Source organism: Chlorobium sp., assembly GCF_021740465.1.
GTDB lineage: Bacteria > Bacteroidota > Chlorobiia > Chlorobiales > Chlorobiaceae > Chlorobium.
Window position 1 is genome coordinate 1 of record NZ_JAIOZR010000003.1, and the last position, 53,717, is coordinate 53,717.

64 protein-coding genes and 1 pseudogene (1 of these 65 running past the window's edge) are annotated in these 53,717 nt (G+C 53.2%); 37 read left to right on the forward strand and 28 right to left on the reverse strand.

Translation table 11 applies throughout. The annotated features are described in order from the left end of the window. The 3 genes from K9G39_RS01820 to K9G39_RS01830 form a co-directional block, all read right to left on the reverse strand. On the reverse strand, window positions 1-330 hold a 330-nt coding region (locus K9G39_RS01820; protein WP_292003222.1), incomplete at its 3' end, for a DDE-type integrase/transposase/recombinase. Further along, on the reverse strand, window positions 330-470 hold the full coding sequence (locus K9G39_RS01825; protein WP_292003223.1) for an IS3 family transposase: 141 nt from the start codon (window positions 468-470) through the stop codon (window positions 330-332). The genes K9G39_RS01820 and K9G39_RS01825, both read right to left, overlap by 1 nt. 119 nt (window positions 471-589) lie before the next feature. Next, window positions 590-724: a hypothetical protein gene (locus K9G39_RS01830; protein ID WP_292003224.1), complete on the reverse strand. Its 135-nt coding sequence runs from the start codon at window positions 722-724 to the stop codon at window positions 590-592. A 349-nt stretch (window positions 725-1,073) separates the two neighbouring features. On the opposite strand from K9G39_RS01830, the gene K9G39_RS01835 reads away from it, so the two are divergent. Both K9G39_RS01835 and K9G39_RS01840 read left to right on the forward strand, forming a co-directional pair. Beyond that, entirely contained in the window at window positions 1,074-1,589 is a 516-nt protein-coding gene (locus tag K9G39_RS01835; RefSeq protein ID WP_292003225.1) for a hypothetical protein, read from the forward strand. A 103-nt stretch (window positions 1,590-1,692) separates the two neighbouring features. Beyond that, a complete protein-coding gene (locus K9G39_RS01840; protein ID WP_292003226.1) occupies window positions 1,693-2,685 on the forward strand; it encodes an META domain-containing protein in 993 nt (330 codons plus the stop codon). Window positions 2,686-2,698: 13 nt separating this feature from the next. Here K9G39_RS01840 and K9G39_RS01845 read toward each other — a convergent pair whose 3' ends face one another. From K9G39_RS01845 to K9G39_RS01855, 3 genes and pseudogenes are all read right to left on the reverse strand, one after another. Further along, window positions 2,699-2,920, reverse strand: a complete 222-nt coding sequence (locus tag K9G39_RS01845; RefSeq protein ID WP_292003227.1) for a hypothetical protein — start codon at window positions 2,918-2,920, stop codon at window positions 2,699-2,701. A gap of 42 nt (window positions 2,921-2,962) precedes the next feature. Further along, window positions 2,963-3,435 (reverse strand): annotated as a pseudogene (gene bchF, locus K9G39_RS01850) (2-vinyl bacteriochlorophyllide hydratase). A gap of 315 nt (window positions 3,436-3,750) precedes the next feature. Next, a complete protein-coding gene (locus tag K9G39_RS01855; protein WP_292003228.1) occupies window positions 3,751-4,245 on the reverse strand; it encodes an L-2-amino-thiazoline-4-carboxylic acid hydrolase in 495 nt (164 codons plus the stop codon). Between the two features lie 201 nt (window positions 4,246-4,446). Between K9G39_RS01855 and K9G39_RS01860 the strand changes: the two genes are divergently transcribed. Together K9G39_RS01860 and K9G39_RS01865 are read left to right on the forward strand one after the other, a co-directional pair. Then, a complete protein-coding gene (locus tag K9G39_RS01860) occupies window positions 4,447-4,965 on the forward strand; it encodes a pyridoxamine 5'-phosphate oxidase family protein (RefSeq protein ID WP_292003229.1) in 519 nt (172 codons plus the stop codon). 49 nt (window positions 4,966-5,014) lie between these two features. Further along, window positions 5,015-5,677 carry a hypothetical protein gene (locus K9G39_RS01865; RefSeq protein WP_292003230.1) on the forward strand — a complete coding sequence of 221 codons (663 nt, stop codon included), beginning with the start codon at window positions 5,015-5,017 and terminating at the stop codon, window positions 5,675-5,677. A gap of 58 nt (window positions 5,678-5,735) precedes the next feature. On the opposite strand, the gene K9G39_RS01870 is transcribed toward K9G39_RS01865, so the two are convergent. Continuing rightward, window positions 5,736-6,434, reverse strand: coding sequence for an NAD-dependent deacylase (locus K9G39_RS01870; RefSeq protein WP_292003231.1), 699 nt, complete (start codon window positions 6,432-6,434; stop codon window positions 5,736-5,738). Between the two features lie 331 nt (window positions 6,435-6,765). Here K9G39_RS01870 and K9G39_RS01875 point away from each other — a divergent pair, with 331 nt between their 5' ends. From K9G39_RS01875 to K9G39_RS01885, 3 genes are all read left to right on the forward strand, one after another. Continuing rightward, a complete protein-coding gene (locus K9G39_RS01875) occupies window positions 6,766-7,914 on the forward strand; it encodes a geranylgeranyl reductase family protein (protein ID WP_292003232.1) in 1,149 nt (382 codons plus the stop codon). Between the two features lie 116 nt (window positions 7,915-8,030). Then, window positions 8,031-8,165 (forward strand): hypothetical protein, encoded by a 135-nt coding sequence (locus tag K9G39_RS01880; protein WP_292003233.1) that lies wholly within the window; start codon window positions 8,031-8,033, stop codon window positions 8,163-8,165. 297 nt (window positions 8,166-8,462) lie between these two features. Further along, window positions 8,463-10,586: a hybrid sensor histidine kinase/response regulator gene (locus tag K9G39_RS01885; RefSeq protein ID WP_292003234.1), complete on the forward strand. Its 2,124-nt coding sequence runs from the start codon at window positions 8,463-8,465 to the stop codon at window positions 10,584-10,586. A gap of 422 nt (window positions 10,587-11,008) precedes the next feature. Here the strand turns inward: K9G39_RS01885 and K9G39_RS01890 are convergent, their stop codons facing one another. Next, window positions 11,009-11,767: a SagB/ThcOx family dehydrogenase gene (locus K9G39_RS01890; RefSeq protein ID WP_292003235.1), complete on the reverse strand. Its 759-nt coding sequence runs from the start codon at window positions 11,765-11,767 to the stop codon at window positions 11,009-11,011. Window positions 11,768-11,886: 119 nt separating this feature from the next. Continuing rightward, a complete protein-coding gene (locus K9G39_RS01895; protein WP_292003236.1) occupies window positions 11,887-12,321 on the reverse strand; it encodes an NUDIX hydrolase in 435 nt (144 codons plus the stop codon). A 332-nt stretch (window positions 12,322-12,653) separates the two neighbouring features. Here K9G39_RS01895 and K9G39_RS01900 point away from each other — a divergent pair, with 332 nt between their 5' ends. Then, window positions 12,654-13,187, forward strand: coding sequence for a hypothetical protein (locus tag K9G39_RS01900; protein ID WP_292003237.1), 534 nt, complete (start codon window positions 12,654-12,656; stop codon window positions 13,185-13,187). 78 nt (window positions 13,188-13,265) lie between these two features. On the opposite strand, the gene K9G39_RS01905 is transcribed toward K9G39_RS01900, so the two are convergent. Then, window positions 13,266-13,490 carry a hypothetical protein gene (locus K9G39_RS01905; RefSeq protein ID WP_292003238.1) on the reverse strand — a complete coding sequence of 75 codons (225 nt, stop codon included), beginning with the start codon at window positions 13,488-13,490 and terminating at the stop codon, window positions 13,266-13,268. A 198-nt stretch (window positions 13,491-13,688) separates the two neighbouring features. After that, entirely contained in the window at window positions 13,689-14,033 is a 345-nt protein-coding gene (locus K9G39_RS01910; protein ID WP_292003239.1) for a GTPase, read from the reverse strand. Window positions 14,034-14,305: 272 nt separating this feature from the next. Between K9G39_RS01910 and K9G39_RS01915 the strand changes: the two genes are divergently transcribed. Next, the gene (locus tag K9G39_RS01915) at window positions 14,306-15,766 is read left to right on the forward strand and encodes an aminoacyl-histidine dipeptidase (protein WP_292003240.1); all 1,461 of its coding nucleotides are present in this window, start codon (window positions 14,306-14,308) and stop codon (window positions 15,764-15,766) included. 12 nt (window positions 15,767-15,778) lie between these two features. On the opposite strand, the gene K9G39_RS01920 is transcribed toward K9G39_RS01915, so the two are convergent. Together K9G39_RS01920 and K9G39_RS01925 are read right to left on the reverse strand one after the other, a co-directional pair. Next, entirely contained in the window at window positions 15,779-16,063 is a 285-nt protein-coding gene (locus K9G39_RS01920) for a hypothetical protein (protein ID WP_292003241.1), read from the reverse strand. 29 nt (window positions 16,064-16,092) lie between these two features. Then, window positions 16,093-16,560 carry a methylglyoxal synthase gene (locus tag K9G39_RS01925; RefSeq protein ID WP_292003242.1) on the reverse strand — a complete coding sequence of 156 codons (468 nt, stop codon included), beginning with the start codon at window positions 16,558-16,560 and terminating at the stop codon, window positions 16,093-16,095. 131 nt (window positions 16,561-16,691) lie between these two features. Here K9G39_RS01925 and K9G39_RS01930 point away from each other — a divergent pair, with 131 nt between their 5' ends. Beyond that, complete coding sequence (locus tag K9G39_RS01930; RefSeq protein WP_292003243.1) at window positions 16,692-18,134, forward strand: endonuclease/exonuclease/phosphatase family protein; 1,443 nt, start codon at window positions 16,692-16,694, stop codon at window positions 18,132-18,134. A gap of 35 nt (window positions 18,135-18,169) precedes the next feature. On the opposite strand, the gene K9G39_RS01935 is transcribed toward K9G39_RS01930, so the two are convergent. Continuing rightward, window positions 18,170-19,036: a GNAT family N-acetyltransferase gene (locus tag K9G39_RS01935; RefSeq protein WP_292003244.1), complete on the reverse strand. Its 867-nt coding sequence runs from the start codon at window positions 19,034-19,036 to the stop codon at window positions 18,170-18,172. 210 nt (window positions 19,037-19,246) lie between these two features. Here K9G39_RS01935 and K9G39_RS01940 point away from each other — a divergent pair, with 210 nt between their 5' ends. From K9G39_RS01940 to K9G39_RS01950, 3 genes are all read left to right on the forward strand, one after another. Continuing rightward, the gene (locus tag K9G39_RS01940) at window positions 19,247-19,831 is read left to right on the forward strand and encodes a DUF134 domain-containing protein (protein ID WP_292003245.1); all 585 of its coding nucleotides are present in this window, start codon (window positions 19,247-19,249) and stop codon (window positions 19,829-19,831) included. Next, window positions 19,828-20,196, forward strand: coding sequence for a NifB/NifX family molybdenum-iron cluster-binding protein (locus K9G39_RS01945; protein ID WP_292003246.1), 369 nt, complete (start codon window positions 19,828-19,830; stop codon window positions 20,194-20,196). The genes K9G39_RS01940 and K9G39_RS01945 overlap by 4 nt, the downstream gene beginning before the upstream one ends. Before the next feature lie 65 nt (window positions 20,197-20,261). Continuing rightward, entirely contained in the window at window positions 20,262-20,660 is a 399-nt protein-coding gene (locus tag K9G39_RS01950; RefSeq protein ID WP_292003247.1) for a hypothetical protein, read from the forward strand. A 30-nt stretch (window positions 20,661-20,690) separates the two neighbouring features. On the opposite strand, the gene zupT is transcribed toward K9G39_RS01950, so the two are convergent. From zupT to chlG, 4 genes are all read right to left on the reverse strand, one after another. Then, entirely contained in the window at window positions 20,691-21,494 is an 804-nt protein-coding gene (gene zupT, locus K9G39_RS01955) for a zinc transporter ZupT (protein WP_292003248.1), read from the reverse strand. Between the two features lie 159 nt (window positions 21,495-21,653). Continuing rightward, complete coding sequence (locus tag K9G39_RS01960; protein ID WP_292003249.1) at window positions 21,654-22,208, reverse strand: TIGR00730 family Rossman fold protein; 555 nt, start codon at window positions 22,206-22,208, stop codon at window positions 21,654-21,656. A gap of 12 nt (window positions 22,209-22,220) precedes the next feature. Further along, window positions 22,221-22,859, reverse strand: coding sequence for a glycosyltransferase family A protein (locus tag K9G39_RS01965; protein WP_363319353.1), 639 nt, complete (start codon window positions 22,857-22,859; stop codon window positions 22,221-22,223). Further along, entirely contained in the window at window positions 22,856-23,857 is a 1,002-nt protein-coding gene (gene chlG / locus K9G39_RS01970) for a chlorophyll synthase ChlG (RefSeq protein ID WP_292003250.1), read from the reverse strand. Before chlG ends, K9G39_RS01965 begins: the two co-directional genes overlap by 4 nt. A 301-nt stretch (window positions 23,858-24,158) precedes the next feature. On the opposite strand from chlG, the gene K9G39_RS01975 reads away from it, so the two are divergent. The 6 genes from K9G39_RS01975 to K9G39_RS02000 all read left to right on the forward strand — a co-directional run bounded on the left by K9G39_RS01975 (window position 24,159) and on the right by K9G39_RS02000 (window position 28,648). Next, complete coding sequence (locus tag K9G39_RS01975) at window positions 24,159-24,626, forward strand: hypothetical protein (protein WP_292003251.1); 468 nt, start codon at window positions 24,159-24,161, stop codon at window positions 24,624-24,626. Window positions 24,627-24,643: 17 nt separating this feature from the next. Then, window positions 24,644-25,135, forward strand: a complete 492-nt coding sequence (locus K9G39_RS01980; protein WP_292003252.1) for a GNAT family N-acetyltransferase — start codon at window positions 24,644-24,646, stop codon at window positions 25,133-25,135. 204 nt (window positions 25,136-25,339) lie between these two features. Beyond that, window positions 25,340-25,963 carry a LysE family translocator gene (locus K9G39_RS01985; RefSeq protein ID WP_292003253.1) on the forward strand — a complete coding sequence of 208 codons (624 nt, stop codon included), beginning with the start codon at window positions 25,340-25,342 and terminating at the stop codon, window positions 25,961-25,963. 144 nt (window positions 25,964-26,107) lie between these two features. Further along, the gene (locus tag K9G39_RS01990) at window positions 26,108-27,238 is read left to right on the forward strand and encodes a Rieske 2Fe-2S domain-containing protein (protein ID WP_292003254.1); all 1,131 of its coding nucleotides are present in this window, start codon (window positions 26,108-26,110) and stop codon (window positions 27,236-27,238) included. A gap of 164 nt (window positions 27,239-27,402) precedes the next feature. After that, window positions 27,403-28,302, forward strand: a complete 900-nt coding sequence (locus tag K9G39_RS01995) for a serine hydrolase (RefSeq protein WP_292003255.1) — start codon at window positions 27,403-27,405, stop codon at window positions 28,300-28,302. 43 nt (window positions 28,303-28,345) lie between these two features. Beyond that, window positions 28,346-28,648, forward strand: a complete 303-nt coding sequence (locus K9G39_RS02000) for a Dabb family protein (RefSeq protein WP_292003256.1) — start codon at window positions 28,346-28,348, stop codon at window positions 28,646-28,648. A 112-nt stretch (window positions 28,649-28,760) separates the two neighbouring features. On the opposite strand, the gene K9G39_RS02005 is transcribed toward K9G39_RS02000, so the two are convergent. From K9G39_RS02005 to K9G39_RS02030, 6 genes are all read right to left on the reverse strand, one after another. Then, window positions 28,761-28,949, reverse strand: coding sequence for a 4Fe-4S binding protein (locus tag K9G39_RS02005; RefSeq protein ID WP_292003257.1), 189 nt, complete (start codon window positions 28,947-28,949; stop codon window positions 28,761-28,763). A 116-nt stretch (window positions 28,950-29,065) separates the two neighbouring features. Beyond that, entirely contained in the window at window positions 29,066-30,511 is a 1,446-nt protein-coding gene (locus K9G39_RS02010; RefSeq protein ID WP_292003258.1) for a radical SAM protein, read from the reverse strand. 232 nt (window positions 30,512-30,743) lie between these two features. Then, a complete protein-coding gene (locus tag K9G39_RS02015) occupies window positions 30,744-30,932 on the reverse strand; it encodes a 4Fe-4S binding protein (RefSeq protein WP_292003259.1) in 189 nt (62 codons plus the stop codon). 118 nt (window positions 30,933-31,050) lie between these two features. Next, on the reverse strand, window positions 31,051-32,010 hold the full coding sequence (locus K9G39_RS02020; RefSeq protein WP_292003260.1) for a PhoH family protein: 960 nt from the start codon (window positions 32,008-32,010) through the stop codon (window positions 31,051-31,053). 12 nt (window positions 32,011-32,022) lie between these two features. Beyond that, window positions 32,023-33,024: an ADP-glyceromanno-heptose 6-epimerase gene (gene rfaD / locus K9G39_RS02025; RefSeq protein ID WP_292003261.1), complete on the reverse strand. Its 1,002-nt coding sequence runs from the start codon at window positions 33,022-33,024 to the stop codon at window positions 32,023-32,025. A 111-nt stretch (window positions 33,025-33,135) separates the two neighbouring features. Beyond that, the gene (locus K9G39_RS02030) at window positions 33,136-33,558 is read right to left on the reverse strand and encodes an RNA polymerase subunit sigma-24 (RefSeq protein WP_292003262.1); all 423 of its coding nucleotides are present in this window, start codon (window positions 33,556-33,558) and stop codon (window positions 33,136-33,138) included. A 180-nt stretch (window positions 33,559-33,738) separates the two neighbouring features. On the opposite strand from K9G39_RS02030, the gene hisC reads away from it, so the two are divergent. The 3 genes from hisC to K9G39_RS02045 all read left to right on the forward strand — a co-directional run bounded on the left by hisC (window position 33,739) and on the right by K9G39_RS02045 (window position 36,249). Beyond that, window positions 33,739-34,857, forward strand: a complete 1,119-nt coding sequence (hisC, locus tag K9G39_RS02035) for a histidinol-phosphate transaminase (protein ID WP_292003263.1) — start codon at window positions 33,739-33,741, stop codon at window positions 34,855-34,857. Beyond that, window positions 34,808-35,347, forward strand: a complete 540-nt coding sequence (locus K9G39_RS02040) for an RNA methyltransferase (protein ID WP_292003264.1) — start codon at window positions 34,808-34,810, stop codon at window positions 35,345-35,347. Before hisC ends, K9G39_RS02040 begins: the two co-directional genes overlap by 50 nt. 65 nt (window positions 35,348-35,412) lie before the next feature. Then, window positions 35,413-36,249 (forward strand): alpha/beta hydrolase, encoded by an 837-nt coding sequence (locus K9G39_RS02045; RefSeq protein ID WP_292003265.1) that lies wholly within the window; start codon window positions 35,413-35,415, stop codon window positions 36,247-36,249. Here K9G39_RS02045 and pth read toward each other — a convergent pair. Both pth and K9G39_RS02055 read right to left on the reverse strand, forming a co-directional pair. Then, window positions 36,246-36,818, reverse strand: a complete 573-nt coding sequence (pth, locus tag K9G39_RS02050; RefSeq protein ID WP_292003266.1) for an aminoacyl-tRNA hydrolase — start codon at window positions 36,816-36,818, stop codon at window positions 36,246-36,248. The genes K9G39_RS02045 and pth overlap by 4 nt on opposite strands. Before the next feature lie 86 nt (window positions 36,819-36,904). Beyond that, complete coding sequence (locus tag K9G39_RS02055; RefSeq protein WP_292003267.1) at window positions 36,905-38,989, reverse strand: sodium-translocating pyrophosphatase; 2,085 nt, start codon at window positions 38,987-38,989, stop codon at window positions 36,905-36,907. Between the two features lie 445 nt (window positions 38,990-39,434). On the opposite strand from K9G39_RS02055, the gene K9G39_RS02060 reads away from it, so the two are divergent. From K9G39_RS02060 to K9G39_RS02075, 4 genes are all read left to right on the forward strand, one after another. Then, window positions 39,435-41,921, forward strand: coding sequence for a sodium-translocating pyrophosphatase (locus K9G39_RS02060; protein WP_292003268.1), 2,487 nt, complete (start codon window positions 39,435-39,437; stop codon window positions 41,919-41,921). Window positions 41,922-42,024: 103 nt separating this feature from the next. Continuing rightward, window positions 42,025-42,348: a helix-hairpin-helix domain-containing protein gene (locus tag K9G39_RS02065; protein ID WP_292003269.1), complete on the forward strand. Its 324-nt coding sequence runs from the start codon at window positions 42,025-42,027 to the stop codon at window positions 42,346-42,348. Continuing rightward, the gene (locus K9G39_RS02070) at window positions 42,345-43,253 is read left to right on the forward strand and encodes a DUF1848 domain-containing protein (protein ID WP_292003270.1); all 909 of its coding nucleotides are present in this window, start codon (window positions 42,345-42,347) and stop codon (window positions 43,251-43,253) included. Before K9G39_RS02065 ends, K9G39_RS02070 begins: the two co-directional genes overlap by 4 nt. 180 nt (window positions 43,254-43,433) lie before the next feature. Then, on the forward strand, window positions 43,434-43,655 hold the full coding sequence (locus tag K9G39_RS02075; protein ID WP_292003271.1) for a DUF2188 domain-containing protein: 222 nt from the start codon (window positions 43,434-43,436) through the stop codon (window positions 43,653-43,655). A gap of 60 nt (window positions 43,656-43,715) precedes the next feature. Here the strand turns inward: K9G39_RS02075 and K9G39_RS02080 are convergent, their stop codons facing one another. Next, complete coding sequence (locus K9G39_RS02080; RefSeq protein ID WP_292003272.1) at window positions 43,716-43,991, reverse strand: metal/formaldehyde-sensitive transcriptional repressor; 276 nt, start codon at window positions 43,989-43,991, stop codon at window positions 43,716-43,718. Window positions 43,992-44,069: 78 nt separating this feature from the next. Here K9G39_RS02080 and dmeF point away from each other — a divergent pair, with 78 nt between their 5' ends. Then, entirely contained in the window at window positions 44,070-44,978 is a 909-nt protein-coding gene (gene dmeF / locus K9G39_RS02085; RefSeq protein ID WP_292003273.1) for a CDF family Co(II)/Ni(II) efflux transporter DmeF, read from the forward strand. Window positions 44,979-45,071: 93 nt separating this feature from the next. Further along, window positions 45,072-45,953 (forward strand): SDR family oxidoreductase, encoded by an 882-nt coding sequence (locus K9G39_RS02090; protein WP_292003274.1) that lies wholly within the window; start codon window positions 45,072-45,074, stop codon window positions 45,951-45,953. Window positions 45,954-45,994: 41 nt separating this feature from the next. Here the strand turns inward: K9G39_RS02090 and K9G39_RS02095 are convergent, their stop codons facing one another. Then, window positions 45,995-47,026, reverse strand: a complete 1,032-nt coding sequence (locus K9G39_RS02095; RefSeq protein ID WP_292003275.1) for an endonuclease/exonuclease/phosphatase family protein — start codon at window positions 47,024-47,026, stop codon at window positions 45,995-45,997. 112 nt (window positions 47,027-47,138) lie between these two features. Between K9G39_RS02095 and K9G39_RS02100 the strand changes: the two genes are divergently transcribed. The 9 genes from K9G39_RS02100 to K9G39_RS02140 all read left to right on the forward strand — a co-directional run. Then, entirely contained in the window at window positions 47,139-47,564 is a 426-nt protein-coding gene (locus tag K9G39_RS02100) for a RidA family protein (protein ID WP_292003276.1), read from the forward strand. 90 nt (window positions 47,565-47,654) lie between these two features. Next, window positions 47,655-48,365, forward strand: a complete 711-nt coding sequence (gene purC, locus K9G39_RS02105; RefSeq protein ID WP_292003277.1) for a phosphoribosylaminoimidazolesuccinocarboxamide synthase — start codon at window positions 47,655-47,657, stop codon at window positions 48,363-48,365. A gap of 32 nt (window positions 48,366-48,397) precedes the next feature. Continuing rightward, window positions 48,398-49,042, forward strand: coding sequence for a VTT domain-containing protein (locus K9G39_RS02110; RefSeq protein WP_292003278.1), 645 nt, complete (start codon window positions 48,398-48,400; stop codon window positions 49,040-49,042). 81 nt (window positions 49,043-49,123) lie between these two features. Next, a complete protein-coding gene (locus K9G39_RS02115) occupies window positions 49,124-50,041 on the forward strand; it encodes a transketolase (protein WP_292003279.1) in 918 nt (305 codons plus the stop codon). Between the two features lie 8 nt (window positions 50,042-50,049). Further along, window positions 50,050-50,601, forward strand: coding sequence for a 16S rRNA (guanine(966)-N(2))-methyltransferase RsmD (gene rsmD, locus K9G39_RS02120; protein WP_292003280.1), 552 nt, complete (start codon window positions 50,050-50,052; stop codon window positions 50,599-50,601). Beyond that, window positions 50,598-51,107, forward strand: coding sequence for a pantetheine-phosphate adenylyltransferase (gene coaD, locus K9G39_RS02125; RefSeq protein ID WP_292003281.1), 510 nt, complete (start codon window positions 50,598-50,600; stop codon window positions 51,105-51,107). The genes rsmD and coaD overlap by 4 nt, the downstream gene beginning before the upstream one ends. 11 nt (window positions 51,108-51,118) lie before the next feature. Beyond that, complete coding sequence (locus K9G39_RS02130) at window positions 51,119-52,327, forward strand: pyridoxal phosphate-dependent aminotransferase (RefSeq protein ID WP_292003282.1); 1,209 nt, start codon at window positions 51,119-51,121, stop codon at window positions 52,325-52,327. A gap of 10 nt (window positions 52,328-52,337) precedes the next feature. Further along, window positions 52,338-53,099, forward strand: a complete 762-nt coding sequence (locus tag K9G39_RS02135; protein ID WP_292003283.1) for a lysophospholipid acyltransferase family protein — start codon at window positions 52,338-52,340, stop codon at window positions 53,097-53,099. A 74-nt stretch (window positions 53,100-53,173) separates the two neighbouring features. After that, window positions 53,174-53,717: the 5' portion of a PSP1 domain-containing protein gene (locus K9G39_RS02140; protein WP_292003284.1), read on the forward strand. The gene runs 437 nt beyond the window's last position; only the first 544 of its 981 coding nucleotides appear in the window; it begins with the start codon at window positions 53,174-53,176; its stop codon lies off the right edge, out of view.

Sequence of the window (53,717 nt, forward strand, 5' to 3'; positions counted from 1 at the left end):
TTCGCTGGTGTACTGGGTACCCTGATCGGTGTTGAAGATTTCCGGCATTCCGTACTTGCGGATAGCTTCTTCCAGACAATCAACACAGAAGCTGCTATCCAGGGAATTCGAAAGCCTCCATGCCAGCACCTTGCGGGAAGAACAGTCGATGACGGCCGTCAGATACATGAAGCCGCCGGGTAACCGGCAATAGGTCACATCGGTCGACCAGACATGGTTCGGTCTGGTAATGGCAAGACCTCGCACAGGTATGGATAGATCCTTGCGCTGCTGATGCGGCTTGCTGGTATGGCTCCAGTGCCCAATACCAGCAAGCCGCAGGTTACGCATCAGGGCTGCACCCGTTTCCGGTTGACCTTGCGCCCTTGGGCGAGCAGTACCCGCTTCATCCGCCGGCTTCCATAAAACGGATGTCGGGTGTACTCCTCGTCGATAAGCTTCATCAGTTCCAGATCTTCAGTATTTGGCATGAGGTTTTGCTTTGCCCGTAGTCCCCTGACCGGTTTACCCCGGCAAGTTTGCATTGGGTCGATACCGACAACTGTTCCTTGTCGCTGATCCAGCTTTTACGAGCTTTCATAGGTACGGATCAACTTTTTTTCAGCCAACCAAACTCAATCCTGAGCCGACCTATCTCGTTCAGGGTTTTCTCGCCCCTGATCGCCTCAAGCGCCACCTTGGCCTTTAACTGTGCCGTAAAACTTTTCCGTTTCTTTTCTCTCATAACTTGTACCTGTTTTTGGGCAAGTTACCACCATAAACTTTTGTCTGAATATCAGGGTACACTATAGCTGCTGCTCACTTGCTCATCCAGAGCCGGTTTTCTTCTTGCGCAGTCCGGCTGACAGATTTCCGTAAAATCGCTCGGGTAGGGTTTTGTGACCCAACGACTTGTTTTCTCGGCTTTTTTGCTCCTGTTTCAGAAAGTTTTTTTCATTTGATAAATTCGATGGTTCACTGAACCTGTTCCCAGAAGGCCTTCAAAAGCCGGTTCCCCCATTTTTTCAACCTTCTGATGGCGAATTAAGGTTATGCAAGCTCCTTTTTCACGGATTTCTGCAGAACGGCAGAAGATGCTCTTTGGAGTATTCACGGTAATCTCGGTTGTGCTCATTGCGGTGCTTTACAAGGTCGGCAAGCCCCTTGTGATTCCGGAACAGGGTGTGTCGTTGGGGATTCTCGATATGGAACTGCCGGTGACGTTTTTGCGTGCAGATTCGATTCTTTCTGTGTGGGAAAGACACGGAGTTGTGGATTTTGGCGTGCGGCAGACTTTGCTGGATTTTCTGTTTCTCATGTGCTATCCGGTGGCGTTAAGCCTGCTCTGTATGAGGCTTGCCGGGAACGCGTCCGGGTTTATGGCTACACTCGGTATTGCAATCTCGTGGGCCGTACTGCTCTGCACTCCGCTCGACGCGTTCGAGAACGTCCTGATTCTGCTGATGCTTGGCGGCAATACAGCTCCTCCTTTTCCCGAGCTTACCACAGTCATGGCCGTAATGAAATTCAGTCTGATCGGTTCTGCTCTGCTCTGTTATCCTCTTCTGAATTTTTTGCAGAAGCTTATGTGCAGGTTTAGGGTATACTGAAGGGTGTTTTCATGGTATTATAGCTGCCGGCTGCTGCATATTTTTTTGACTTATATGCCGAATACATAAACCTGCCGGTAAAAAAAATAGTGAGGATACGGCAATGAACATTGTACGATTTCAATCGGGTAGAGCTGCCATGACGCTCGGGGTGGTTGCCGTGCTTCTGCTTTCCGCTTTCGCAAAGTCCGGAGCGGGTGAGGCGAGCGTGCCACAAAAAGCGGTTGCTCCGAAAGCGCTTCCTTCAGCCCTTGCCGGTACGGAGTGGCGGCTGGTGGAGTTCCAGTCGATGGACGACGCCCAGGGTACCACGCGGCCGCAGGATCCCTCGCTCTACACCATGCGTTTGAACGCGGACGGAACGATCAACATGCGCCTGAACTGCAACCGTGCGAACGGCACGTGGACGGCCGATCAGGCCGGCGACCCTTCAAGCGGCGGCTTCACGCTCGGTCCGCTTGCGTCCACAAAGGCACTTTGCCCACCGCCGAGCATGGACGGGATGATACTGAAGGATGCGGGCTACATCCGCGCTTATGTGCTGAAGGAGGGCAGGATCTATCTTTCGCTCATGGCAGACGGCGGTATCTATGTCTGGGAGCCGCTTTCCGGAGTGCCCTCCGCAATGAGGCCAGATGCCGCGATCGAGTCTGTAATCCTCAATGCGACGCCGGACTACACCGGGGAGATCGTGGGAGACCTCAAGGCGCATTATGCCTATGAAGGTGTCGATCTGAACGGCGACGGCCGCGAGGAAGTGCTGGTGTATCTCATGGGGTCGTTCTTCTGCGGCACCGGCGGATGCACCCTTCTTGTTCTCCGGAAAGCTCGGGAAGGCGGATATGCTGTCGTCAGCGATTTTCCTATAACGCAGCTTCCGGTTATCGTATCTCCCGGAAAGAGCAACGGATGGAACGACATCTGGCGCATGGAGTCGGGAGGAGGTGGGGAAGCCTCGTACGTCAGGCACTCGTTCGACGGCAGACGGTACGTAAAAAAGGAGCGCATCGGTGCTGAAAAAGCGCCTGAAGGCAGGCCTTGCCTTGCCGGGGAGGTTACCTACGGGAAGGGCATGGTGCTCGAACCGCGCAACTGAACGGTTGCCGGTTTCAGGATGAAGCCGAGCACTGTTTTCTTGCGTGACGTTTTGCGATGAGGAACCCCGAGATGTAGATCAGGATGAAGCCGGGTATGACCACGCTGAAGAACAGTATTTCCTGTTGCGGCGTTCTCAGCTGTCCTGATGTCCAAACCATCCAGACAAACAGCGCCCACAGGGGCCCGACAACCAGAAAGGTGATGTTCCAGAGTTTTCGGAAGCTTTGGTTCATGATGCAGTAGAGTGTTGTGTGATTTGATCAAACCGGACCGGCTCAGACTTCGGCCTGCAGTTTCATTTTCCGTTCATTGCTTTTTTCGAGCCAGATCCTTACCAGATACTGCACGGCGTTGATGATGTAGCTCGAATAGGCCCGGTGGCCCATATCACCAGGGTGTCGTCGGGGTAGCCCTTCCAGGCGAGCACGAAGTAGAGGAAATGAAAGAAGGTTGCAACCGAGCTGCCGACATCCTCCCAGAAAAACTCTTTCGAAAAGACCCACTTGCCGAAAATATCCTTCTCGAAGAACATGCCGGTGATGAAGAGTATGACAAAAAAGAGCGTCTTGAAGAGAATGGCCACGCTGATCCAGAAAAAGTCGATCGAGGCGGGATTGCTGGCATACAGGGCGTTCAGGCCGATACCGGTCAAAAAGATGACGAACTGCACCGGCGCCAGCAGGATCTGGATCTCGGTCCATACGGATGCGTTGCGCTTGGCAAGCTGTTCGGGCGTGTAACGTGGCATGATAGTCTTGTTTTACAACTTGAGTGAATAAGGAATCGGAAATTCCCCGGCAATTATTCCACTTCTCTTCCTGAACTTTCATGAATATCGTCATCCGCTTCAGCCAATACCATCGTCACGCATAATCCCCTTCTGAGGGAATAAACCACTCTTCACCATATCGTCGATGCCGAAAAAAAACAGCAGTGGGCTTTCATTTGAAACCACTCATGGGGATCTTGCCCTGAAAGCTATGCGGTTCGGCAGGATCCCGAAAAGAATAAACAATGAAAAGTAAAGCAAATGAATGGATTTTCCTGCCGATGGATCCGGATTTTATGTTTCGGCAGGAGCCGGTTTGCCTGTTGCCGCATCTGTTTTCGCCGGGCGCTGGTACTTGAAGATGCAGACCGGGCTGCCGAAGGCCTGGCGAGAGAGTATTTCTCCTTTCATTTCGGGGAAAGCCCTTCGGGAAGCCTCCATATCCATTTCGCAGATCACATGGCAGGGAGTCTCGAAGCCGTACTCCCTGCAGACCTCCAGATACGGGCAGAAGCGCTGGATCTCCAGCACCGCATCCATGCCCCGGTTGGAAATGTCCACCACATCCATCTCCATGCCCACTGCCCTGAAATACGGCACGGCAGCCCGAAACCCTTCGGCAAGCGTAGGCAGGGCGAGAAGCGTGTCCATGCGCTGTTTCTGCAGTTCGGGGAACCCTTCGAGCATGCTCTCCCATGCCACCTCTTCGCCGTGTTCTCTCTTGAGTTCCCTGAACCGCGCGAACTTCTTTCGGGCGGATTCTATTAACTCGGAGTTGCTGTTCTGCATGGTTTCGTCTCCAGGTTTTTATTCTTGTGCGGCTTGTCAGTAAAGAACTTCACACTTCAAGATACGGGGATCGGTACGCATGTTCAAACATCCAGGTGAGCCAGCTCCTGGCTTGATGTAAAAATCATGCAGAAGAGTAGCGGAAATTGTTGATATTAATTTGACAGTGGTATTGCGTAAATCAGTATAACGGGAGTGGTCATGAGTGAACATGAGAAGCCCGAGGTACCTGAAATCTTCACGAAGCGCGTGCAGAGGCCGCTTTCGCAGGAAGATCTCGAAATGCGTATTCTTGCCTTTCTTGCTTCACGTCGGCTGTGCGTGCTCTCAACCTGCCGCAACAATATTCCTCGGTCTACGCCCATCCTGTTCCGCTCAAAAGGGTTAACCCTCTTCATGGCCGGAGAGCCTGGCCAGAAGCTTGGCAACATCAAGCAGAACCCCAACGTCAGCGTAGGCGTTTTTGACCCGAAATCCGAGTTTTCCGACGACATACATGATATCACCGGCCTGCAGATCAGGGGCCACGGCCGGTTGCTTCGCAAGGAAGATCCCGGATTCATGGAGGCCTTCCGGCTTTTCGGACGTCCTGAAGCGTGGACCGAACACTGGTTCGGCATGATGATCGAGGTGGTGCCGGAGCGCATCGAGCTGCTTGCCATGGGGCTCAAGCTCGAAGGGTACGCCGCCCGGCAGATATGGACACGCCCTGGAGCATGAAAATCCCTGATACAGCAATCCGGTAACATGTAACGCTAAAGAGCAGCGTATGAGATTTCTGCGTTTTTTTCCGGTGCTTGCCGGCATGGCACTGTTCGTTCTCTTTCGTTCAAAGGATGTGTCGGCAGTGGACTATCCGGTTTTATACCCTTCCATGAAGGATCTGCCCCAGGGGGTGGGGGCATTCGTGGAAAAAGGTACGCTACCGCTCATCCTCTCGGAAGCGGATCTCGACGGGGATGGCCTTAATGACTTCATTCTCGTACTGGAACGGCAGAAAGTCCGGAGCTCCGATCCCGAAATCGAGGTCGGTCAGCGACCGCTGTTCATCCTGATCCGGCAGCAGGGAGGAGCCCTGCGACTTGTCAGGCGCAACGACGATATCGTCTACTGCTCTGCCTGCGGAGGCGTGATGGGTGACCCGTTCATGGATGTCGGTGCCGGTCTGAAAACCTTTACCGTCTATCACTACGGCGGAAGCGCGTGGCGCTGGAGCGTGAATTACACCTTCAACTATTCCCGCAGGGACAGAACGTGGCAGCTCGTCAGGGTCGAGGAGGAGCGTTTTCATGTCTCGGAACCCGAGAAGGTTGAAAAAGAGGTCTTAACCCCTCCCAAGCACTACGGCAAGATAGATATTGCGGATTTCCATCCCGAACGATGGAAGGGCACGGGCTACGGCAGGCAAAAGCCTTTTTCCCCGGTGCGCTGAACGAACAGTTCGAGAAGGTGCGGACGGCTTTTTTTGCTATCGTGCAACTGAAGGAGAGTCATCGTTTCATTTTGCAGTGAAAAAGTATGGGAAGCACTTTTCCTGCCTCCTCCCGTACGACGCGGTGGTAGCCGGTTGAGCCGGAGGGTTCCGGATTGATTTCGATGCAGTATGCTCCTGAATCGCGGGCGAGCGAGGGGAACCCTGCTGCCGGCCAGACGGTTCCGGAGGTGCCGATGCTGATGAAGAGGTCGCATGCCGCGATGCTCTTTGACGCCTTCCGCATGACGGCGCCGTCGAGCGTGTCGCCGAACCATGTGATGTCCGGCCTTAGCCAGCTGCCGCAGCCGCACCGGAGCGTTTCGTAATCGCGGCCGTAATCCTCCTTCACCATCCAGCACCGGTCGCACCTGAGTCGCCAGAGGCTGCCGTGCAGTTCGATCACTTCAGCAGAACCGGCACGCTGGTGCATGCCATCGATGTTCTGCGTGACGATCGAAGCTTCCGGTATGTCTGCCATAACCCCATGCCCCGCGTGGGGGTAGCAGTCGAGCACCGCACGGCGCCGGATTTCGTGAAAGCGTAACACCTTTTCCGGATCGCGCTCGAACGCTTTCTGGCAGGCATACTCCTCGAAATCATACGCGCTCCAGATTCCTCCTTTTCCCCGGTATGTGGGTACGCCGCTTTCAGCCGACATGCCCGCTCCGGTGAAGAACACTATCCTGGCGTATGCTGAAAGATCAATTGTTTCCATGGGATGTTCGTAATAGAGGCAAAGTAATGCATAACTACCATATGAGTGTTATCTTTTTAAGTGCCTGAGCAGAGGAACTCGTTACCTCGTTACCAGGAAATTCCTGCTTGTAAGTGGGTACAGGGTTTCGCTCTCCATTACGTAAATCCAGCATGTCAGGTAAGTGAACAGCGCATGGGTTGCACCAGATGGAAATAAAATCCGGTTTCAGGGATGTGCAGCTTCCATGTGAGTATTCAGGTAGGCGACGGATTGAGCTGACATAGCTCCGGAAAAGGCTTGTAATCCTTTCGGAACTCCATGCAAAGGGAGTGAGTATAAAATAAAAATCATGAAAAACTCATATACATGTCTGGTTGTGGGCGCAGGTCCAGCCGGATCATCGGCTGCTTATACTTTTGCAAAAAACGGCATTGATGTCTGTGTTGTCGATAAGGCTGTTTTTCCCAGGGAAAAATTGTGCGGAGGGTTGCTGACCAGCAGGACAAAAAAGAATTTTCTGGATGTTTTCGAGTCAGGATGGGAGGAGGTGTATGAGTGCAAGACGAATGGCGCGCTCTTCTTTCATAAGGGGCAGCTGATCAATGCTATTGAAAATTATGGGGAGTTGTATTTTTGTAATCGAAGCACATTCGATAATAGGCTGCTGGAAAAGGCAACATCAACGGGTGCCGATGTCGTTTTGGGCGAAAGGGTCGAGTTTGTCGATACAACCGCAAAATCGTGTTTGCTTGGTTCGGGCAGAGAGCTACGATATCGTTACCTGATCGGCGCTGACGGCGCAAACAGTATCGTGACCCGGGCCGTTACATCAAAAGGTTTTGACAGAAGCAGTTATGCTTTTGCTGTTCAAGCCGAAACGCCGGATCGAGCCTGCCGGCAAAACGGCACGGCAAGGCCGGAAATCTATTTTGGTGAGGTCGATTGGGGATATGGATGGGTTTTTCCCAAAAAAAACAGTTGCTCGGTTGGTCTTGGGGGGTTGTTCCCTAAAAACCGGAATATCAGAACCAGATTCAGTGAGTTCTATACTGCCCGAAACGGTCAGCCATGTTCTGTGCCATTGAAAGGGCATTATATCCCTTTCGGCAACTATGCCCGGAATGCTGTGTCGAAAGATTGTATTCTCGTTGGGGATGCTTCAGGATTGGTGGATCCGATAACAGGGGAGGGGATTGCCTTTGCTATCGAGAGCGGTCAGCATGCAGCGCATGCTGTCATTTCTGCGATTTCAGGCAGTACAACAAGTGTTGCTGATGATTATGAAAAATATTACTCGAAAATAACCCGGGAGATGGATCGAGCCAACATGATACGGAATTTCCTGTTTTCCGAATATACGAAAGCCCTTTTTATCGGTGCTCTCTCCAGAACCAGAACAATGCCCTATCATTTCATGGATTTGATGTCTGGTGTGATCAGTTACAAGGATCTTTTTTCGATCATACAACAGAAAGTGAAGAAACTTGTTTTCTGGTGAAACATCAAACACGTTTTTTTCTCAAAGTTGTATGCTGCCCGATGCCGTTGCGGTTTTTGTTTTCAACAAGTGTTCGGATTTGAGGTATCCATAATGCCTTTATTCGCCTTGTTTTTATGAAGTTTGATTTCGACTTCGTTATCACGGTTACCATGCCGTTTTTTTTCGTGCATTCGTTCTTCTTTCCCACGACCGGTCCGCCCGCCATCAGAGCCATAGCCATATGGTCGTGCATGAGCATGCGCACATAGACGGGGGACATTGATAGTCGAAGCCTGAGCCAATGTATCGCGGAGGTTGCTACACGCCCGGTCTGCATGCAATGCATCACACCACTGAAATTTCTGATTGTTATACAGTTTTTATTGATACCCCTTTTCTTTCGGCGTTTTTGTGTAACTTTTCTTTTGCAAGCCTTGAGCTGGCCCCCTATAGCAATCCCTACGAAATCAGAGACCATAGACCCAACATAGACGGGACCACTATTTTGTTGCTTTCAGTTCAGTTACAGGTCTGGATGCAGCTCTTCAAGTTATAAGGAAACTCAGATGAGTCTTTCAGGATATATAAGAAAATGCGTGAGAGAGGGAACACAGATTTCGAGGTTCAATGTCACTTGGGGGGCGTTGCTTGCCGCCCCGGGGCATATTTTTTTCCATTTTCTTCTCAAGTACGGTTTTCAGATGGAATACGAAAACTTCGTATTGCGGCTGACGGCTTCGGTATTGGCATTGGTCTCCATGATTTTTGTCAGAATGGAGTCGCCATTCGCCAAAAAATATTTCCCCGTATTCTGGCACTTCTCCCTCATATTCATTCTACCCTTTCTTTTTACCCTTTTTTTGCTCAAGAATAATTTCCATGAGCTTTGGCTTTACTGGGAGATTTTTATGGCTTTTGTTTTGATAGCTTTTGTTCCAAACTGGCTCATGCTCCTGTTTGATCTTTTTGTCGGCGTGTTTGCCGGGGTTGCATTTTTTATTCTTACAACATCCGATATCCGGCTGACTCCGGAGTTTGATATTCCTGCATACCTGACTGTTATGTTTTTTTCCATCGTTGCCGGGTATCTTTTCAGTTACAGTAACAGACGGGGGCAGGTTGCAATGGAAAAGAACGCCGCCCTTCAGGCGCTTGCCGGAAGCATTGCTCATGAAATGCGAAACCCGCTCGGTCAGGTTAAACTCAATCTTGAAATCATCGAACAGCAGCTTCCGGCTTATAAACGGGAAGAGTCGTCATCAGGTGCCAATAATACTGCGCATGAGACTCTTTTTCATGTGCTCGACAGCTTATATCAACACGTCGCATGGTGTCAGATTGCGGTCAAGCGCGGGACTCAGATTATAACCATGATTCTTGACGAGGTAAGAGAGAAGCCTATCAGCAAGAGCAGTTTTGTTCATGTTCCGGCAGCACTTATTACAAGAAAGGCTATTGATGAATATGGATTTGAATCAGATTTGGAGCGTGCAAAAATTATTTTTGACGACAGCGGGGATTTCATGTTCAGAATCAACGAAACCATGTACATCTTTGTGCTTTTCAATCTGATCAAGAACGCACTGTATTTTCTTGAGTCCCTTCCTGAGTCAAAAATTTACATAATGCTTGAAAATGGGGACGACTGCAATAGGGTAAAAGTCAAGGATACCGGCCCCGGAATTTCTCCGGAATACCTCGACAAGTTGTTCGATCCTTATTTTTCGGCAAGCAAAAAGGGTGGAACAGGACTGGGCTTATCCTATTGCAAGCGCGTCATGCATGCGTTTGGTGGGGATATTACCTGCCGTTCCGTCGAAGGAGAGTATACCGAGTTTGTATTAACATTCCCGATTGTAACTTCTGCTGAAATCGAAAGAAGTCACAATGAGCTGATCAATGAAAACAGAGCCCTGTTTGAAAAAAAACGTATTCTCGTTGTCGATGATATAGAAAAGGACAGGGCCACGATAAAGGATGTTCTTATGCCGCTTGTGGCTGCTGTGGATGAAGCCGCGAATGGAGATGAGGCGATCGAAAAATTATCGGCGGCTGGATATGATCTTGTTGTCATGAATCTTGCAATGCCGATACTCAACGGGTATGAAGCAACTGAAATGATCAGAAACGGGCAGGCTGGAAAAGATGCTTCCAGTATTCCGATCGTCGCCTATACGGAACAGTCCTATTCTATCGCGCATGGAAAGTCGAAAAAAGCCGGAATGCAGGGCTTGATTACCAAACCCTGTACGGAACATGATCTCATCAGGGAAATTGCTGCTGTTTTTAAGGACTTTCAGGGGATTTCCCTGCATAAAATGAAAGGCAGAAAGGTGCTTATTGCTGATGATTCGGCAGTAAACCGGATAGGACTTGCCATTCTTCTTGAAAAATACGGCATGACGGTTGATGCAGCCGAAAACGGGAGGGATGCAATAGAGAAGCTCGAAAGTGGAGGATTTGATTTAGTGTTGATGGATATCGGTATGCCAAAGCTGGACGGTCTGGAGGCGACAAGGCTGATACGACAATCGGAGCATCCGAAGGTTTCCGTAATGCCGGTGATCGGCTTCAGTGGTGAGACGGATGAGCAGTTGATCAAGGGTGCCATAGCGGCCGGTATGAGTGATTACCTTATAAAACCGGTAGATATGCAGTTGTTGCTGCAAAAAATAAGTAAATATTTTTAACTGTAAGGTTTTACCCCTGATGTTTCGCTTCGCACAAGCAGTACCCCGGATTTAACCATAACTGAAGGGCAAATATCCGGTCACCGTGAATCATGATTCTGACGTATAAGCCCGGTACTATAAATGGACGGGGGTTTTTAATTGCCCGGATTGCGGCTTTGACGACGGGTCCCGGAGTTACGGGCGAAAGCTTATCCAATTCCTGGTGTTGCGTCGGTAATAAGTACCGATTTCATAAAACAGATTGCTGTTCAGTTTTACCCATGACGCTGATCAGACAGCAATGATAGTAAATGATAATGTCAGTACATGGTGTGTTCCTGGTTTTTCGAGGATAATGTGTCGCTCTATCAGGTTGGATTTGTTACATCCTGAACATTGCTTTCGAAGAAATGAGCTGGAGTTCATGGCAAACAGTTGCGTTATAATTTTTTGCCGACAGGAGCAAGGTAGATGGTGAACTCTTCCTTTCCGTCGACCCTGAGCAGGGTATCCATTGCGGCCTGGTCGTAAGCCGCGATGGCGCAGGTGCCGGCGCCGATGGCTTCGCAGGCGAGATAGAGGTTCTGGCATACGTGCCCTGCGTCGAGTGCAATGACCTTGTGGCCAGCCAGTCCGTAGCGCCACTCCATGCGGTAGGGAATGACGGTCCAGATGAAGGTGACGGCGGCCTCTCCGGCAAACGGCTGGCCGAGAGCCGCTCTGGTTATTTTCCCTTCCAGATTTTCTTCGTCGAATTCAAAAAGGAGCTGGTGTTCGAGGGGGAGATAGCGATAGACGCCTTTATCAAGCCCGGCAACGCGTATTATCGAGAGATAGGTTTCGAAGGCGTGGCGGCATCCGGCCGAAGGCACCGTCCTCAGAGCGTGGCCTGCATCGAGTTTTACCTTTATTCCCTGGGTAGCCCAGAGCAGGAAGGAGAGTTCTTCGATGGAGAGCGATGCGTTGCTGTAGTTGCGGCAGCTTTTCCTTTTCGCAATAGCCGTTCCGAGGTCGATAAGGCCGATATTCTTGAGGGTTTCTACCGATCGAAGCTCTATGCGTTTTGCATCGGGAGCATAAGGCTTTTCCAGAGGTGGCGGTGGAATATGGAGGTTCTGATCGGTTTCGGAGAAGTTTACAGCCTGGCGTATCGTATCCTTGAGGAAGGAGCGGCAGGTTTCGAGGGTTTTCCGGTCCATGGGTGCAATCGTTTATGTTTTCAGTCCCGTTCTGATCTGGCAGTACTTTAGTGATACTTCTTGTGCTGTGCAAAGGTTCCCGTATGGAACGGAAATATGCCTTGTGGGTAGCCTTGCCGTTACCTGGCATTTTGCCGAAGAGCGACGAAAAAGTCCTCGAGCACCAGGTCGAAACCATAAGCGAGAGGGAGGCCCTTCAGATTGTGCTCTGCAAACCATCCAAGCTGCTGGCCTTCGTTCAGAGGGATGGCGTCGGCTGATACATCAAGGTCCATCAGGAAAATGTGCTCGATCCTGTCAGGAAAGTCGTAGACCGCGTGCAGGCGGCTTCGTGAGACGTCGGTTTCAATCTCTTCCAGCATCTCCCTCTTGATGCACCCTTCAGGGGTTTCGTTCTCTTCGACATGTCCGCCTGGGAGGTCCCACATGTTCGGATAGGGGATGTCGGGTTTGTCGTCCCTGAGGAGGAGTAGTACTTCGTTGCGGCTGTTGAGGAAAATGATGCTTGCGCCAGACCGTTTCATGGGAGATTGTTCCGGGTTGCTCTTTTTCATGGGCCCCTCTATTTATTTATTCTGCGATCAGATTGCTTCGCTGACCGGTGCCCGGAAATCCCGTGAACACTTCGCTTTCTCCGGTTCCTCCCGTGCTTTTGCGCTTGCGATTCTGACAGGAACAACTTCTACTCGAACCGCTCATGATAATAAATAGATGTATTTTTATGATAGCATTTTCCGCGCTGTTTTCCATTCGAAAGGCCGTTCCGGCACTTTTTTGACGCCCTCCCCGGGAAAATGCTCATGCCGGAATCTCTTGCGCGATACCTATCTTGCAATAACCGGTCAGACGGTTTTTCGCAACATTTTATCAAGCCACCACAACCGATATGGAAACCAGTGCATCCAGAGAGCTTCTTGCTGACCTTTTCGAAGAATATTCTCTGTGGTATTCGAGTCTTGCCGAGGAGTACGGCACCCTGCCGCGCTCGATTTCAGGCGTGGGTGGTAACGGTCGCCAGTACATCTACCTGCTTGACGGGCTGGAGCTGCACCACATGGTGCGTAACAAGTACATCCGCTTCGTGCTCGACGAGATGAACTCCCTTGCTTATGCGTACGGATCGATTGATCTGCGTGGTGAGAGCGAGGAGGAGGAGCTTCAGGAGATACTCGATCTGGTGGCCGCCGATTCGGGTCACTACATCAAGGGGAGCTGGCGGGTGGTGCGGGGCGAGGACGGCAGGGTGACCGCTCTCCTGCATCTTGGAACCCGGGAAGGTGACGATACCGAAAAACATCCCGGGTCGTGGTTTCTTACCGGTTCCATCCGCTTTTCGGAGCCCGAAAAGGCAAGGTACGCAGCCATCTGGGAGGCGGCTCTGCCGGGCGTGACCTTCAAGGAGAGGGTTGCTGGAGAGTGAGTAATAATGGACGCATAGAGAGGACAGCCGCCCTGCTCCGGACTGGGGCGGGGCGGTTGCGGCATGCACGTTGAAGGTTTATTGCTTCGGAGTGATGGCCGAGTTGATGCCTTTTGCTACATCCTGAACGAGCCTCGATGCTGTATTGACCGAGCTGGTGAGGAGTGTCGCACAGAGACTGGTGCAGGACTCGACAAGAGAAACCGCTGAGGAGACTCCACTGCCGAGCGTGTCGGCCACGTTCTGTACCGGGTTGCCGACCGCATTGAAGAGGTCTGAAAAAACGCCGTTGCTGTTTGCCATGGATGTATGATTTTTTTTGAGAAAAGATACGTTCTGCTTGCGAAAATTTCAGTGCATTCTGCCGCCTGGAATGGGCGCTGCAGTCATGGCGCTAAAAAATTAAATATAACATAATAAGACCCGATAGGAATAGCGCCAGCCCCAATAAACCCTCAGTCGCCATTAAGAAAAAAACTGTTTGCTGAGGGCTCATGCTTTTTATGCCATGGCATTTTTTATTGCTTCGATGAGCTTTTCCAGGTTTTCGATACGGTCGATCTCCTCCCTTTTCATGAGCACTTTCATGTCGCCGTTTCTCATGAGGATTACCGGATACTGGTAGGTGAGGCGGTATTTTTTTTCGAACTCGTCCCGGTGGAGGAACTCCATCGGCACTCCGATGCTTTTTCGGAACTCCTTCCACCCCTCCTTCTCGGCAAAAGTGTCGTGTGTGAGGTTGCAGAGGCTGCACGGATAAGTATCCGGGCTGAGAATCTTGTGCCCGATATCGAGCAGTCCGCTGATGGGCCCGCTGTCGGAGTTGTAGACAAAAACGAGTGTCATAGCAAGCTGGTTGTAAGCATTTTCGATTAGCCCCAGGCAACGGTTGTGCCGGGAAGGGTTGCCGTATGAAAATATAGAAACTCCCTATCCGCCTAAAACGCTCCATAGGGTTATGTAACCCCATTTACCGTGAAGGATGGGAGGCAGGAGCTTCCTGTGGGGGGACGGTTCCGGAATTTCAGGGTTTGGCACGGTTTATAATGCTTGAAGGAGGGTGTATATTGAAAATAAGGAGTGATTACAACCATTGTATTCAGGGGAGAGTGTGGATCATGAGTAACGATATTCGGGAGCTTGACCCGCGGGAGGTGTGGCGAAACTTTTACAGCCTGACAAGGATTCCCCGTCCTTCGGGGCACGAGGAGAAAATCAGGGAGTTTATCTCGGATTTCGGCCGGAATCTCGACCTGGAGACAATAGCCGATGGCGCAGGGAACGTAATCATCCGAAAACCCGCAACTCGCGGCATGGCGGATCGCAAGGGAATTATTCTGCAGGCTCATCTCGATATGGTGCCGCAGAAGAACTTCGGCTCTTCGCATGATTTTCTCTCTGACCCCATAGAACCCGTTGTTGAGGGCGGGTGGGTGCATGCCCGCGGCACCACGCTTGGCGCCGACAACGGAATCGGGGTGGCGGCCGCCATGGCCGTGCTGGAATCTGACTCGCTGCGGCATGGCCCGATCGAAGCGCTTTTTACGAGCGAAGAAGAGACCGGCATGAGTGGGGCAATGGGACTGAAGCCTGGCCTGCTCAGGGGTGCCATTCTTTTGAACCTTGATTCGGAAGACGACAGCGAACTGTTTATAGGCTGTGCGGGTGGTCTCGACGCAACGATGACATTCAGTTATCGTGAACAGACGGTTCCGTCCGGATATGCGGGTTTTGTGATCGGGGTTTCGGGGCTGCGAGGCGGCCACAGCGGTATGGACATCAACCTTGGCCGCGGCAACGCCAACAAGATTATGAACCGGGTGCTGCAGGTGGGGTATCTCCGCCACGGTGCGCTTCTCAGCTCGATCGAGGGTGGAAGCCTCCGTAACGCCATTCCTCGGGAATCGACGGCGACGGTTGCGGTTCCCGCCTCGCAGGCCGGTAACTTTCTTGACGCCCTTTGCATAGAGGCTGCGGCCATAAAAAATGAGCTTTCATGCGCCGATCCCGGGTTGCAGATCGAAGCGGTTCCTGCTGTGGTTCCCTTACGGATTATTGATGAACGTGTTTTCGGGAAGCTGCTGGCGGCAGTCCGGGCCTGTCCGAACGGCGTGGTGCGCATGAGCAATGAGATGGCAGGTCTGGTCGAAACCTCCAGCAATCTGGCCATAGTAAAATCCGGTAATGGATCGGTTGCCCTGGAATGTCTCCTGAGAAGTTCTATGGATTCCGCCAGGGAAGATCTTTCGGCCATGCTGAGGAGTCTGTTCGAGCTTGCCGGAGCGACAGTTGCGTTCGGCGGAGGGTATCCTGGCTGGAAACCCGACCCCGGTTCGCCTATACTGAAGAGCATGCGGGAGATATATACCGGGAAATTCGGGAAAGCTCCGCAGGAAAAGGCGGTGCATGCCGGTCTGGAGTGTGGTATTATCGGCGCTACCTATCCGTCGCTCGACATGATTTCGTTCGGCCCTGCCATCCGCTATCCTCACTCTCCGGATGAAAAGGTCAATATCCCTTCCGTCGAAAAATTCTGGAATTTTCTTGTGGAAACGCTCGAAAGGGCGCCTGCATTCTGAGGGAGTGCGGGTTCATTCCGGGAGGGAGAAGCCTTCGGTGAGGGTGTCGAAATCAACCGGGAACGAAGGTTCTGTCTGGTTGAAGCGGTCTCGTCCTTCCGGCATGGCGTGAACTCCTTTCGGGAACGTTCCATGCAGAACGAGATAGTCGAGCAGCCAGCCGGTGAGACGGTAGTAGCCGTTTGCCTTGCCGGAGTCGGCGTTTAGGGGTTTCCCTTCAGCCCAGCGCTCGACCATTTCGGTTACGAGTGGACTGTAGCGCGTTTTCAGCTTTTCGTGGCCGGGCTTCTGGTTCATGGATTGCTTGTTACGGTTGTTGTTTCCCTTCAGACGCCGGGATTCTGGAGGCGATTGGTGTAGAAATCGTAATCCGGAACCTGCCGGTTGTAGTCCCTGTCCATCAGGGGCGAGGAGATCATGAAATCCGCTGTTGCGCGGTTGCAGGCTGTCGGGATGTTCCAGACCACAGCCATTCGCAAAAGGGCTTTCACATCCGGATCGTGAGGCTGTGGTTCCAGCGGATCCCAGAAAAAGATCAGAAAATCAATTTCACTGCCGGCGATCCGTGCACCGATCTGCTGGTCGCCTCCAAGAGGTCCACTCATGAGTTTATGCACCGTGAGACCGAGTTCACGCTCGAAAACCCCTCCGGTGGTTCCTGTAGCGTAGAGCGTGTGGTGCTCGAGCAGGTCGCGGTTGAACTTTGCCCATGCAAGAAGATCTGCCTTTTTGTTGTCATGTGCCACAAGAGCGATACGCTTTGCCGCTTCCATGTTTACGTCTTTATAGTGCATCGTTTTTCATGTTTATTTTCTTGCTTTTCAAATGCACCACGTCTGAAAAAAAACTCGTGTTACATTCGTATTTTAATAACTTATAACAAGATAATCTTCCAGAGGGTTCCAGTGAAATCTCCTCAACAAGAATGAAGGAGGCTGCCATGCCGGTCTACTCGTCTCTCAGGATCAGGGAAAACGATGCCGGGCACATCAGGGCCTGGAAAAAAAGAACCGCAGAGAAGCTGCTCGTACTGCGTGGTGCGCTCGATGCCCATATCGCCGATGCTTCAGGAGGGGATTCAGCTATGCCGGTTCCTGAACGTAACGGTCGGCAATGGCTGAGGCTTGCCACATGGAATCTCCGCGAGTTCGATACACCCAAATATGGAGGTCGTCTCAAGGAGTCGCTCTATTTTATCGCGGAAATCATATCGCATTTCGATATCGTTGCGCTTCAGGAAGTTCGTGAGGATCTCGGTTCGCTCAGGGTGCTGATGGAATTTCTTGGTGAGCATGAGTGGGGCTACATCGCTACCGACGTTACCGAGGGCTCTTCGGGAAACCGGGAGCGGATGGTTTTCGTCTTCCAGAAAAACCGGGTGCGCTTCACCAGCATAGCGGGTGAGGTAGTGCTCGACAAAAGCGATGTGGTTACTGATTTCTCGGCCATCTGTTTCAGGGATACTTCCGGTCTGAATGTGGAGTTTCCGGAGGGCTCTTTGTTTTCGCACTCCGGAGATGTTCCTGTTGTTAAGTCAAAAGGGAAAACATTTCTCCAAAACGATCTGGAAATTCCTCTGCCGGAAGGTACGCGTATTGTCCTTCCAAAGGGAAGTTCTCTTGTGCTGCCCAGGGCGGCCGAAGTTCCGGTTTCAGCTGCAACCGGCCAGGTTGAGCTTGATTTTTCAGTGCACAAGGCATGGTCGAAACAAGCGATGGTGCGTCCCCCGGCAGATGCCCTGACAGGTGTCGGTCTGCAGTTTGCTCGCTCGCCCTTTCTTGTGACCTTTCAGGCTGGCTGGCTGAAATTCATACTCTGTACCGTCCATATCTACTATGGAACAGGCCGGGAGGGGATGGTCAGGAGAAATGAGGAGATCAGGAAACTTACCCGTTTCCTTTCAAAACGGGCCGAAAGCGAGCATGATTCCGATGCCGAAAACTTCTTTTTCGTGCTTGGTGATTTCAACATCGTAGGCAAGGAGCATGTGACCTGGCAGTCGCTTCACTCGAACGGATTCCGGGTTCCCGATCAGCTCCGGAAAATTCCCGTCGGAAGCAATGTTGCCCGCGACAAGGCGTATGACCAGATCGCCTTCTGGCAACAGCCCGTTGCGCCGCATCCCGGAGCTACCTTCATTGATGTCGGCAATGCCGGTATTTTCGATTATTTCAGGTATGTGTTCCGCCGGGGTGCCGATGATCCCGACGGAGAAGATGAACTGTACTATGCGGAAAAGACAAAGAAGTACAAGCTTACCTACAAGGAGTGGAGAACCTATCAGATGTCGGATCATCTGCCGATGTGGATCGAGCTGAGAACGGATTTCGGAGCCGACTACCTTTCGGCTGTTTCCGTTTCCGACTGAATGCCTCGCACCACTGAGGTGCATCAGGGTGTCGATCAGCCGAGTTCGAAGGTTGTGATGCCGTAGGTTCTGTGGAGGGGGAGCTTCGGAGGTTTTCCCCTGTACATGCGGGTGGTTTCAAAGACAGCGCGCATCCTGTGCCGTTGCGCCATCTTCAGCGCTGAGGGATTGACCACCGGAATGTCCAGAAAGAGCGGCGTCCCCTCCGTTAGCGGGGCCTTCAGGGCAGAGAAGAGCGCTTCGGCGAGATCAGGCCGGTCGGCAAAGAGCGGGCCGATTTTGAAGCCATTGCGGCAGGGCCGGATGACTCCGTATCCGGCAATTCGTTCGTTTTCCGTGATGCCGAGCGCCTCGGAACCCCGCTGGTTGATCCAGCAGTCGAGAAATGCCCTGCGCTCCTCGGGAAAGAATGATCGGTCGTACTCCAGGAGCTTCCCGAAAGGTAATTCCGAAAGCGACACGATGCTTCCCCGTTTCGGGATATTGTTTTTTCCCTCTTCTCCTCCTGTGCCCTCATAGCGGATGTTGCGCCATGCCGGGGCGAATCCGGATTTGCGGTAATTCTCCTGCTGGGCCACCACGCCGTCGAGGCCTGCCGTGCGGCCTTCGAGCCGGGCCAGACCGGCATGCCATATCCGGAGGCCCAGACCCATGCCGCGATACCTGGGCAGAACAAGGTAAAAGCCGAGAAATCCGGAGGAAGAGCCGTATCTGACCACAGAGATGGCGGCAACCGGTTCCGTGCCGAGCAGCCCGATGAGGAACCCTTCCGGATCGGTACGGTAAAAGCATTCTGCGTCACCGTTTCCGGGATTCCAGCCCTCTCTGGCGGCCCATTCTACGGCGATATCGAGATCGGAGCGGGTCATAGTTCTGATGGTGTAGCCGGACAGTTCGCTCATCGGTAAAGGGGATGGGGTTCGGGGGAGCTTGTATGAAGTTATCTTATCAAGATATCTGAACATTTTCAAACAGTCCGCCTGATCCGATCGGTTCCGGAGTTTAATTTTATTCTCAATAACACCTGACAGCTCTTGACAGGAGTCTTTTTTTGTTGTATGTTACTGGCATATGCTAATAACTGAAGGGAAATCCGGATTATTGAAACAGGTATGACAAGACCGGTAAAGTGCAGGAAAGTGAGCGGCGAGCCGCCTTACAGGGTTTTCAGCCCGGCAGGGTGTCCGAAAGAGAGGTTCGAGGGAGTGGAGATGTCGCTTGACGAACTTGAAGCAATCCGGCTCGCCGACCTGGAGGGGCTCTACCAGGAGGCGGCTGCCCGGGAGATGCATGTATCGCGTCAGACCTTCGGCAATATTCTCGCTTCGGCCAGGCATAAGGTTGCAGAGATGTTGATTTATGGAAGAGAGTTAACCGTAACAGGAGGAAATATCATGGTTACCAGTGAAGAAAGAGTGTTCGGATGTGCCGCCTGCGGGCATCAGTGGAGTTTGGCTCACGGTTTGCCGAGACCCGGGGTTTGCCCTTCGTGCGCAAACGAAAACATCCATCGCCGTTCGACGGGCGGGGGATTCGGAGGCGGTCGAATGGGCGGCGGAAGATGCCGGGGTCTGAAAACCGGGTTTGACCGTCAGGGCAGGGGCCAGGGAATGGGCAGAGGTCAGGGTTCTGGTGATGGAGCAGGTGTTCATGGTCGTCAGGTCGATCAACAAAACAGTCAAGGAGACAATGTATGAGAGTAGTTATTCCTCTGGATGAGAATGCCGGTCACACATCAAAAGTGTGCGACCACTTCGGCAGTGCTCCGTTTTTTGCCGTTTCGGATACTGAAACCGGCGCTTTCGAGATTACCGCTAACGGCGACAGCCAGCATGACCATGGCCAGTGCACTCCTGCGGATGTCTTTACAGGAATGGGCGTTGACGCCGTTATCTGCAATGGCATCGGCGCACGTGCCGCTTCGCGGCTTCAGATGTCGGGCATCGGGGTTTACATGGCAGGGCTTGCCCCTACGGCGGAAGAGGCGCTGAAACGCTTCAACAGCGGTGCACTCACGAAAGTGACGGGACAGCAGACCTGCCAGGGGCACGATTGCCACTGACGCAGGATCTTCCGAAAGGGCGCTCCCTCCTGTGACCTCCCGAGCGGATTCAAACAGGCAAAGCGGTGGCTGCAGCGTGCGGCCACCGCTTTTTTTATTGGCGAATTGTACGGATGTGGCGATTTCTCTATCCGGTTTCCCCGGTTTTCGTTTTTGCCCGGAGCGCAGGGGAGCGGCAGTTGGCCCGGGAACTCGGGGCCGACTGGGCGGGAGACAGCGAAGCCTCGCCTCCGGAACCATGCTCGGCCATCATAGACACCACGCCCGCATGGCGCCCTGTGCTTGCCGCCCTGGAGCGCCTGCAGCCGGGGGGCAGGCTGGTGATCAACGCCATTCGCAAGGAGGCCGGCGATCGGGAGGTGATGGCCGGCCTGAGTTATGACCGGCACCTCTGGATGGAAAAGGAGCTTAAAAGCGTGGCTAACGTTACCCGTGCGGATGTACAGGCAGACAGTAGGCAGTAGGCAGTATCCTGCACACCGCACACGCTCTTCTTATGCCAGCAGGAGCAGGCTTACGGCCATGACTCCCATGCCGAGAATGAGGCCTGAAATAGCGATGTGGTGTTCGCCGTACTCCTCGGCTGCCGGAAGCAGTTCGTCGAGCGCTATGTAGACCATGATGCCTCCCACTCCGGCAAGTACGCTGCCGAATACCAGAGGGCTGAGAAAAGGCTTGAGCAGGGTGTAGCCGATAATGGCTCCGAGCGGCTCGGCAAGACCGGAGAGGAACGAGTAGCCGAAGGCTCTCGTCCGGCTTTTTGTGGCGAAGTAGATAGGCACTGCAACAGCCATGCCCTCGGGTATATTGTGCAGGGCGATGGTGGCCGCGATAATGATGCCGAGATCGGGATTGGATAGCGCGCTGAAAAAGACGGCAAGGCCTTCAGGAAAATTGTGGATGGCGATGGCTACGGCCGTGAAGATGCCCATGCGGTGCAGTCGTGCCTCTTCGGAGGGTTCGGCGTTCAGGGTGCCGATCATCGACATCTCGTGCGGGTTCTCGAAATCCGGCACAAGCTGGTCGATCAGCCAGATGAAGAGCATGCCGCCGAAAAATGCCGTGGTGGTGATCCAGCCCGCGGCGTGTTCCGCGATTTCCTTCGCCACGGTATCGCCAGCCTGGGGCATTATTTCCACAAAGGAGACATAGAGCATGATGCCGGCCGAAAAGCCGAGGGCGAAGGTGAGAAACTTCTTGTTGGTATGGTTCACCATAAGGGCGAGCAGACTGCCGATTCCTGTGGAGAGTCCGGCAAGCAGGGTAAGGCCGAGAGCTGGGTAGTAGTTGCTGCTCATAAAAGGGGTGGTTGCCTCAGGGCATTGGTAACGGTTTCATAAAACAAAACGCAGGCGCCTCTCTGACGGAGTCGGCCGAAAGTATACATGGTAACAGGCCTTGCGTCTTCCCGGTTCCTTCACTTCGAGGGTCGCTACTGCGGCTGCAGATGATGACGTTCAGGATTGCGGGTCTCCGGTTTCGAGAATCCCGAACACCTCTTCGGGGGTGCTGCATACCGTGTAGTACCTGTCGTGGTTTTTTCCGACCATGCCCTCTTCGGCGATACGCCTGAAAAAAGAGAGCAGCGGCTCCCAGAATCCGTTGCAGTTTAGCAGCAAAATGGGTTTGCGGTGGTGGCCGAGGTGTTTCCAGGTGATGATTTCCATCAGCTCGTCGAGGGTTCCGAATCCTCCGGGCAGAATCACGAAGGCATCTCCCCACTCGGTGAGCTTCATTTTCCGCTCGTGCATGGTTTCAACCACGAACAGTTCCGAGATGCCGTAGTGCGCCACCTCTTTCTCCTCGAGAAAACGGGGGATGATGCCCCGTACCGTGCCGCCGTTGTGCATGACGGCATCGGATACGCATCCCATGAGCCCTACGTTCCCTCCTCCGAAAACCAGCCCGATGCCCCGTTCGGCCATGCCCTTGCCGAGCTGCCGGGCACACTCGAAGTAGGCCTCGGGAGCGTGGTTGCTGGAGCTGCAGTATACCGTAATGTTTCTGATCATGGCACGCGGGGTTCAGGGTGTGAAGTTTTTCGTGATGCTGTCGTCGGCACGGGTATAGATGTAGGTTTTCGGCTCTTCGATTTTCTGCACCCTGAATTCGCTTTCAGCCCGCGACCAGAGTTCGGTTTCGCCGGCATAGGGGAGGGGTTTGAATCCGTCGAGCGCCAGAAACAGCTCCCGTCGGCCGAAGAGCGTAGGGCCGACAATGCACTCCCTGATGTCGATCATCTTTTCGGGATTGTAGCAGTCCCTGACGAAAAGCTCTTCGTCGGTGTGGAATCCCCCGACAATCAGGTCGATTTCCGGATGCTCCCGCATGTAATCCATGCGGCTTTCCAGATGAAGGGGCAGATAGCTGTCGTCGCTGTCCAGAAAGGTGATCCATGTGCCGAAGGCCGCCTGGATGCCGGCGTTGCGCGTCATGTTGAGTTTCCGGTTGCTGTGCTTCAGGTAGCGCAGGGCGCTGCAGCGTTCGAGATAGGCATTCACCACCCCGTAGGTGCCGTCGGAGCTGCCGTCGTCCACCACGAGCAGTTCCCAGTTTCGGAAGGTCTGGCAGAGAACGCTCTCGATTGCCTTTTCAAGCAGCCCCGCACGGTTGAAGGTTGGAAGTATGACCGATATTTCGGGCCGGGAGGTGAATCGCATCATGGCCGGGAGGCTTTGATTGCCAGAGCGCAGACCAGCATGCCGGCCACAAGAAAGTTCTGGGCGATGGCGTTGTAGCGCACATCCATGGTTCTGGGAGAACGCACAAGGCTGAACTGCAGGAGAAACTGAGGAACGATGAGGATTGCCGCTGTCCATGCGTATATGGCCTGGCCGGAGATGAACAGCCATGCAGCGGCGAGGAACTGGCCGAGATTGATGAGTATGGCGGCAATAAGTGCTGCATTCCTTTCGCCGAATACGGCCGGCAGTGTCCTGATGCCTGCCAGACGGTCGCCGTCGACGGATTTGAAGTCGTTGATGGTCATGGTGCCGGTGCTGGCGATGGTGTACATGGCGGCTATGATGAGCGACGGCTGCAGGTTCCGGAGGCTCAGCCCCGGGTTGTAGGCGATTTCGCCGGCCACCCAGGGGATGATAAGGTACGATACCGCGACGATGATGTTGCCCAGCCAGAGCCGTTTCTTGAGCTTGATGGGGTTTGCGCTGTACAGGTGCGCGTTGATGATGCCGATGACCACGTAAAAGCCGATCAGCGGATGTATCAGGTAGCCAGTGATGACCGACAGCACCGACCAGACGGCGATCAGGATGGTCGCGTTGCGAAGGGATATCGCTCCGCCGGGTATGGGCCGGTCGGGTTCGTTGATCTCGTCGAGGTCGCGGTCGAAATAGTCGTTGAGCATCTGGCAGGTGCCGGTGGCAAGCGGACCGGTCAGCAGCATGGCAAGCAGGAATTTGCTTTCGGCGAGGTTCTCCCATCCGAACCGGCCGCTCGAGACGGCTCCGCACAGAAAGCTCCACATGACCGGAATCCAGGTGACCGGCTTGAGAAAGCGTACGAAGAGGGCCAGTTTTGAAAGGTTTTCGGTTGAGCGGTTCAGGGGCGCAACGAGTTTACGGACATTGAGAGAGCCGAACGCTCCTTTTTCCGTTTTTCCTTTTCTCTGTGAAGGCGTTCTTGAGTCGAGTTCCGTCACCGTGCCGATTTAAGAAAATGTGAAAAAAACTGCAGGGCTGAAAAATAACACGTTAATACTAAAGAAGAGAACAGCCTATGGTAAAAAAACAATTTCCGGCCTTCAATGCCTCATGAGAACTTCTTCTGCGGGAGTTCCCGGTCGTCGTTCTTTTGCTTCTCAGCAAAAAGATCGATACCTTAACTGCTTGTCGGCACCCCGCTTTTCCACTCCGGCATTGCAGCCGGCCCGCCCGGGCACGGAGCGCGGTCATGGCGGCAAGTGAGAACACCAGCAACCAACAGAAAAGGAGCGACTGCTTATGGCCAAGCCGAGTTTGTGGGCCGATATGAAAAAAACCTTTCTGCTTCACGCCATTTCCGCGCATTTCAGCAACGGACTCATTCCCGTGGCGGTTCTCTATCTGCTGCTCAGCCTTCCCACAGGAAGCGTCTATTTCGAGCGTACCGTGCAGCACATCCTCTGGATCACCTTTCTGGCAATTCCGGTTTCTTTTTTTTCCGGTCTTCACGACTGGCGCACGAAGTACCGTGCGGCCAAAGCCCCGGTTTTCATGAAAAAAATCCGTCTTTCGATTCTGCTTTTCATTCTCTGCACTGTTGCCGTGGCACTGAGGCTCTTCCTGCCCGATGTGATGGCCCGTCAGGACATTCTGCACTGGTTCTATATCGGCGTGCTGCTCTGCATGCTTCCGGTCGTGACGCTGCTCGGCCATTACGGAGGCAAGCTTTCCATGCAGGGTCGCCAGCAGCCCCAGAAGCCCTCATAACGTCAATCGGAGCGATCATGCATATCGTGCTTGAGCCATTGACGGAGGATGACGGCCCTGAAATTCTCGATATTTTCAACTACTATGCCGCTAACAGCTTTGCCGCATATTCGCTGAGTCCGTTCCCGGTCGAGATGGCCGGCATGTTTCTTGACCTGTCGAACGGCTACCCTTCGATTGTTGCCCGCAACGAGGAGGGCACGGCCGTGGGCTTCGGCATGCTCCGTCCCTACAGCCCCATGCCTGCATTCAGCGCAACCTGCGAGATAACGCTCTTTTTAAGGCACGGGTTTACCGGCCAGGGCATCGGCAAGGCAATACTCGAACATCTTGCCGAAGAGGCCGCCGATACCGGACTTGGTTCGATTCTTGCCAGTATATCATCCCTGAACGAGGGGAGCATCCGTTTTCACCTGAAAAACGGCTTCCATGAGTGCGGCCGCTTCAGGGATGCCGGAGAAAAGTTCGGGAGGAAGTTCGATGTGGTATATTGCCAGAGGATGCTTTAAAACAGTATTCAGTAGGCAGTATTCAGTAGGCAGTAGACAGTAGGCAGTAGGCTGTGGGGGGGAAGAGGGCAGGCTGAAGACCGTGAGTTGTGGGCGGTGAGCCGGGGAAATTATTTGTTCCATTAGTCCTTGCCGTCTTTGTTGTCCCTGTTGGAAAGGAATGGGAGGATGGAGTCTCGGTTTACCTGATAATTTGCGATACTCATGCCTGAACTGAACCAGCTGCTTGTTTTTTTTGCCACTTCGGCGCTTCTTGCGCTCTCTCCCGGCCCCGACAACCTTTTTGTGATGGCCCAGTCGGTACAGAACGGTCGGGTTGCCGGAGTGCTGGTGACGCTTGGCCTGTCAACGGGCCTTGTCGTGCATACGCTTGCCGTTGCCTTGGGCCTGGCCGCCCTTGTGGCGGCTTCTTCGCTCGCCTTTACGCTGCTGAAGTTCGCCGGTGCAGGCTATCTGCTCTATCTGGCATGGAAGGCTTTCCGTTCCGGTGGGAGCGGTGAACCGGGCGAGCCGGAGCCCCTCGACAGGGCGAAGCTTTATCGGCGGGGGATAATCATGAACCTTTCCAATCCGAAGGTTTCGATTTTTTTTCTTGCCTTTCTGCCGCAGTTCGCCGATCCGTCGAGGGGCCCGGTTGTGCCGCAGCTGCTCATGCTGGGTCTGCTTTTTATTGCCGCTACCATGCTGGTGTTCGGTGCGCTCAGCTTTCTTGCCGGAGGGGCGGGAGCACGACTGAGGCAGTCGGAGGCGGCCCGTAAGGTCATCAACCGGATCGCCGGAGCCGTTTTCGGGGCGCTTGCCCTGAAGCTCGTACTGACTGAACGATAAGGCGGACGGAAGCATTTATAGTCCTGATACGCGTGATTCCGCAGGCCGGCTTTACCGTCGCCTTTCCAGGGGAGGCGCTCTATCATTTGCGGAGCCAGAGTGGGGACGCCTGCGTTATGTCAACGACTTTTTCCGGAACGGGCCATGAAATTCATTGCCGTACTTCCTCTTTCGGAACTGCCTCCCGGCAGCCACAGGACGGTAAAAGCCGGGCGAGGTTCGGTTGCGCTTTTCAATTACAACGGCACCATTACCGCGCTCGAACACGCCTGCCTGCACAAGGGCGGTGACCTGGGCGAGGGGTTCATCCAGAGGCTCGACCGGGGCGCTCTCTACGTCGCCTGTCCGTGGCACGGCTGGCAATACAACATCGCTGACGGTCGCGCTCCTGAAGGCTATCTCGACCGGCAGGCAGTTTTCGAGGTCAGGGTCGAGGACGGCATGATTCTGGTGTCTGAAAAACCTGTCGTCAGTACCTTCCGTGCCGTGCATGAGGACGAGCGCCTCGCCGACCTGAGAAACCTCGACTACCATACAACTCCGGATTCGCTCCATGTGCTCGGTATTTCGGCAACCAACATGAACCGTTCTCTGCCGCGCCCTTCCACATCGGAAACCGCCCTGCAGGCTGCGCTCGATTTCGCCGCTTCAGAGTACGGGGCCGAAACCCGGATGATCAGGCTTCGTGATCTGGAATTCCGGCATTGCGAAGGGTATTACAGCCGCCATGAGGAGGCCTGCACCTGGCCCTGTTCGATTACCAGCATGAATCCTGACGACGGCATGAGCGAACTCTACCGGGCTCTGGTGCTCTGGGCCGATGTGGTGCTTCTGGCTACGCCGATCCGCTGGGGGAACGCGTCGTCGCTCTACTACAAGATGGCCGAGCGGCTCAATACCGTTCAGAACCAGATAACCCTGCACGACCGGGTACTGATTCGCAACAAGGTGGTTTCGTTCATCATCACCGGAGGACAGGACAACGTTCAGGGGGTTGCCGGGCAGCTCAACGCTTTTTTTTCCGATCTCGGGTTCGTATTTCCTCCGTTCAACTATCTCGGCTGGAGCCGGGGATGGATTGCCGAGGACATGCAGCACAATGTGAGCCGTTTCATGAAAAGCCGGTATGTAAAACGTTCGGTGAAGGAGCTTGTCACCAATGCCGTTCAACTGCTCCGGCAGGTGAAGCGGATCGACAGCAGCAGGATGCAGACGCCCAAGCCGAAAATTTCCGAAGCAGGCGGGCTGACCGAACAGGATGCCGATCTCATTTAAGGGTGGTGAACTGAAAAATACGTAAAAAAAATGCGGTCAGCTTTGAAAAACTGTATTATTTTTCTTAATAATAAGTTACATATGTTTTTACATCTGACGGGCCTGGCGGATTCCCCCAAAACACATCTGCCGGCTTCCGACACCCAACAAGAGGAGATGGTACGATGATAAAACAGTGGATCGCTTTTCTTTTTTTCCTTGTAATGCTTTCGTCCGGCCGAATGCCTGCCTTTGCCGGAACGGGCCAGGATGTGGGCGGTTTTTATCCGGACATTGCCTCCTATATCGTCAAGGAGGCCGGAGGCTCGAAGGTATTTATGGCCAAGGATACCGGCAGGCTCATACAGCCGGCCAGTCTAACGAAAATTTTGACCGCACTAATCGCCATCGAGAGCGGCAAGCTCGATCAGGAGGTGCTTATAACCAGGGACGCGACGAGTGTAGAGCCCTCCAAGGCGGGTTTCAAGCCTGGAGACCGGGTATTGCTTTCCGACCTTGTCAAGGCAGCCATGGTCAGTTCGAGCAACGATGCGGCTTTTGCCATTGCCATACATCTGAGTGGCAGCGTGGAGAAGTTCGTGACAGCCATGAACTTCCGGGCGAAAAAAATCGGGATGAAGAATTCCCTGTTCACCAATCCTGCAGGGTTTGACAAAGGTGTCTATGCCGGCAATATTTCGACGGCAGAGGACCTGCTGACCCTTACCGAATATGCCATCAGAAACAGCGCCTTCAACGATATCGCCCAGCTTGAATCGGCTCTGGTGACTGAGTTGAACACCAACCGGTTCATTCTTCTGAAAACGCACAACAAACTGCTTGCAAAATACCCGTATGCGGTGGGTATCAAGACCGGTTTTACAAGAAGTGCAGGCAAATGCCTCATAGCGAGAGCTCGCAAGGAGAATGGTGATATGCTTCTGGTGATGCTCAACGCTCAGGGCGACCGGTGGCTTTTGGCCCAGGAGATGTTCGAAAGAGCCTTTGCCCAGCAGTCGGGAAAGAAAAGTGATTATGCCGTTAATGGAGAAAGGCGGAATAACGGCTCGTCATGGATATGGTGATGGCCGGTGATTTTGTTATCCGGGTAAGTAACTGGTATTGTTTATGGTAAGGCATCTGGTGATGTGGCGTCTGAAGGATCATGCGCATGGCAATGACAAAGCGGTTAACGCAAGGCTTTTCAGGGAGAAGCTGGAAGCTCTGGCCGGGCGGATACCCGGTCTGCTCCGGATTGAGGTCGGCATTGATTTCAGTTGTACGGCAGCATCGTTCGATGTTGTTCTGTATTCGGAGTTTACCGACAGAAAAGCGCTGGCAGGCTATCAGATTCATCCTCTTCATGAGGAGGTCAAGACGTTCATTATCGAGGCTTCGGAAGATCGGGTCGTGGTGGATTACGAGGATTGACTGAGGAGGCAGGGTGCTCTTTCGCTAATATCCGGGAGTGGGGAAGGCAATAAAAAAGCGGTATGATGTTGCAACATCATACCGCTTTTTTATTCGGAAAGCCTTGATCAGATTATCCCTGTACGATGCACTCTGCAGGGCAGACGGCAGAACATGCAGGTGAATCTGCATAACCTGCACACTCGGTGCATGAACCGGCATCGATAACATAGATGTCGTCACCGGCGGAAATTGCGTTGACCGGGCATTCCGGCTCGCAGGCGCCGCAGTAGGTGCATTCTTCAGTAATGTACAGTGCCATATCGAATTCCTTGCTTAAGGTTGGTGGTGAAATTGTATGAAAGAACAATTCAAAAGAATTCCGAAAATATAAACTTTTTTTTCAGCTGACAAAAGAAAGCATGCCGCCTTCTGCAGTTATTTCGGCATGAAGGGCAGTGGCAGGGAGAAGGGGAAAGTTTTTTCCGCCATTTTTTTCAGATATTCGAGACGAACCGCAACCGAAGTTACTATGTAGGGCATCACCTCTATGCTGAAAGATGCCTCTCCCATGAGGTGGGCCGGTATGCCGGTGAGCGGATAGAGCTTGATGAAATTGTCGTGCATGGCTTTCTGGAACTTTTCGGCAGAGATGCCGTTGGAGGGCTTCAGCAGAATGTTGAAGGTGTTGTAGCGGCTCCAGTCATAGGAGAGAATATTGCCTTTCTTCTGCTGTTCCAGAAAAAACTTCGTGCCCGGAAGCGGTACGGCGAAGTTCAGCGAAGAGAGCACGGCTCCGCTGCGTTTGGAGAATTCGACTATTCTTTCCATATCCTCGATGCTGTTTCGTACCGGATTGATAAGCCAGAAAAGCATGAAAGGGAGTTTGGCCTCCTGGCATTTTCCGATTGCCGCCATGTAGGTGGCCTCGATATTCCGGTCGTTCAGTTCCATGCCTTCGCGGACGCTCGGTTCCCCCTTTCCGAAATCCTCGTCGAGCACTTCGGTATTGAGCGATTCGAGGCCGATGCTGGCAACAACGCATCCGCTGTCGGCGAGTTCCCTGGCAAGATCACCATCGCAGAGCAGGTTCGGAGTGACCTGTACGCCATACTTGACGCCGGCGTTCCTGAATTTTTCGAGGCATGCAGAGGTGTGCTGGGGGTCATGCCCGAAATATTCGTCGATGAACATGTACATGAACGGCTTGAAGAGTTTTTCGGTGACGGCAAGCTGTTCCTCAAGCAGTTGGGGATCGATGGCGAAATACTTTTTATGGTAGATTTCCGGTGTGACGCACATTTTGCAGGTGTGAGGACAGCCTCGGCTGGTAAGGATAGGAAAGGGGCGCATGTTGCGCGACAGGGCGTTCAGCGGATCGATGGAGGTGCTGGTGTTGTCGAGGGCTCTTTTGATCTTGCGGTAGTCGAACCAGGCGCAGCCGGTAACATCGGGAAAGTCGGAGGCATTGTAGACCGGGCGCAGGCTGCGGCACCCTGCATCATTGAGGATCTGCAACCACATGTTTTCCGCCATGCCGGATGCGACGCTTCCGTAGCGTGAGGCTTCTTCGATGCAGAGCGAGGCATGGTTTCCGCCGATGATGCAGGGGACACCGTGTTTTGCAAATCCGTCGGCTATCTGGTATGCCCGTTGTGCCTGGAGGGTCCAGGTGGTGGTAATGGCCACCAGGTCGTACCGCTTTCTGAAATTGATCTGTTCGCCGATGATCTCGTCGATATACTCTGCTATATGGTGTTCGGGTGTCATGGAAATCAGCATGCCGAGAGCGGGGGAGAAGTACGGCCGTATGTAACCCCCCATGGCATAGTCGGAATACTCGATATGCTTGATTTCATTGGGATTGACAAAAAGAATACGCATAAGGCAGGATTGAATGATTATGGCAAAAAAGGCAGCCTTTTGAATCCTGCAGCGTTTTTCGGGCGACGGTTCCGCCAGCCTCGCATTACCCCTGATATCCGCTATGGTTTCTACCAGGCTTGCCTGGCGAGATCACACTCTTTCAATATAAGGAACGCAGCGCACAAGTTTAAACCTTGCGAAGGGAGATGCGTAGGCCGACGGCGATTTTCGGTCGGGAGCTCCGGTCTTTTCAGACCTTGATGATACAATCGACCGGACATACCGCAACACAGGCGGCCTCATCGTGGTAGCCTACGCAGTCGCAGCAGACGCTTTCGTCGATAACATAGAGGTCGTCGCCCGGAGTGATGGCCGTAACCGGACATTCGGGTTCACAGGCGCCGCAATAGGTGCATTCATCGGTAATTCGGTGTGCCATGGTTGTTTTTCCTGGTTTGAGGAGTTCAGAGAGTCGTGTACGGTAAAATCCGTCAGTGATTACAAACCCGGCAGCAGGGGACAAAGTTCCGTCTGCCTGGCGAAGCAGCAAAGCGCACTCATTTGCTTTCATGGATCTCGTAGGCGTTGATGATGTCCCGCACCAGCTTGTGGCGGACAACGTCCGACTTGTCGAGATAGACGAAACTGATGCCTTTGATGTTTTGGAGGATCTGCTCGGCATTGGGCAGTCCCGACTCCATGACGCTTGGCAGATCGATCTGGGTAACGTCGCCGGTAATGATGGCTTTCGAGTTGATGCCGAGCCGGGTGAGGCACATTTTCATCTGCTTGCTCGATGCGTTCTGCGCTTCGTCGAGAATGATGAAGGCATTGTTCAGGGTTCGGCCTCGCATGTATGCAAGCGGAACGATTTCGATAATTCGCCGCTCGGTGAGCAGTTTGAGCTTTTCGGAGGTCAGCATGTCCTGCAGGGCATCGTAGAGCGGCCGGAGGTAGGGGTCGATTTTCTGTGCAAGATCGCCAGGCAGAAACCCGAGGCTTTCACCGGCTTCGACCGCCGGTCGGGCAAGCACGATCCTTTTGACGGTTTTGGCTTTCCATGCGGCAACAGCAATAGCGACGGCGGTATAGGTTTTTCCCGTTCCGGCCGGTCCGATGGCAAAAAGAATGTCGTTGGTTTTCGCTTCCGAGACCATGCGCCGTTGCCCGTTGGTCTTGGCTTTTACGGCGAAATCGGGTGTCGATACGATGACGTCCTCGTCGTCCGGTGCCGGCGGCTTCGATCGGGGAACAGGTGAAAGCGCAAGATTGATGAGTGCATTCAGATCGTTTTCGAGCACCTCGCCATGTTTGTCGGCAAGAAAGATCATTTCCCTGAAAATCTGTTCGAGCACGGCAACCTCTTCATTTTCGCCGTTCAGGGTTACGGCGGAACCTCTTGCGGTTATCTGGACATCCGGGAATGCGGTCCTGATTGTTTTCAGGTAGGAGTCAAAAGGGCCGAAAAGGATGACGGGTTCGATGCCCTGGATTTCGATTTTTTTTTCTGTGGTCAAAAGGCTTCGGGGTTAAGCGCGTTTTGTATGGTTCAGCAGGTCGTAATAGGACGTTCCGGAATCGAGATAGTTCCGCACATACTCCCTGACGCCCTCCTCGAGGGTGGTCATGGGTTTGCGGTAGCCCGCCCGCCGGAGCTTGCCCATCGAGGCGCAGGTATGGTACTGGTAACGTCCCTGCAGGTTTTCAGGCATCGCAATATAGGTGATGTCAGGTTTCATGTCGAGAGCCGCGAAGGTCGCGCCTGCAAGATCGTTGAACGTTCTGGCCTCTCCGCTGCCGGCATTGAAAAGGCCGGATACCTCCGGGTGATCGAGCAGCCAGGTCATGATTGCCGTGCAGTCGCGAATGTAGACGAAATCGCGCTGCTGCTGGCCGTCGAGGTAGTCTGGCCGGTGTGATTTGAACAGGTTTACACTTCCTTTTTCCCTGATCTGCAGGAAAGCCTTGTAGACGACGCTCGTCATCTCTCCCTTGTGGTATTCGTTGGGCCCGTAGACGTTGAAGAATTTCAGGCCTGCGGCACTCTCCAGCACGCCGTTTTTCATCGCCCACCTGTCGAACAGCTGCTTCGAGTAGCCGTACATGTTGAGCGGACGAAGGGTGTCGATTTTCGTTTCATCGTCCTCGTAGCCGGCGGTGCCGTCGCCGTAGGTGGCGGCGCTTGAGGCATAGATCAGCCGGACGCGCTTCTGCATGCAGTATGCTGCGACGCTTTTGGAGAAAGCGAAATTGCGTTCGATGAGCAGATCGGCATCGGTTTCGGTGGTCGCACTTATGGCTCCCATGTGGATGATCGCCGTCGGTTCGGGCAGTGCTCCGGTTTCGAGCAGGGGGAGGAAAGCGTCTCTGGGAATGAAATCTGCAAACTTCAGCCCGGAAAGATTCCGCCATTGCCCGGTAGCTGTAGAGCCGAGAGTGTCGACTATCAGGATGTCGTCCCTTCCCTGCATGTTAAGCTCCCAGAGCATGGCGCTGCCGATAAATCCGGCACCTCCGGTAATGATGATCATGCTGTGCTGGTATAGTTGAGCGTACAGGGAGCAAAATAGGAAGCCCGGTGCAGAAAAACAAAAGGCCGTTTCCCCGTAAAGGGAGACGGCCTTCCGCAAGGAGGACATTCTTCAGGCGGATGCTTTCTGAATGTCGTCGTATACAAGCAGCTTGCGGCCCCAGTAGAGCCACATCCGTATGGTCTCGACCGGCTTTTCGAGTATATCGGAAATATCGCGGTGGCGAAGCCCTGAAATTTCGCTCAGTAAAACCGAAAGCTTTATATCGGCGGCACGGTTTTTTATGGTGGCAGCAAGTCTCCCCAGGGTTTTGCAGGGCTTCTCGTTCAGACAGAAGTCCGTCTGTTGTCCGAACCGGTCGATATAGCACTCCCTGAAGGTTTTCAGGAGTTCCGGCTCCGGTGTATCCGTTCCGGCACTCAGGTAGGTGCGGTTTACCAGCTCCCGGGATTCGGCTTCACTGCCGGTCATCCAGTAAGCTATGCTGTATATGTCGTCCAGCAGATCGAGTGGTGTTTTCGTTATCGGTATCATGGTATCTCCTTCTGAAGTATATCGGATAAAATTAATCCTGTTTTAAAGTATAAAAAAAATGGGCAATGTCCAGTTTTTTTTATAAAAAATCTTAAAAAGATGCTTTTTTTAGTGAAGCCGGAGAGCGTGCATCGTACCGGTCAGCCGCCTTGTATTGGCCGGTAACAGTAAATAACAGAAATGAAGCGAGATATTCGGGATCTTCTTAATCCTGCATTGCACAATATTGCGGTTTACAAGGTGGAGGGGGGCCAGGAGGCCGAAATCAAGCTCAACCAGAACGAGAGCCCTTTCGATCTGCCGCTGTGGCTGAAGGATGCGGTGCTCGACGAGTTTCGAAAAGAGCCCTGGAACCGTTATCCCGATATCCTGCCGTTCAGGGCCATGGATGCCTATGCGGGTTTTCTCGGAGTGCCGCGTGATTCGGTTATCATGAGCAACGGTTCCAACGAGATGCTCTATACGATTTTTCTGGCCTGTCTCGGACCAGGAAAAAAGATTCTCATTCCCGAGCCGTCGTTTTCACTATACGAAAAAATAGCCCTGCTGCTGCAGGCCGAGATCGTCAGTGTGCCCATGCTTCCGGGCCTCGATTTCGACCCTTCAGCCATCATCAGTAAGGCTGCACAGGAGCAGGTTGATTTTATCGTGCTCTCGACGCCGAACAATCCTACCGGCAAATCGCTTGCCCACAGCGATCTCTGCCGGATTGTCGGAGAGTGCGATGCCATTGTTCTTGTCGATGAAGCCTATATCGAATTTTCTCGGGAACCGTCAGTTATAGGGCTTGTCGCCGAGCATGAAAATCTCATTGTGCTGCGCACCATGTCGAAGGCGCTTGCCCTCGCCGGCATGCGCATCGGTTTCGCCATAGCCAATCCTCTGCTGCTCGGCGAGATAGCAAAGCCGAAAATTCCGTTTTCGTCGAGCCGACTGGCCGAAATTACCCTTCAGCATGTGCTGAAGCATTATTATCTTGTTACCGATGCGGTGGCTTACATTCTCGGCGAGCGCCAGCGACTGTACGGGGAGCTTGAAGGCATTCCGGACGTTGAGGTGCTGGAGAGTGATACGAACTTTCTCATCATCAGGGTGCGTGACGCCCGCGAAGTGTTTCACCGGCTGAGCAGTTCGGGTATTCTTGTCCGCAACGTGTCCGCTTATCCGCTGATGGAAAACTGCCTGCGTTTCAATGTCGGGCTGCGCCTGGAGAATGACAGGCTGCTCGAAAAACTCAAAAACCGGCAGGATGAGCTTCAGGAAGCTGACTGGCGACGAGATGAACCGGCTGAGCCCTGAGCTGTCCGACAACTCGCCCCGGCATCCGGTTTACCTGATGCTGCACAATATCAGGAGCATGTGGAACGTCGGTTCCATGTTCCGTACGGCTGATGCCGCAGGTGTGGAGAAAATGATTATTACCGGTTACACGGCAACCCCTCCGCGCCGGGAGATCGAGAAAACCGCGCTGGGAGCCCAGGAGTGCGTGAAGTGGGAGTACTCGGCCGATCCCGTCGAAGCGGTAGGGCGCCTTAAGGCCGAGGGGGTGAGAATATGCGGTCTGGAGATCGCCGAGCGTAGCCGGCCTTACACCGCGGCGACCATGGCTGATTTTCCTCTCTGTCTGATTGTGGGCAACGAGGTTCAGGGTATCGACGACGAGCTCCTGGCTCATTGCGATGAGGTGTTCGAGATACCGCAGTACGGTACCAAGCACTCACTTAACGTAGCCGTTGCTGCCGGAATTGCGCTTTTCGAACTTGTCAGGGTCGTGCGCGGCGGCATGTAACTTATTAGCCTTTCGCCTTGTTTTTATTAGTCGTATAGTTTGAATGTATTTAAACGTGTTCTTCAATGCTTCATTACAAGACTTATGAACTCCCCGATACCGATGCTCCATGGGTTGTTTTCGTACACGGGGCCGGCGGAAGTTCGTCGATCTGGTTTCTGCAGATCAAGGAGTTCATAAAACATTTCAATGTGCTGCTTGTCGATCTGAGAGGACACGGCAAGTCGAAGCATATGGTCAGTCTCAAGGAGGACCGGCACTACAATTTCGAGGATATAACACGCGACATCATCGAGGTGCTCGATATGCTGAAAATCCGGAAGGCGCATTTCATCGGCATTTCGCTCGGCACCATCCTGATCCGCAATATGAGCGAGATCGCTCCCGAACGGGTCAGTTCGATGATCATGGGAGGAGCTATCATACGGCTGAACGTCAGGGCAAAGGTTCTGGTTGCCCTCGGAAACATGTTCAAGAGGTTTGTTCCCTACATGTGGCTCTACAGCTTTTTTGCCTGGATCATCATGCCCCGCGAGCGGCACAAGAAGTCGCGCCTGCTCTTTGTGAACGAGGCGAAAAAGGTGGCCCAGAAGGAGTTCATGCGCTGGTTCCGTCTTACCTATGAACTGACTCCGCTCCTGAAGTATTTCGAGGAGAAGGATACCGGCATTCCCACCCTCTACCTTATGGGCGATGAGGATCACATGTTTCTGCCGGCGGTTCGTATCATCATTACCCGCCACACAAACTCATGGCTCGAGGTCATCAGTAATTCCGGTCATGTGTGCAATGTCGATCAGCCTCGCGAGTTCAACGACCGTGCCATTACGTTCGTGAAGAAGATGCACCGCTCTTCACGCCGGGAGTGCAGTGTCCGGGTTCCGGAGCTTGCCGCCTGTTAGCCTGCCGGTTTGTTGTAATGGTTCATGGCGTGCTCGATACCGTTGACGGCAAAGTCAAGTGCGGCATCGGCGCATACCGGAATCACTTTTTCCATGGTTTGCTTTTCCTCCTGACTGAATTTTCCCAGCACAAACGATGAGAACGAGGCGAGAGGCTTTTCTTCAAGCCTGATGCCGACCCTCATGCGGGCAAATTCGTCGCTTCCCAGACATTCGATAATATGCTTCAGGCCGTTCTGTCCTCCTGCCGAGCCTTTTGCCCTGAGCCTCAGGGTGCCGGAGGGGAGGTTGAGGTCGTCGGAGATAACCAGGATATCCTGACGCTGAATCTTGAAGAAGTTCATTGCGGCAACCACGGCATGACCCGAGAGGTTCATGTAGGTCATCGGCTTGACGAGCACGATCGCCGTGTTGCGCCAGCGGATTTTCGCGAAGAGGTATTTGCCTTTTCCTGCGGCGAACGGCGTCTGAAACATTTCTGAAAGTCTGTCGAGCACATCGAATCCTACATTGTGCCTGGTTCCCGAATACTTTGATTCCGGATTGCCGAGTCCGATGACAAGTTTCATGATTTCAGGTATTCTGGGCTGAAAGGAAAAAAAAGCGGCCTTCTTTGCAGAAGGCCGCTGGAATGGTACGAAATGTTACCGATTTATCAAAGCAGCGGGGCGATGACAAGGGCAACCACGGCAATGAGTTTCATGAGAATGTTGAGGCTCGGTCCGCTGGTGTCCTTGAGCGGATCGCCCACCGTATCGCCGACGACCGCGGCCTTGTGAGCATCGGATCCCTTGCCGTACACCACGCCGTTGAACTCGATCTTGCCTTCGATCCGTTTTTTCGCGTTGTCCCAGGCGCCGCCGGCGTTCGACTGGAATATAGCCATCAGCACGCCCGAAGAGGTCACACCGGCGAGCAGGCCGCCGAGCATATCCTTTGAAATGAAGCCTACCACAACCGGTACCAGCACGCCCATAAGGCCGGGAAGGATCATCTCCCTGATTGCCGCCTTGGTGGAGATGTCGACGCAGTGCGCGAACTCGGCTTCCGCCGTGCCTTCCCGCAGGCCGGGAATTTCCCTGAACTGACGACCTACCTCGTTGATCATGTCGGATGCCGCACGACCTACGGCGCCCATGGCCATGGCGCTGAAAACGAAGGGCAGCATGGCTCCGATGAGCAGGCCGGCCATGATGATGGGCTCGGAGATGTCAAGCGAGGTGACATGGGCCTGCTGACGGTATGCGGCAAAGAGGGCAAGTGCGGTCAGCGCGGCGCTGCCGATGGCAAAGCCTTTGCCGATGGCGGCCGTGGTGTTGCCGACGGCATCGAGCTTGTCGGTTCTTTCGCGGACTTCCGCCGGAAGTCCGGCCATTTCAGCAATGCCGCCGGCGTTGTCTGAAATCGGTCCGTAGGCATCGACGGCAAGCTGGATGCCTGTTACGGAAAGCATGCCGAGAGCGGCGATGGCGATGCCGTAGAGTCCTGCATAGTAGTGGGATGCCACGATAGCCGCGGAGAGCACGAGCACCGGAAGGCCGGTTGACATCATGCCGATACCAAGTCCGGAGATGATGGTCGTCGCCGCGCCGGTGAGGCTCTGACGGGCAATCTCGATAACCGGTTTGTTGTCCGTCGAACAGTAGTACTCGGTGATCATGCCGATCAGCACGCCGGCCACAAGACCGATGATGACGGCAAAGAAAATGTTCAGCGACGTGTAGGTGAAGCCGTCGACCGTCCAGCTTGCGGGAAGGAAGTAATCGATGATGAAGTAGCTGAGCACGGCCATGATGATGGATGCGCCGAACTCGCCCATGTTGAGTCCGGTCTGGGGATTGCCTCCCTCCTTGACCTTCACGAAGAACGAACCGACGATCGAGACGAGAATGCCTACCGCGGCGATGATGAGCGGAAGGGTTACGCCGATGACCGGATTGACTCCCATGGTGTTGAATACCGGAACGAACGCGGCGCCGAGCACCATGGTACCGATGATCGCGCCCACATAGCTTTCGAACAGGTCGGCGCCCATACCGGCCACGTCGCCGACGTTGTCGCCGACGTTATCGGCAATGGTTGCAGGGTTGCGCGGATCGTCTTCGGGAATGCCTTCGTACACCTTGCCGGCAAGATCGGCTCCGACGTCGGCGGCTTTGGTGTAAATGCCTCCGCCTACACGGGCAAAGAGCGCGATGGAGGATGCTCCGAGCGAAAAGCCCGAGATCAGGTTGATGACTTCACTGACCTGTGTCAGGGCAGGGAACATCTGCGAATAGATGATAAAGAGCGTCGAGAGGCCGAGAATGCCGAGTCCGACTACGGAAAGGCCCATCACCAGACCGCCGGAAAAGGCGATGTTGAGCGCCTGGGCGAGCCCGGTGCGTGCGGCGTTCGTGGTGCGCACGTTGGCCTTGGTGGCCACCTTCATGCCGAAAAATCCGGCAAGCGCCGAACAGAGTGCGCCAACAACAAAGCTTACGGCGATAATCGGGGAGGTGCCCTCTCTTCCGCTGTTGGCGAAGCCGAGAAGAATGGCCACGGAGATGACGAAAATAACAAGAACCTTGTACTCCCTTTTCAGGAACGCGAGTGCGCCGTCGGCGATGTGCCCGGCGATTTTGGACATTTTTTCAGTGCCTTCGGGCTGTTTGGAAATCCAGGAGGCTTTGAAAAAAGCATAGATCAATGCAAGAACACCACTAACAGGAATTGCATAGAGGATGGTTTGATTTTCCATGTTTTTTATTGTTGAAATTGCTTGAAACCTTGGAACAGAAAGAGGCAAGAACGTGACTTTCAGGCCTGCGGGAAAGCCCTTCGGTGCAGTCAGGTGAATCCGCGGAATGCGGCGATGCTGTGGGTATGTAATATGACATGATAAATCATAACAATCATTAAAGTTACTATTTATTAAGGGGAGTTCAAAGCATTTACTTGTATGTGTGCCGCTCCCTTTTGCCTTGCCCCCGTCAGGGGAAACACGGCGGCCATTGATTGTCGAAGGGGGCCTGAATCCGGGGCGGAGGGAATCCCGTTGATTACGTTAAAATCGGGTACGGTTTATTAGAGATTTATGAAAAAAATGGCAATTTTAGGTTTCCTGTTTTCAACGGGATGTTCCTTCTCATGTTACTTGCTGGTAAAACATTTCTTTTAAAAGAATAACAGTACAACAACGTACAATGAAAAAACCTTTCAATGTCGTAAGGAAGGCTGGAGCCGCATCGGTTTCGGCTTTTCTGGGGGTCTTGCTGCATGCGCCAAAAGCGATGGCAAGCGAGGCCGATCTGGTATTGCCGGATTTACACTCGGTACCTTTTCTGGGTGGTATTCCCGGTGACACGCTCCTTTTGTGGGGCCTTGCTATCTGTCTGTTCGGTATGGTTTTCGGAGCCATTCAGTACATGGGCATCAGAAAGCTTCCTGTTCACAGCGCCATGCGCGAGATCAGCGAACTGATCTATGCCACCTGTAAAACCTACCTCATCACCCAGGGCAAGTTTATTCTCGTTCTCTGGGTGCTTATCGGGGCCATCATTGTCGCCTACTTCGGCTGGCTGCGCCAGATGGAGACCGTAAAGGTGCTTTCCATTCTTCTTGCAAGTCTTATCGGTATTCTCGGAAGTTACACGGTTGCCTGGTTCGGCATGAGGATCAACACCTTCGCCAACTCGAGGACCGCGTTTGCAAGTCTCGGCGGAAAACCCTTCCCGACCTATGCCATTCCGCTCAGGGCCGGCATGAGCATCGGTATGCTGCTTATCAGCATCGAGCTTTTCGTCATGCTTGTCATTCTTCTCTTTGTGCCTGCCGACTTTGCCGGACCATGCTTTATCGGGTTCGCCATCGGTGAGTCTCTCGGTGCGTCGGTGCTCCGCATTGCCGGCGGCATCTTCACCAAGATTGCCGATATCGGTTCAGATCTCATGAAAATCGTCTTCAAAATCAAGGAAGATGACGCCCGTAACCCCGGCGTCATTGCCGACTGTGCCGGCGACAATGCCGGAGACTCTGTCGGTCCCACGGCAGACGGTTTCGAAACCTACGGCGTAACCGGCGTAGCACTCATCTCCTTTATTCTGCTGGCCATCAAGGCTCCTGAAGTACAGATCATGCTGCTTGTCTGGATCTTCGCCATGCGTCTGGTCATGATTCTTGCCAGTGCATTCTCTTACTGGGCCAATGACGCCATCGCCAAGATGAAATACAGCAATGCCGACGAGATGAACTTTGAAAAGCCGCTGATCACCCTGGTCTGGCTTACTTCCATTGTCTCGATCATTCTTACCTACATCGCATCCTACTACCTGATCAGTACGCTCGGCGACGGCACCATGTGGTGGAAGCTCGCTTCAATCATCACCTGCGGCACTATTGCCGGCGCCCTTATTCCTGAACTGGTGAACCGTTTTACCTCCACCGAGTGCGCCCATGTCCGTAACGTCGTACAGTGCTCCAAAGAGGGAGGTGCTGCATTGAACATTCTTTCCGGTCTTGTCGCCGGAAACTTCAGCGCCTACTGGATGGGTCTTGCCATTGTTGTTCTGATGGCCGGTGCCTATGGTCTCAGTACTCTCGGACTCAGTACTCTGGGTCTGACTCCCGAGCTGATTGCCGCACAGGGGATCCTTACCGTCGGACTTGACAAGGTGATCATGCTGGCTCCTTCCGTTTTCGCTTTCGGTCTTGTGGCTTTCGGTTTCCTCAGCATGGGACCGGTCACCATCGCGGTCGACTCCTATGGCCCGGTTACCGACAACGCACAGTCGGTCTATGAGCTTTCGCTCATCGAAACGCTCCCGAACATCAAACAGAGCATCCAGAGCGAATTCGGATTCCAGCCTGATTTCACCAATGCGAAAAGATACCTTGAAGCCAACGACGGTGCAGGCAACACCTTCAAGGCGACCGCCAAGCCGGTGCTGATCGGTACCGCCGTGGTGGGTTCGACGACCATGATCTTCTCGATCATCATGATTCTGACCAGCGGCCTTGCCGATTCGGCGGCCATTGCAAAGCTGTCGATTCTTTCACCGCCGTTCCTGCTCGGTCTCATGATGGGCGGTGCGGTGATCTACTGGTTCACCGGCGCATCGATCAATGCCGTGACCACAGGCGCCTACTATGCCGTCGAGTTCATCAAGAAGAACATCAGGCTTGACAGCGGAGCTGAAAAAGCATCCGTAGAGGACAGCAAGAAGGTTGTGGAAATCTGCACGAAGTTTGCGCAGAAAGGCATGGTCAATCTCTTTCTGACCGTATTTTTCACTACGCTTGCTTTCGCCTGTCTCGATTCGTTCTTCTTTATCGGCTACCTGATCTCGATCGCGCTGTTCGGTCTCTACCAGGCGATCTTCATGGCCAATGCCGGCGGCGCGTGGGACAATGCGAAAAAACTTGTTGAAACCGAACTCAACGCCAAAGGCACCGAGTTGCATGATGCATCCATTGTTGGTGATACGGTCGGCGATCCCTTCAAGGACACCTCTTCGGTTGCCCTCAATCCGATCATCAAGTTCACCACGCTCTTCGGACTGCTTGCCATCGAGCTTGCCATCGAGCTTGCTCCCCAGCTCGCGCTCTCCCTGGCAGCAGTATTCTTTGCGCTCTCTCTGGTTTTCGTGCACCGCTCCTTCTTTTCGATGAGGATCAAGGTGGACGAACACTGAAGAACAGCTTTTTCCGGTAGTGCCGAAGCCGGAAAACGGCCTTTTCGGGCAAGTGAGCCGCCACAGTGCGGCTCCTTTTTTTAACCGGTAACCATTTAATCGAGTGAACCCGTCAAAAGTAGTACGTGATCGACTCGGAAAGCTGACCGATCTGCCGAACATCGGTAAAGCCGTCGCCAAAGATCTCAACCTGATCGGTGTTTTCGAGCCGGGACAGCTTCAGGGGCGCTGTCCTCTTGAGATGTACCGTGATCTCTGCGAGGCGACGGACACTCTCCAGGACCCCTGCGTGATCGATGTCTTTATGTCGGTGACGAGCTTCATGAGCGGTAACGATGCGCTGCCCTGGTGGAGCTTTACTGCAGAGCGCAAGCGCCTGCTCGCCGGGACTCCCGGGCATCAGGGGGCCAGGAAAGCGGGCTCATGATTATCAGCGCCAGTCGGAGAACCGATATTCCCGCCTTTTACGGCCGCTGGCTGCTGAACCGGCTGAAAGCCGGCGAAGTGATGGTGCGCAATCCCATGCAGTCGAAGCAGGTGAGCCGTATTATCCTTAAGCCTGAACATATCGATGCTCTGGTGTTCTGGACCAAAAACCCCGAGCCGTTTCTCCCAATTCTGCCGGAAATCGACGCCATGGGTTACTCCGGTTATTTTCTTTTTACCCTTACCCCTTATGATCTCCGGCTGGAACCGGGCGTACCTCCCGTAGAGGAGCGTATCCGGGTTTTCAGAAAACTTTCCGCCCTTGCCGGCAGGGAACGGGTGGTTTGGCGGTACGATCCGGTGATCCTGACCGAAACCATGGGCGCAGCATGGCACGCATCTTCATTCGCGATTCTTGCCGAGGCACTTGCCGGTTATACGGAACGCTGCATCATCAGTTTTCTGGACGATTACCGCAAAATCAGAAACCGCATGCGCGATATCGGCTATGTCAATATTGGTAAGGAGGAGATGGCGGATATTGCCGGAAGGTTTGCCGGAACCGCAAAATCGTTCGACATCGCACTCTTCACCTGCAGTCAGGATATCGATCTTTCGCATTGTGGCATCAGGCACAGCAGCTGCGTCGACGTTGAGCTGATCGGGCGCATAAGCGGAAGGAGCCGGGGTGGAAACGGAAAAGACCGGAGCCAGCGCAGAGCGTGCGGCTGTGCCGAAAGCCGTGATATAGGCAGCTATGACACCTGCATGCACGGTTGCCTATACTGTTACGCGGTATCTAACCCTCAAAAGGTCTTGTCAGGAGCTGCCGCGCTCTATGATCCTGATTATCCGATGCTTTGCGACAGGCTTCGCGGTGATGAATCCATTACCGTGCCCCCATAGTCAGGCGTGTTTTCCCTGAAGAGTTCATCGGTCAATCCGATAGTTTCCGCCTGAAACCGATAGGCGCAAAAAGGCAAAATGCTTCTCCAGGGGAATCCTCTGTTTGAAAAGAAAGGATTTTTGCGTATATATGACGTATGAAAGCGGCTAATTTGTTTTGAAAAAAGTGCAATGATATCCATGATCGGTAGTGATAACAAGCAGGACAGAACGGTATATTTTCGAGAAGATGGTTTGTGGGTGAATCAGTTGAACGGTACTCCCTGGACATCGACCCTGCATCCTACCAAAGAGGATGCGCTGTGTTCGGCAAGAGAGTGGCTGTTGAGGGGAGGCGGGGGAGATTTGACGCTGCTCGCTCTCGACGGTACGGTAGAAAGACAGGAGCGACTTCTGCTTTAAAGCGTTCCCGATGTTCTCTGCTGCCGAACGGTTTTCCGGAAGTTTTATTTTCCTTATGTGTTATCGGGTGTATGACCGAAGCACAGAAACAACCTGTTCCACATCCTTATTCCTTTGCTCTTCATCGAGATCTCCCGAAACAAGATGATCCCGGATATGACCTTCAAGCACCTCGATCATCAATCCTGAAACCGCTCCTCTGATTGCAGCAATCTGCTGCAGGATGCCGGAGCACTCCGTACCAGCCTCCAGCGCTTTTTCCAGCGCTTCGGTCTGACCTTTGATCCTGCGGATTCTGGTCAGCAACTTTTTTTTATCCTTTCTGGTATGTGGCATTGCTTTCGTCAGGTGATTATTCTATACTGGAGTATAGTATATTAAATATGCCTGTTTTGAAAGTTTTTTTACCGGGATATGCAGCATACCCATCTTTTTCATGAAGGGAATCCGAATAGCGAAAGAAATACCCGTCTTGCCGTTGTTCTGACGTCTGCAGCAATGTTAGCCGAGATTGCAGGAGGATTGGTGTTCAATTCGATGGCCCTGCTTGCCGACGGCTGGCACATGAGTTCCCATGTGCTTGCTCTCGGCCTTTCGGCAGCCGCATACAGGGCCTCCCGATACTTTGCCCGTGATGTGCGCTTTGCGTTCGGTACCTGGAAAATCGAGGTACTCAGCGGTTATACCAGTGCCGTTTTTCTGCTCTTTATAGCTTTTCTGATGTTTTATGAGTCCTTCAGGCGCCTGCTTGCTCCTGTTCCTATACAGTATGACCAGGCAATTTTCGTCGCTGTTGCGGGTCTTGCCGTCAATCTGGCATGTGCATGGCTGCTCAGGGAGGGTCACATGCACACGCACTCTCCAGGTGGGGCTCATGGACACGAGCCGCACCATCATGACCTTAATCTGCGTTCGGCCTATATTCATGTGCTTACCGATGCGGTTACTTCACTGTTTGCCCTTGTCGCTCTTTTCGGCGGAAAATTCTGGCGGCTCGGCCAGCTTGACCCGCTGATGGGAATTGCCGGTTCGGCGGTGGTGGCGGTATGGGGCTGGGGTCTTCTGCGCGACAGCGCAAGGGTGCTGCTCGATGCCGAGATGGATGCACCGGTGGTGGAGGATGTACGGGCGGTTATTGCCGCGGATGGCACGGGGGCGGAAATAACCGATCTTCATGTCTGGCGTGTGGGCGGGGGGAAATACGCCTGTATTCTTTCTCTCGGTGTTGACCGGGATGTCGATCCGGACTATTACAAACGGATTCTTGCGGTCCATGAGGAGCTGGCTCATATTACCGTTGAAGTGAACCGGAAGGTGAAATGAGCGTCTGAGAGAACCAATATCCGTCAGGAACGGTTGATGATTAAAGCGTCAGAATGAATATGAACAGTGGCCTGATAACAACATAAGCTTCCTGTGAAAAAAGTACTTGTTGCCGGGGGGTCGGGTTATATTGGAAGGTATGCCGCCAAAGAGTTCAAAGAACGGGGTTACGGCGTGCGCCTCCTGGTGCGGAATCCCGAAAAAATCAAAACGGCGGGGGAACACGGTGAGCCGCAGATTCACGATCTTGTCGACGAAATCGTGACCGGTGATGTGACCCGGCCTGAAACGCTTGAAGGCCTGTGCAAAGGTGTCGATATCGTATTTTCGTCGCTTGGCATGACCCGCCCGGATTTCAGGCATAGCAGTTTTGATATCGATTACGAGGGGAACCGGAGGATTCTTGAGCGCGCACTTGCTGCCGGAGTGAAGAAATTCATCTACATTTCGGTGTTCAATGCTGAAAAAATGATGGATATATCCAATATCCGGGCTCATGAACAGTTTGTCGAAGAGTTGCGCAATTCCGGTATCGATTATACGGTGATCCGTCCGACCGGCTATTTTTCCGATATGGGGCAGTTCATTAATATGGTGAATTCGGGATTCATGGTGCTCATTGGTGATGGCGACAAACGATCCAATCCGATTCATGGGGCCGATCTTGCCAAAATCTGCGTAGATGCGGCCGAAAGTCCTGAAAAAGAGATCGATGCCGGCGGACCAGATATTTATTCTTTCCGGGAGGTTGCCGAACTTGCCGCGCGGATTGCTGGTCGCGTACCGGTTACCGTCCCGATCCCTCTGTGGATCGGCGATCTGCTTCTTGTCTTTGCACGCTTCATCAATCGCGATATTGCAGATATCATCGCTTTCGCCCTGTCGGTAAGCAGGATCGACAGCGTGGCCCCCCGGAAGGGGACTCGTCATCTCGAAGATTACTTTGTGGCACTGGCCTCAAAAGGTTCCGCCTGAGGGATGCTGCGCCTTTTCTCATTTGGAAAAAGGAGCCTTCTTCAGTCCGCTTCCAGGGTGACCTTCAGAAGCAGCGGCAGGTGGTCGGAGTACCCCCCTTTGAATTTCCCTTTGTAGTAGGTCGAGTAGGGTCTGTTTCCGGATCTATCGAGCATGTCCGGAAAATAAAAGCAGCGGAACGGCCGATCCGGTACCGAGAGGCCTTTTTTATCCAGCATGCCGCATGAGAGCAGTATCTGATCGATCCGTTCCCAGCGGTTCCGGTAGGAGTAGCTGCCGATGCCGCCGTAGCCGCTCCAGCAGTTGTAGAGAAGCGAGCTGCAGGCCGAGAGGACTTTTTCTCCGTCCCCCGACGAACCCAGTACCTGCCTCAGGGAGCGGTTTTCCGGTTCGTCGTTGAAATCGCCCATAACGATGAAGTCGGCTTTTGTGTCTGTCCTGCGAAGGCTGTCGGCAATATGCCGGGCGACCCTTGCCGCAGCAATGCGTTTCTGTTCGCTCCACTCCCTGTCGAAAGCGCGTGAAGGCCAGTGGTTGAGCATGACATGGAACGCATGACCGTATGCAGTGAAACCGGCCACGACGATATGGCGGGTTGGTTTGTCGTTGTCGATGGGTACCCGGTAAGCTTTCGATGAGGTCAGCCGTACACTTCGGGGGTTATAGGCCAGGCCGATGTCGATGCCGCGTGGATCGGCCGACTCGTAGTAGATAGTTTTATAGTCGGCAGTGCCGGTTTTTCGGAGCGAACCGGTAAATACCCCTCGATTTTCCGTTTCAGCAAAGGCCAGGATATCAGGATAGCGGCGATAATCCGGAGAGGCTTGAATGGTATCGAGCACACGGCGTATACGAAGCTGTTTTAGCTGGAGTTTTTTTTCTGTCCATTCCATGCGGCCTTTAGGGGTGAACTCGTCATCTTCGGACGACGGGTCGTTGCTGGTGTCAAAAAGGTTTTCAATATTCCACCACATAAGCAGGAGTGAGTGAGGGCTTTCCGCTGCGGCATGTGGGCTCAGGAATGGCGCCAGCTGTACCGAAAAGAGGAAAATGCAGAAGAGGGTTTTCTTCATAATCGCTTATCTTTGCAAGATTTTTTCTTTACTATTGTAAAATGTAGGTCTATTCAGGTTTTTTTTTGCGTTATCATTCAGGTTTTCTCTATCCATTGATCCAGATAACAGTATGACTCACAAGTCGGATGTCAAGAAGCAGGCAAAGGATATTCTTGAAGAGGCTCTTGACAGGGAAGCCGTTATTGTACTGGCAAGAATTTCCGAAGAGATGCAGCTGCTTTTCCAGGCTCATCCCGAGCCGGCAGAGAGCGATGTAGAGCGGATCGTGACCGGTTTCTTTCTGGAAAAAGGCAAATCCGAAGAGTTTATCGAGGACTGGATCATGACTTCACGCGAGTATGGCCTAACGAGGGGACTATGCGGAAGCGATCTTCCGAGGGCAATGCTTTCGGATCTCGGTGTGTTCAGGTTCATGAGCTTTCTCAAGGACAAGGGTCTGACCGATGAGCAGATCACCATCGTACTGACCGGAGCGGTCCAGCAGGCGGCTTCAGGCCACGAAAACCCGGAAAACGAAAACGGAAAGCAGGCCTGAAGGGCGGGAAGAATCAGGTGGTTTTTGGCAAAGGAACCGTTCCGGGTGGGGGCGTTTCCGGTAATTATTTTTCTATTCAACCAAAGGGGTATGCAAAAGACAACACTGCTGCATGAGGGCAAGGCGAAAAAAGTTTTTCTGACCGAAGAGAGCGACCTTGTCATACAGGAATTCAAGGACGATGCTACGGCGTTCAATAACAAGAAAAAAGGCACTATTGCCGACAAGGGCGTCGTCAACAACGCCATTTCCTGCAAACTCTTTACCCTGCTTGAAGCGCACGGGGTCAAGACCCATCTTGTCGAAAAGCTTTCGGAGCGAGACATGCTGTGCCGAAGGCTCGATATAATCAAGGTTGAGGTTGTTGTGCGCAACATCGCCGCCGGGTCGCTGGTAAAGCGGTACGGATTCACTGAAGGCACGGTGCTTGACGTGCCTATTGTCGAGTTTTATCTGAAGAACGACGATCTCGATGATCCTCTCATGAACGAATCTCATGCTGTTGCCCTCGGTGTGGCAACCTATGAGGAGCTTTCGGTGCTCAGAAAACAGGCTGAAGCCATCAATCTGGTACTCAGGGAGTTTTTTGCCCAGAGAAAGCTCAAGCTGGTCGATTTCAAGCTGGAATTCGGACGCCATCACGACAAAATTCTTCTCGGTGATGAAATAAGCCCCGACACCTGCAGATTCTGGGACCTCGATACCAACGAGAAAATGGACAAGGACCGTTTTCGCTTCGATCTTGGCGGCGTTGAAGATGCATACAGCGAAGTGCAGAGAAGAGTGCTTGAGCTCGACTGACTGAATTCATACAGAGAGACCCGGATAAATTCATGCTTGATTCGGTAATTGCTTATCTGCAGCATGCGGATCCCGTTGCAGTCTATCTGTTTCTGTTTTGCATCGCTTTTTTCGAAAACGTCATACCGCCGATACCCGGTGATGTGCCTGTGGCCTTCATCGGGTATCTGATCCATTACACCGCCATCTCTTTTCCTGCAGCACTTTTTTCAGCATCACTGGGCTCGACGGCCGGCTTCATGCTCATTTTCCTCCTGAGCCGTCATTTCGGTATGAAAATCTATTCGGAAGATGGCGGTGCAGTGCAGCACCGGCTCGCGAAAAGTGTGCACCGGTTTTTTCCGCCTTCCGACATGGAGCTGCTTCGCAGCAGGTTTTCCACCCACGGTTATCTTGCCGTACTGGTTAACCGCTTTCTTTTCGGATCACGGGCTGTTATTTCAGTCATGGCCGGTCTGATGCACCTGAAAATTCCCTTCGTGCTTCTTGCCGTAGCCACAAGCGCTACCCTTTGGAATGTTCTTCTGCTTTATGGCGGTCTCCTGTTGGGCAGAAACTGGCAGGAGATCGGCCGTTATGCAGCCGTCTACAGTATTCCTGTTTCCGTTCTTTTTCTCGGTTTTCTTTTTTTCTCGCTGTGGAGGTTTCTGCGGGAAAGAAAACCGGGAGGCGAGTGAATTTTTTTTATTATTTATGCCCCGGGCCCGTTAACTTCAGGTTCAGGTTCGTTAATTCCCAAGAATGTTGCTCTGATAACAATGGCAAAAGATTTAGCTCTGTATCCGGCTGACAAAAAAGGCGAGCTTCTCGAGCTTGCTTCCACCGAAGATCTTAAAACCATGGCCACACAGGTACGCAGGGACATCATCAGGATGCTTGCCATAGCCAATTCCGGTCATACGGGGGGCTCGCTCGGCATGGCCGATATTTTTACTGCGCTCTATTTCAGGCTGCTTCGGCAGAATCCCCATGGTTTCTGGGAGCATGACGACGAGGATATGGTTTTTCTTTCCAATGGCCACATCGCCCCGGTCTGGTACAGTGTGCTTGCCCGTGCAGGATATTTTCCTCTCGCTGAACTCGCTTCGCTCCGGCAGGTCAACTCCTATCTTCAGGGGCATCCGACCTCCGAGGCCCGGCTGCCCGGAATCAGGATCGCATCGGGTTCGCTCGGCCAGGGGCTATCAGCTGCCGTGGGCGCTGCGCTGGGCAACCGCATAGACGGCCGCCGGAACAGGGTGTTCTGTCTCATGGGAGACGGGGAGTGTCAGGAGGGGCAGATATGGGAAGCCGCCATGAGCGCCGCGCATTACGGGCTCGGCAATCTGATCGGAGTCGTCGATTACAATAATGCGCAGATCGACGGTGAGGTACAGAAGATTATGAATATCGAGCCGTTCGCCGATAAATGGAGGGCTTTTGGCTGGGAGGTGTTCAGCTGCGACGGCAATGATATCGATGCCTTTATCGCAGTCGTCGAGCGGATTCTTGAGATGAACGACCGCAAAAAGCCTTCGGTCGTGCTTGCCAAAACCCTGATGGGCAAGGGTGTGCCTTTCTTTGAGGGGACGATGGCAGATGGATCGAATTGGCACGGAAAGCCTCCATCAAAGGATGATGCCAACAGAGCTCTTGAGCTGCTCGGTGAAACCCGGTTCGGCGATTTTCCGGTCTGAGGTTTTTCGTGCAGATTCTTGCCGGAACATACCGGGGCCACAAACTAACAAGCACTCCATCGCGCGATATTCGCCCCTGCAGCAGCAGGGTTAAAAAGTCGTTGTTCGATACGCTTGCCGTACGGATTGATTTTGAAGGGATTGCCGTGCTCGATCTCTTTGCCGGATTCGGCAATATGGGTTTTGAGGCTCTGAGCAGGGGTGCCGGGTTCGTCAGCTTTGTGGATCGCAACCCGCAAGCCCTTACATCCATGCAGGTTACGGCCTCCCGGTTTGGCGTATCCGATGATGTTGCCATAGTCCGCTCTGATGTGACGGTGTTTCTCGATCGAACCGAGGAGCCTTTCGATCTCGTTTTCTGTGATCCGCCCTACAGCTGGCCGGATTATGATCGCCTCATCGAGCGGATAGCCGGAAACGGAATGCTTGTCGATGAAGGCCTGCTTCTTGTGGAGCACCAGGCCGATCTGGATTTTCACGATTCGCCGTATTACCTGATGCATAAGGACTACGGCATGACAAGGGTAACTTTTTTTCAGCATCACGAGGGTTCTTCATGACACAGAAAGCTATTTATCCCGGAACGTTCGATCCCTTTACAAACGGGCATCTCGATGTACTCGAGCGGGCTCTGAATATTTTTCAGGAGGTTGTTGTGGTCATAGCTGAAAACAGCCAGAAAAAAACCCTCTTCAGTGTCGAAGAGCGCTTCGCGATGATCCGGGAAATCATCGAGGAATATCCGGCCGTAAGCGTGGAGGTGCTTCATGACGGTCTGCTTGCCGATTATGCCCGCCAGAAAGGCGCCCGGGCCATCATCAGGGGGGTACGGCAGGTCAAGGATTTCGAGTACGAATTCCAGATATCCCTCCTGAATCGCCATCTTTACCCGGAAGTGACCACGGTGTTTCTGATGCCTAACGTCAAGTACACCTATGTGGCTTCTTCGATAATCAGGGAGGTTGCCATGCTCGGGGGAGATGTCAGTAAATTTGTACATCCATCTGTGCTCGAGAGCCTTCACCGAAAACTTGACGAATCAAAAAAACATAAACCCAAGAATTAAGAACTAAACAAATGTCTACCAATAATATTCCCGGTCATCAGTACCTCACCCGTCGGGTGCTCAGCATGCAGGAGTCGCAGACCATGCGCATTACCGCTCTTGCCAATAAAATGAAGGCTGAAGGGAAGGATATCGTAAGTCTTTCTGCCGGTGAACCGGATTTTCCGACACCCGATCATGTCAATCAGGCAGGAATCGACGCAATCCGATCGGGATTTACCCGTTATACGGCAAATTCCGGTATTTCTGAGCTGAAAAAGGCCATTCAGGAGAAATTCCGTCGCGACAACGGTCTCGAGTTTCAGGAAAACGAGATCATTGTAAGCAACGGTGGCAAGCAGACCCTCGCCAACACCTTTCTTGCGCTTTGTCAGGAGGGTGATGAGGTTATCGTACCGGCTCCTTTCTGGGTGAGCTTTCCCGAGATGGTGCGCCTGGCCGGAGCCGACCCGGTTATCGTGCACACTACACTGGAGAGTGAGTACAAGATGACGCCGGACCAGCTCGAAAGGGCCATTACGCCGAAAACAAGGATCCTTGTGCTCAATTCACCCTCCAATCCTACTGGATCGGTTTACAGTGAAGCCGAGGTACGGGCACTCATGAAGGTGGTCGAAGGCAGAAATATATTTGTCGTCTCTGATGAGATGTACGACATGATTGTTTACGGAGATGTCCGTCCGTTCTCCCCGGCACGTATTCCTGAAATGAAGGATTGGGTTATCGTCAGCAACGGCGTCTCGAAAACCTACGCCATGACCGGCTGGAGAATCGGTTATCTTGCCGGACCGAAATGGCTGATCGACGCCTGCGACAAGATCCAGTCCCAGACCACTTCGAACCCGAACGCCATTGCCCAGAAAGCCGCCGTTGCGGCACTTTCCGGCGACCAGAGTATTGTCGAAGAACGGCGCCGCGAATTCGAAAAACGGCGAGACTACATGTACGAAGCGCTCAACAGTATCCCGGGGTTCAGAACCGCCATGCCCCAGGGCGCATTTTATATTTTTCCCTCTATTGCAGGAGTGCTCGGCAAAACCTTCAATGGCATGCTCATGAAGGATTCGGCAGACGTCGCCGAATATCTGCTCAGGGATCACTTTGTTGCAACGGTTCCCGGAGATGCGTTCGGAGCTCCGGAAAACCTGCGCCTTTCCTATGCGGCTTCGATTACGGCGCTTGAAGAAGCGGTTAACCGTATCAGAAAAGCCTTTCAGTAAGGGGCGGCGGATGTTGAAGGTCCGTCGAAGCCGGCTCCATACCATCTGGTTCGGGTGGTATTCACGCCGGCAGTTCAGACGATATTTTAATACGCTCCGTGTTTTCATGGACCCCGGAGTGCCGGAGATGGATACCGGCATTCCGGTTGTGTTTTACTGTAACCACGCATACTGGTGGGATGGCTTCTGGTCGCAGCTCTGCACCGAAGAGTTTTTCCGGCAGAACCTCCATATCATCATCGAATACCCGCAGCTGAACCGGCATCGTTTTTTCACACGTCTCGGAGCTTTTTCCATAGATCGCACCAATGCGAGAAGTGCGCTAAGGAGTCTCGACTATGCCGCCGGGCTCCTGACAGCCCCTTCAAAAAGCCAGAATGCACTCTGGCTTTTTCCTCAGGGACGTATCGAACATGTAGATCGGCGCCCGCTTTTTTTCTTTAAAGGAACTGCCGGTATCGTTTCGCGTGTTCTTCACAGAAAGAGTGCCCTTTACCTTGTTTCAGTTGTCAGCAGGATTGAATATCTTGAAGAACAGAAACCCGAACTGCTGCTTTCCTTCAGACCGCCGCTTCTGGTTACTTCCGCCGATTGCCCCTCTCCGGGCGAACTTACCTCGATGATGCGGCAGACTACGGAAGATCATCTCGACGGCCTGAAAGCCCTGGTCATGAACCGTTCTCTCGATGAGAGCCGGATTGTGATTCATGGCCGAGAATCGATCAACAGAAAAGTGGAACGGTACAGAAGGCTGTTCGGTATCGGGAGATGATGATTCCGGCAAGGCGAGCCGGCTTGAAGGTGGGAGAACCGCATTGAAATAGCGAATTTAATTCATCTGTTGTTATGAGTAATGTTATCTGCAGTTGCCTGCTTGGTGAAAACGCAAAAGTAAGGCTCCGGTTGTCGCAGCTGCTGCACAGCGAAATCGCGGAGATATACGGACAGGATCCGGATGAAGCGGGAACCCTCTATATCTGTGAAGTGGAGCTTCAGGGTTGCCGAAGAGAGTTTTTCAATAATCCGGAGGGTATCGTCCTTTGTGTGGGCCAGCAGGTTATCGTTGCTACGGATGGCGGTTACGATTATGGCATTGTGTATTCAACCGGCCTGATCGCCCTGAAAAAACTGAAACTCAAAGGACTTGACAAGCCGGGAACCGAGCGGCTTGATATAATGCGCCTTGCCGACGAGCAGGATTCGCTGGTTATTGCCGAACTGCAGCGACGCAAGGATGAGATTCGCGACGTCTGTACCGCCAAGGTTAAAAAACATGATCTCGACCTGAAACTTGTCGATGTCGAGCTTCGTATGGATCAGCAGAAACTTTCCGTCTATTACACGTCTGCCCATCGGGTCGATTTTCGTTCACTGGTGCGCGATCTGGCCG

Bases quoted from the DNA above. Each gene is read 5' to 3' on its own strand.
- K9G39_RS01825 (WP_292003223.1), bottom strand. From the start codon at position 470: ATGCCAAATACTGAAGATCTGGAACTGATGAAGCTTATCGACGAGGAG.
- K9G39_RS01890 (WP_292003235.1), bottom strand. From the start codon at position 11,767: ATGGACCGGAAAACCCTCGAAACCTGCCGCTCCTTCCTCAAGGATACG.
- K9G39_RS01880 (WP_292003233.1), top strand. From the start codon at position 8,031: ATGAAGTTTGATTTCGACTTCGTTATCACGGTTACCATGCCGTTTTTT.
- K9G39_RS01940 (WP_292003245.1), top strand. From the start codon at position 19,247: ATGACAAGACCGGTAAAGTGCAGGAAAGTGAGCGGCGAGCCGCCTTAC.
- K9G39_RS01900 (WP_292003237.1), top strand. From the start codon at position 12,654: ATGGAAACCAGTGCATCCAGAGAGCTTCTTGCTGACCTTTTCGAAGAA.
- K9G39_RS01995 (WP_292003255.1), top strand. From the start codon at position 27,403: ATGATAAAACAGTGGATCGCTTTTCTTTTTTTCCTTGTAATGCTTTCG.
- K9G39_RS02115 (WP_292003279.1), top strand. From the start codon at position 49,124: ATGGCAAAAGATTTAGCTCTGTATCCGGCTGACAAAAAAGGCGAGCTT.
- K9G39_RS01935 (WP_292003244.1), bottom strand. From the start codon at position 19,036: ATGAGCGAACTGTCCGGCTACACCATCAGAACTATGACCCGCTCCGAT.
- K9G39_RS02075 (WP_292003271.1), top strand. From the start codon at position 43,434: ATGATCGGTAGTGATAACAAGCAGGACAGAACGGTATATTTTCGAGAA.
- K9G39_RS02100 (WP_292003276.1), top strand. From the start codon at position 47,139: ATGACTCACAAGTCGGATGTCAAGAAGCAGGCAAAGGATATTCTTGAA.
- K9G39_RS01985 (WP_292003253.1), top strand. From the start codon at position 25,340: ATGCCTGAACTGAACCAGCTGCTTGTTTTTTTTGCCACTTCGGCGCTT.
- K9G39_RS01865 (WP_292003230.1), top strand. From the start codon at position 5,015: ATGAGATTTCTGCGTTTTTTTCCGGTGCTTGCCGGCATGGCACTGTTC.
- purC (WP_292003277.1), top strand. From the start codon at position 47,655: ATGCAAAAGACAACACTGCTGCATGAGGGCAAGGCGAAAAAAGTTTTT.
- K9G39_RS02045 (WP_292003265.1), top strand. From the start codon at position 35,413: ATGCTTCATTACAAGACTTATGAACTCCCCGATACCGATGCTCCATGG.
- K9G39_RS01870 (WP_292003231.1), bottom strand. From the start codon at position 6,434: ATGGAAACAATTGATCTTTCAGCATACGCCAGGATAGTGTTCTTCACC.
- K9G39_RS02130 (WP_292003282.1), top strand. From the start codon at position 51,119: ATGTCTACCAATAATATTCCCGGTCATCAGTACCTCACCCGTCGGGTG.
- K9G39_RS01965 (WP_363319353.1), bottom strand. From the start codon at position 22,859: ATGATGCGATTCACCTCCCGGCCCGAAATATCGGTCATACTTCCAACC.
- K9G39_RS02005 (WP_292003257.1), bottom strand. From the start codon at position 28,949: ATGGCACTGTACATTACTGAAGAATGCACCTACTGCGGCGCCTGCGAG.
- K9G39_RS01910 (WP_292003239.1), bottom strand. From the start codon at position 14,033: ATGACACTCGTTTTTGTCTACAACTCCGACAGCGGGCCCATCAGCGGA.
- K9G39_RS02135 (WP_292003283.1), top strand. From the start codon at position 52,338: ATGTTGAAGGTCCGTCGAAGCCGGCTCCATACCATCTGGTTCGGGTGG.
- K9G39_RS01925 (WP_292003242.1), bottom strand. From the start codon at position 16,560: ATGCACTATAAAGACGTAAACATGGAAGCGGCAAAGCGTATCGCTCTT.
- K9G39_RS02110 (WP_292003278.1), top strand. From the start codon at position 48,398: ATGCTTGATTCGGTAATTGCTTATCTGCAGCATGCGGATCCCGTTGCA.
- K9G39_RS01845 (WP_292003227.1), bottom strand. From the start codon at position 2,920: ATGAACCAAAGCTTCCGAAAACTCTGGAACATCACCTTTCTGGTTGTC.
- K9G39_RS02060 (WP_292003268.1), top strand. From the start codon at position 39,435: ATGAAAAAACCTTTCAATGTCGTAAGGAAGGCTGGAGCCGCATCGGTT.
- coaD (WP_292003281.1), top strand. From the start codon at position 50,598: ATGACACAGAAAGCTATTTATCCCGGAACGTTCGATCCCTTTACAAAC.
- hisC (WP_292003263.1), top strand. From the start codon at position 33,739: ATGAAGCGAGATATTCGGGATCTTCTTAATCCTGCATTGCACAATATT.
- K9G39_RS01840 (WP_292003226.1), top strand. From the start codon at position 1,693: ATGAACATTGTACGATTTCAATCGGGTAGAGCTGCCATGACGCTCGGG.
- K9G39_RS02055 (WP_292003267.1), bottom strand. From the start codon at position 38,989: ATGGAAAATCAAACCATCCTCTATGCAATTCCTGTTAGTGGTGTTCTT.
- zupT (WP_292003248.1), bottom strand. From the start codon at position 21,494: ATGAGCAGCAACTACTACCCAGCTCTCGGCCTTACCCTGCTTGCCGGA.
- K9G39_RS01980 (WP_292003252.1), top strand. From the start codon at position 24,644: ATGCATATCGTGCTTGAGCCATTGACGGAGGATGACGGCCCTGAAATT.
- K9G39_RS01855 (WP_292003228.1), bottom strand. From the start codon at position 4,245: ATGCAGAACAGCAACTCCGAGTTAATAGAATCCGCCCGAAAGAAGTTC.
- K9G39_RS01975 (WP_292003251.1), top strand. From the start codon at position 24,159: ATGGCCAAGCCGAGTTTGTGGGCCGATATGAAAAAAACCTTTCTGCTT.
- K9G39_RS01830 (WP_292003224.1), bottom strand. From the start codon at position 724: ATGAGAGAAAAGAAACGGAAAAGTTTTACGGCACAGTTAAAGGCCAAG.
- K9G39_RS01905 (WP_292003238.1), bottom strand. From the start codon at position 13,490: ATGGCAAACAGCAACGGCGTTTTTTCAGACCTCTTCAATGCGGTCGGC.
- K9G39_RS01930 (WP_292003243.1), top strand. From the start codon at position 16,692: ATGAAGGAGGCTGCCATGCCGGTCTACTCGTCTCTCAGGATCAGGGAA.
- K9G39_RS01990 (WP_292003254.1), top strand. From the start codon at position 26,108: ATGAAATTCATTGCCGTACTTCCTCTTTCGGAACTGCCTCCCGGCAGC.
- K9G39_RS01960 (WP_292003249.1), bottom strand. From the start codon at position 22,208: ATGATCAGAAACATTACGGTATACTGCAGCTCCAGCAACCACGCTCCC.
- rfaD (WP_292003261.1), bottom strand. From the start codon at position 33,024: ATGATCATCATTACCGGAGGTGCCGGATTTATCGGCAGCGCCATGCTC.
- K9G39_RS01860 (WP_292003229.1), top strand. From the start codon at position 4,447: ATGAGTGAACATGAGAAGCCCGAGGTACCTGAAATCTTCACGAAGCGC.
- K9G39_RS01875 (WP_292003232.1), top strand. From the start codon at position 6,766: ATGAAAAACTCATATACATGTCTGGTTGTGGGCGCAGGTCCAGCCGGA.
- K9G39_RS02080 (WP_292003272.1), bottom strand. From the start codon at position 43,991: ATGCCACATACCAGAAAGGATAAAAAAAAGTTGCTGACCAGAATCCGC.
- dmeF (WP_292003273.1), top strand. From the start codon at position 44,070: ATGCAGCATACCCATCTTTTTCATGAAGGGAATCCGAATAGCGAAAGA.
- K9G39_RS02010 (WP_292003258.1), bottom strand. From the start codon at position 30,511: ATGCGTATTCTTTTTGTCAATCCCAATGAAATCAAGCATATCGAGTAT.
- K9G39_RS02015 (WP_292003259.1), bottom strand. From the start codon at position 30,932: ATGGCACACCGAATTACCGATGAATGCACCTATTGCGGCGCCTGTGAA.
- K9G39_RS02040 (WP_292003264.1), top strand. From the start codon at position 34,808: ATGAGCTTCAGGAAGCTGACTGGCGACGAGATGAACCGGCTGAGCCCT.
- K9G39_RS01895 (WP_292003236.1), bottom strand. From the start codon at position 12,321: ATGAAAAAGAGCAACCCGGAACAATCTCCCATGAAACGGTCTGGCGCA.
- K9G39_RS01885 (WP_292003234.1), top strand. From the start codon at position 8,463: ATGAGTCTTTCAGGATATATAAGAAAATGCGTGAGAGAGGGAACACAG.
- K9G39_RS02070 (WP_292003270.1), top strand. From the start codon at position 42,345: ATGATTATCAGCGCCAGTCGGAGAACCGATATTCCCGCCTTTTACGGC.
- K9G39_RS01920 (WP_292003241.1), bottom strand. From the start codon at position 16,063: ATGAACCAGAAGCCCGGCCACGAAAAGCTGAAAACGCGCTACAGTCCA.
- K9G39_RS01945 (WP_292003246.1), top strand. From the start codon at position 19,828: ATGAGAGTAGTTATTCCTCTGGATGAGAATGCCGGTCACACATCAAAA.
- K9G39_RS01915 (WP_292003240.1), top strand. From the start codon at position 14,306: ATGAGTAACGATATTCGGGAGCTTGACCCGCGGGAGGTGTGGCGAAAC.
- K9G39_RS02000 (WP_292003256.1), top strand. From the start codon at position 28,346: ATGGTAAGGCATCTGGTGATGTGGCGTCTGAAGGATCATGCGCATGGC.
- K9G39_RS02095 (WP_292003275.1), bottom strand. From the start codon at position 47,026: ATGAAGAAAACCCTCTTCTGCATTTTCCTCTTTTCGGTACAGCTGGCG.
- K9G39_RS02030 (WP_292003262.1), bottom strand. From the start codon at position 33,558: ATGATACCGATAACGAAAACACCACTCGATCTGCTGGACGACATATAC.
- pth (WP_292003266.1), bottom strand. From the start codon at position 36,818: ATGAAACTTGTCATCGGACTCGGCAATCCGGAATCAAAGTATTCGGGA.
- K9G39_RS01835 (WP_292003225.1), top strand. From the start codon at position 1,074: ATGCTCTTTGGAGTATTCACGGTAATCTCGGTTGTGCTCATTGCGGTG.